At 40.7% G+C, this 57,671-nt stretch carries 53 protein-coding genes (1 of these 53 running past the window's edge); 29 read left to right on the plus strand and 24 right to left on the minus strand.

Annotation, left to right across the window (positions count from 1 at the left end):
* Positions 1–428 precede the first annotated feature (428 nt).
* The 11 genes from AOG27_RS05270 (at position 429) to rluF (ending at position 17,051) form a co-directional block, all read left to right on the plus strand.
* Positions 429–728, plus strand: a complete 300-nt coding sequence (locus AOG27_RS05270) for an isoamylase early set domain-containing protein (RefSeq protein WP_054551968.1) — start codon at positions 429–431, stop codon at positions 726–728.
* An 8-nt stretch (positions 729–736) separates the two neighbouring features.
* Positions 737–2,713, plus strand: coding sequence for a 4-alpha-glucanotransferase (gene malQ / locus AOG27_RS05275; RefSeq protein ID WP_054551969.1), 1,977 nt, complete (start codon positions 737–739; stop codon positions 2,711–2,713).
* Complete coding sequence (gene glgB / locus AOG27_RS05280; RefSeq protein WP_054551970.1) at positions 2,713–4,950, plus strand: 1,4-alpha-glucan branching protein GlgB; 2,238 nt, start codon at positions 2,713–2,715, stop codon at positions 4,948–4,950. The genes malQ and glgB overlap by 1 nt, the downstream gene beginning before the upstream one ends.
* On the plus strand, positions 4,940–6,997 hold the full coding sequence (gene glgX, locus AOG27_RS05285) for a glycogen debranching protein GlgX (protein ID WP_054551971.1): 2,058 nt from the start codon (positions 4,940–4,942) through the stop codon (positions 6,995–6,997). The genes glgB and glgX overlap by 11 nt, the downstream gene beginning before the upstream one ends.
* Positions 6,990–9,512, plus strand: coding sequence for a glycogen/starch/alpha-glucan phosphorylase (locus tag AOG27_RS05290; protein WP_054551972.1), 2,523 nt, complete (start codon positions 6,990–6,992; stop codon positions 9,510–9,512). Before glgX ends, AOG27_RS05290 begins: the two co-directional genes overlap by 8 nt.
* An 18-nt stretch (positions 9,513–9,530) precedes the next feature.
* Entirely contained in the window at positions 9,531–10,829 is a 1,299-nt protein-coding gene (glgC, locus tag AOG27_RS05295) for a glucose-1-phosphate adenylyltransferase (protein ID WP_054551973.1), read from the plus strand.
* A 123-nt stretch (positions 10,830–10,952) separates the two neighbouring features.
* A complete protein-coding gene (locus tag AOG27_RS05300; protein WP_054551974.1) occupies positions 10,953–12,491 on the plus strand; it encodes a glycogen synthase in 1,539 nt (512 codons plus the stop codon).
* A gap of 91 nt (positions 12,492–12,582) precedes the next feature.
* Complete coding sequence (locus AOG27_RS05305) at positions 12,583–13,797, plus strand: EAL and HDOD domain-containing protein (RefSeq protein WP_054551975.1); 1,215 nt, start codon at positions 12,583–12,585, stop codon at positions 13,795–13,797.
* A gap of 7 nt (positions 13,798–13,804) precedes the next feature.
* Positions 13,805–14,887 carry a DUF418 domain-containing protein gene (locus AOG27_RS05310; RefSeq protein WP_082389199.1) on the plus strand — a complete coding sequence of 361 codons (1,083 nt, stop codon included), beginning with the start codon at positions 13,805–13,807 and terminating at the stop codon, positions 14,885–14,887.
* A 50-nt stretch (positions 14,888–14,937) separates the two neighbouring features.
* Positions 14,938–16,017, plus strand: coding sequence for an ABC transporter substrate-binding protein (locus AOG27_RS05315; protein ID WP_228482493.1), 1,080 nt, complete (start codon positions 14,938–14,940; stop codon positions 16,015–16,017).
* Positions 16,018–16,106: 89 nt separating this feature from the next.
* Complete coding sequence (gene rluF, locus AOG27_RS05320; RefSeq protein WP_054551977.1) at positions 16,107–17,051, plus strand: 23S rRNA pseudouridine(2604) synthase RluF; 945 nt, start codon at positions 16,107–16,109, stop codon at positions 17,049–17,051.
* Positions 17,052–17,123: 72 nt separating this feature from the next.
* Here the strand turns inward: rluF and AOG27_RS05325 are convergent, their stop codons facing one another.
* From AOG27_RS05325 to AOG27_RS05335, 3 genes are all read right to left on the minus strand, one after another.
* Positions 17,124–17,666 (minus strand): hypothetical protein, encoded by a 543-nt coding sequence (locus tag AOG27_RS05325; RefSeq protein ID WP_054551978.1) that lies wholly within the window; start codon positions 17,664–17,666, stop codon positions 17,124–17,126.
* 657 nt (positions 17,667–18,323) lie between these two features.
* Positions 18,324–21,395 carry an efflux RND transporter permease subunit gene (locus AOG27_RS05330; RefSeq protein ID WP_054551979.1) on the minus strand — a complete coding sequence of 1,024 codons (3,072 nt, stop codon included), beginning with the start codon at positions 21,393–21,395 and terminating at the stop codon, positions 18,324–18,326.
* Positions 21,395–22,480: an efflux RND transporter periplasmic adaptor subunit gene (locus tag AOG27_RS05335; protein ID WP_054551980.1), complete on the minus strand. Its 1,086-nt coding sequence runs from the start codon at positions 22,478–22,480 to the stop codon at positions 21,395–21,397. Before AOG27_RS05335 ends, AOG27_RS05330 begins: the two co-directional genes overlap by 1 nt.
* 117 nt (positions 22,481–22,597) lie before the next feature.
* On the opposite strand from AOG27_RS05335, the gene AOG27_RS05340 reads away from it, so the two are divergent.
* Complete coding sequence (locus AOG27_RS05340; RefSeq protein ID WP_054551981.1) at positions 22,598–23,509, plus strand: LysR family transcriptional regulator; 912 nt, start codon at positions 22,598–22,600, stop codon at positions 23,507–23,509.
* Positions 23,493–23,801, plus strand: coding sequence for an MGMT family protein (locus AOG27_RS05345; RefSeq protein ID WP_054551982.1), 309 nt, complete (start codon positions 23,493–23,495; stop codon positions 23,799–23,801). The genes AOG27_RS05340 and AOG27_RS05345 overlap by 17 nt, the downstream gene beginning before the upstream one ends.
* Here AOG27_RS05345 and trhA read toward each other — a convergent pair.
* On the minus strand, positions 23,798–24,427 hold the full coding sequence (gene trhA, locus AOG27_RS05350; protein WP_054551983.1) for a PAQR family membrane homeostasis protein TrhA: 630 nt from the start codon (positions 24,425–24,427) through the stop codon (positions 23,798–23,800). The two genes, AOG27_RS05345 and trhA, sit on opposite strands and share 4 nt — an antisense overlap.
* A gap of 258 nt (positions 24,428–24,685) precedes the next feature.
* Here trhA and AOG27_RS05355 point away from each other — a divergent pair, with 258 nt between their 5' ends.
* From AOG27_RS05355 to AOG27_RS05425, 15 genes are all read left to right on the plus strand, one after another.
* On the plus strand, positions 24,686–24,964 hold the full coding sequence (locus AOG27_RS05355) for a hypothetical protein (RefSeq protein WP_054551984.1): 279 nt from the start codon (positions 24,686–24,688) through the stop codon (positions 24,962–24,964).
* Between the two features lie 220 nt (positions 24,965–25,184).
* On the plus strand, positions 25,185–25,763 hold the full coding sequence (locus tag AOG27_RS05360; RefSeq protein WP_054551985.1) for an LON peptidase substrate-binding domain-containing protein: 579 nt from the start codon (positions 25,185–25,187) through the stop codon (positions 25,761–25,763).
* A 62-nt stretch (positions 25,764–25,825) separates the two neighbouring features.
* A complete protein-coding gene (locus AOG27_RS05365) occupies positions 25,826–26,449 on the plus strand; it encodes a sigma-70 family RNA polymerase sigma factor (protein ID WP_054551986.1) in 624 nt (207 codons plus the stop codon).
* Positions 26,442–27,092, plus strand: a complete 651-nt coding sequence (locus AOG27_RS05370; protein ID WP_054551987.1) for a ChrR family anti-sigma-E factor — start codon at positions 26,442–26,444, stop codon at positions 27,090–27,092. Before AOG27_RS05365 ends, AOG27_RS05370 begins: the two co-directional genes overlap by 8 nt.
* Before the next feature lie 10 nt (positions 27,093–27,102).
* Positions 27,103–28,056 (plus strand): YbgA family protein, encoded by a 954-nt coding sequence (locus tag AOG27_RS05375; protein WP_054551988.1) that lies wholly within the window; start codon positions 27,103–27,105, stop codon positions 28,054–28,056.
* Positions 28,056–29,447, plus strand: coding sequence for a deoxyribodipyrimidine photo-lyase (gene phrB, locus AOG27_RS05380; RefSeq protein WP_054551989.1), 1,392 nt, complete (start codon positions 28,056–28,058; stop codon positions 29,445–29,447). Before AOG27_RS05375 ends, phrB begins: the two co-directional genes overlap by 1 nt.
* Position 29,448: 1 nt before the next feature.
* On the plus strand, positions 29,449–29,895 hold the full coding sequence (locus AOG27_RS05385) for a nuclear transport factor 2 family protein (protein ID WP_054551990.1): 447 nt from the start codon (positions 29,449–29,451) through the stop codon (positions 29,893–29,895).
* Positions 29,895–30,605, plus strand: coding sequence for an SDR family NAD(P)-dependent oxidoreductase (locus AOG27_RS05390; protein ID WP_054551991.1), 711 nt, complete (start codon positions 29,895–29,897; stop codon positions 30,603–30,605). The genes AOG27_RS05385 and AOG27_RS05390 overlap by 1 nt, the downstream gene beginning before the upstream one ends.
* Complete coding sequence (locus AOG27_RS05395) at positions 30,602–31,858, plus strand: NAD(P)/FAD-dependent oxidoreductase (protein ID WP_054551992.1); 1,257 nt, start codon at positions 30,602–30,604, stop codon at positions 31,856–31,858. The genes AOG27_RS05390 and AOG27_RS05395 overlap by 4 nt, the downstream gene beginning before the upstream one ends.
* A complete protein-coding gene (locus AOG27_RS05400) occupies positions 31,851–32,600 on the plus strand; it encodes a DUF1365 domain-containing protein (protein WP_054551993.1) in 750 nt (249 codons plus the stop codon). Before AOG27_RS05395 ends, AOG27_RS05400 begins: the two co-directional genes overlap by 8 nt.
* Positions 32,601–32,604: 4 nt before the next feature.
* Complete coding sequence (locus AOG27_RS05405; protein ID WP_054551994.1) at positions 32,605–33,867, plus strand: SAM-dependent methyltransferase; 1,263 nt, start codon at positions 32,605–32,607, stop codon at positions 33,865–33,867.
* Positions 33,845–34,339 (plus strand): DUF2878 family protein, encoded by a 495-nt coding sequence (locus AOG27_RS05410; protein ID WP_054551995.1) that lies wholly within the window; start codon positions 33,845–33,847, stop codon positions 34,337–34,339. The genes AOG27_RS05405 and AOG27_RS05410 overlap by 23 nt, the downstream gene beginning before the upstream one ends.
* A 55-nt stretch (positions 34,340–34,394) precedes the next feature.
* Complete coding sequence (locus AOG27_RS05415) at positions 34,395–34,892, plus strand: chalcone isomerase family protein (RefSeq protein ID WP_054551996.1); 498 nt, start codon at positions 34,395–34,397, stop codon at positions 34,890–34,892.
* Positions 34,885–35,418 (plus strand): DUF3833 domain-containing protein, encoded by a 534-nt coding sequence (locus tag AOG27_RS05420; protein WP_054551997.1) that lies wholly within the window; start codon positions 34,885–34,887, stop codon positions 35,416–35,418. The genes AOG27_RS05415 and AOG27_RS05420 overlap by 8 nt, the downstream gene beginning before the upstream one ends.
* 204 nt (positions 35,419–35,622) lie before the next feature.
* Entirely contained in the window at positions 35,623–35,898 is a 276-nt protein-coding gene (locus AOG27_RS05425; protein WP_036972004.1) for an HU family DNA-binding protein, read from the plus strand.
* Positions 35,899–35,980: 82 nt separating this feature from the next.
* On the opposite strand, the gene ilvN is transcribed toward AOG27_RS05425, so the two are convergent.
* The 9 genes from ilvN to AOG27_RS05470 all read right to left on the minus strand — a co-directional run bounded on the left by ilvN (position 35,981) and on the right by AOG27_RS05470 (position 47,328).
* Positions 35,981–36,478: an acetolactate synthase small subunit gene (gene ilvN, locus AOG27_RS05430; RefSeq protein ID WP_054551998.1), complete on the minus strand. Its 498-nt coding sequence runs from the start codon at positions 36,476–36,478 to the stop codon at positions 35,981–35,983.
* Positions 36,478–38,202: an acetolactate synthase 3 large subunit gene (locus tag AOG27_RS05435; RefSeq protein WP_054551999.1), complete on the minus strand. Its 1,725-nt coding sequence runs from the start codon at positions 38,200–38,202 to the stop codon at positions 36,478–36,480. Before AOG27_RS05435 ends, ilvN begins: the two co-directional genes overlap by 1 nt.
* A gap of 791 nt (positions 38,203–38,993) precedes the next feature.
* On the minus strand, positions 38,994–39,968 hold the full coding sequence (locus tag AOG27_RS05440) for a transposase (RefSeq protein ID WP_054552000.1): 975 nt from the start codon (positions 39,966–39,968) through the stop codon (positions 38,994–38,996).
* A gap of 242 nt (positions 39,969–40,210) precedes the next feature.
* Positions 40,211–41,218 (minus strand): isocitrate dehydrogenase, encoded by a 1,008-nt coding sequence (locus tag AOG27_RS05445; protein WP_054552001.1) that lies wholly within the window; start codon positions 41,216–41,218, stop codon positions 40,211–40,213.
* A 215-nt stretch (positions 41,219–41,433) separates the two neighbouring features.
* On the minus strand, positions 41,434–43,131 hold the full coding sequence (locus AOG27_RS05450) for a hypothetical protein (RefSeq protein WP_152967116.1): 1,698 nt from the start codon (positions 43,129–43,131) through the stop codon (positions 41,434–41,436).
* A 6-nt stretch (positions 43,132–43,137) separates the two neighbouring features.
* Complete coding sequence (locus AOG27_RS05455) at positions 43,138–43,521, minus strand: DUF3192 domain-containing protein (RefSeq protein ID WP_054552003.1); 384 nt, start codon at positions 43,519–43,521, stop codon at positions 43,138–43,140.
* 71 nt (positions 43,522–43,592) lie between these two features.
* On the minus strand, positions 43,593–44,366 hold the full coding sequence (xni, locus tag AOG27_RS05460) for a flap endonuclease Xni (RefSeq protein WP_054552004.1): 774 nt from the start codon (positions 44,364–44,366) through the stop codon (positions 43,593–43,595).
* 11 nt (positions 44,367–44,377) lie between these two features.
* Positions 44,378–45,721: a nucleotide 5'-monophosphate nucleosidase PpnN gene (ppnN, locus tag AOG27_RS05465; RefSeq protein WP_054552005.1), complete on the minus strand. Its 1,344-nt coding sequence runs from the start codon at positions 45,719–45,721 to the stop codon at positions 44,378–44,380.
* A gap of 71 nt (positions 45,722–45,792) precedes the next feature.
* Positions 45,793–47,328 (minus strand): GGDEF domain-containing protein, encoded by a 1,536-nt coding sequence (locus AOG27_RS05470; RefSeq protein WP_054552006.1) that lies wholly within the window; start codon positions 47,326–47,328, stop codon positions 45,793–45,795.
* A 201-nt stretch (positions 47,329–47,529) separates the two neighbouring features.
* Here AOG27_RS05470 and AOG27_RS05475 point away from each other — a divergent pair, with 201 nt between their 5' ends.
* A complete protein-coding gene (locus tag AOG27_RS05475; RefSeq protein ID WP_054552007.1) occupies positions 47,530–49,311 on the plus strand; it encodes a M61 family metallopeptidase in 1,782 nt (593 codons plus the stop codon).
* A 20-nt stretch (positions 49,312–49,331) separates the two neighbouring features.
* On the opposite strand, the gene AOG27_RS05480 is transcribed toward AOG27_RS05475, so the two are convergent.
* The 11 genes from AOG27_RS05480 to hisC all read right to left on the minus strand — a co-directional run.
* Positions 49,332–50,126, minus strand: coding sequence for a glycosyltransferase family 25 protein (locus AOG27_RS05480; protein WP_054552008.1), 795 nt, complete (start codon positions 50,124–50,126; stop codon positions 49,332–49,334).
* Positions 50,127–50,190: 64 nt separating this feature from the next.
* Complete coding sequence (locus AOG27_RS05485) at positions 50,191–50,376, minus strand: DUF1289 domain-containing protein (protein WP_054552009.1); 186 nt, start codon at positions 50,374–50,376, stop codon at positions 50,191–50,193.
* 41 nt (positions 50,377–50,417) lie between these two features.
* On the minus strand, positions 50,418–50,930 hold the full coding sequence (locus AOG27_RS05490; protein ID WP_054552010.1) for a hypothetical protein: 513 nt from the start codon (positions 50,928–50,930) through the stop codon (positions 50,418–50,420).
* Between the two features lie 151 nt (positions 50,931–51,081).
* Positions 51,082–51,819, minus strand: coding sequence for a DUF4097 family beta strand repeat protein (locus tag AOG27_RS05495; RefSeq protein ID WP_054552011.1), 738 nt, complete (start codon positions 51,817–51,819; stop codon positions 51,082–51,084).
* Positions 51,820–52,099: 280 nt separating this feature from the next.
* A complete protein-coding gene (locus AOG27_RS05500) occupies positions 52,100–52,687 on the minus strand; it encodes a hypothetical protein (protein ID WP_054552012.1) in 588 nt (195 codons plus the stop codon).
* A gap of 311 nt (positions 52,688–52,998) precedes the next feature.
* Positions 52,999–53,613, minus strand: coding sequence for a bifunctional phosphoribosyl-AMP cyclohydrolase/phosphoribosyl-ATP diphosphatase HisIE (gene hisIE, locus AOG27_RS05505; protein WP_054552013.1), 615 nt, complete (start codon positions 53,611–53,613; stop codon positions 52,999–53,001).
* Positions 53,604–54,383: an imidazole glycerol phosphate synthase subunit HisF gene (gene hisF, locus AOG27_RS05510; protein WP_054552014.1), complete on the minus strand. Its 780-nt coding sequence runs from the start codon at positions 54,381–54,383 to the stop codon at positions 53,604–53,606. The genes hisIE and hisF overlap by 10 nt, the downstream gene beginning before the upstream one ends.
* Complete coding sequence (locus AOG27_RS05515; protein ID WP_054552015.1) at positions 54,365–55,099, minus strand: 1-(5-phosphoribosyl)-5-[(5-phosphoribosylamino)methylideneamino] imidazole-4-carboxamide isomerase; 735 nt, start codon at positions 55,097–55,099, stop codon at positions 54,365–54,367. The genes hisF and AOG27_RS05515 overlap by 19 nt, the downstream gene beginning before the upstream one ends.
* Before the next feature lie 28 nt (positions 55,100–55,127).
* Positions 55,128–55,718: an imidazole glycerol phosphate synthase subunit HisH gene (hisH, locus tag AOG27_RS05520; protein WP_054552016.1), complete on the minus strand. Its 591-nt coding sequence runs from the start codon at positions 55,716–55,718 to the stop codon at positions 55,128–55,130.
* Entirely contained in the window at positions 55,715–56,776 is a 1,062-nt protein-coding gene (gene hisB / locus AOG27_RS05525) for a bifunctional histidinol-phosphatase/imidazoleglycerol-phosphate dehydratase HisB (RefSeq protein WP_054552017.1), read from the minus strand. Before hisB ends, hisH begins: the two co-directional genes overlap by 4 nt.
* Positions 56,773–57,671, minus strand: the 3' portion of a protein-coding gene (gene hisC / locus AOG27_RS05530) for a histidinol-phosphate transaminase (RefSeq protein WP_054552018.1). 199 nt of this gene lie beyond the right edge of the window; the window shows 899 of its 1,098 coding nt (coding positions 200–1,098); its start codon lies off the right edge, out of view — the gene reads right to left on this strand; its stop codon occupies positions 56,773–56,775. The genes hisB and hisC overlap by 4 nt, the downstream gene beginning before the upstream one ends.

Raw genomic sequence — 57,671 nt, forward strand, 5'->3', positions numbered from 1 at the left:
ATTATATGCTTATATTTTTTACGAAATGAAATAGTGTCTTTTTAGTGTTTTTGCTCTAATTGTTCACTTCAATTTAATTCACTTTACCCAACCCAATTTGTTATCTACTTTTTATAAGTCATTACGAGAGTAGATAAAACATACTGAAATTAAAGTGTATTTTATCATCAACTTGGTTCAGTTATTGCTCGTAATAATACAGCAATATGATTGTTGTAATTTTTGTTTAATTTACGCACTATCTTGGTGCGAAAAATAAACAGTTGCACTGTCATAATGCGTAAATATAGGTTTGATTTACTTAATGAACTTGATGATTTGGTAATCAAGTTTGTGAAACCTGGAACGCACAGCCTCCGCTTATAGAGTCGTTGAATGCGGTACTGTGGCAAGGATTAATTTACCAATTGGTTGAATTGGAGCCCACTATGCTAAGCAAACGTTTTTTTAAAACTAAAGACGAAACCGAAGTTACTTTTGAATTTAAGCATCCTGATGCTGAAGATGTGCAATTAGTTGCGGAGTTTACAGATTGGCAGCCTGTGCCAATGAAGTTCAATAAAAAAGAGCAAGTTTTCAAATGCAAGCAGCGTTTACCACTTGATCAAGAGTTTCACTTCCGTTATCTAATCAATGGCGAGACATGGGACAACGACCACCAAGCTGATGGTTATATTCCTAACGGTTTTGGTACTGATAACAGCATTGTTAATACCCAGCGCGCTTAGGTGTTTTGATGCACTCACTATCTCAGTTATATTACCTGCATGGCATAGGCTATGAATATACTAAATACACTGGTGAGCATGTTATTTTCGATGAAAGTACACGCAAGCAGGCGCTTAGTTGTTGCGGTATAAATACCCAAGATTCTGATGTAATAAACCAACTTAATTTTGCATTAGATGCAGGTACTTGGCTGAACTTGTTGCCTCATACAAGCATTATTGAGGCACACCATCCAATTTTGAAAGTACGCGTTGATGAGCGTTTATTAACACGCTCATGTACTCTAAGCGTGCCTTCGCTTGATATTCATTTTACTTGTGAAAACTTGCAAGGTTTAGCTGTACTAGGTGATTACGGCCTAAACGGCATTCGTTATCTTGAGCTTGCATTGCCAGTTCCTGAAATGCCAATCGGTTACCATGATGCACTCATTACAGTGGCAGATCAGCAAGCTCACAGTCAGCTATGGATCACACCTAAAGAAAGCTTTTCTATTGATGATAAAAAGCGTTTGGGCTTATCCATTCAGCTTTATAGCTTATGCAATGAAGAGGGGTTAGGAATTGGTGATTTCGCTGATTTAACAAAACTTATTAAAGCAGCCGCGACTAACAATATGGATTATGTGTTGCTTAATCCGCTGCATTTACTGTTTGAACACAGTCCTGAGAGGGCGAGTCCTTATAGTCCAAATAGCCGAGCGTTATTGAACCCGCTGTATATTGCTGTGTCATTATGCGAAGACGCCAAAAATAATAATGCACTTGATAAATTATTGGCAAATAAACCGCAAACCGATGCGACTTACATTGATTATACATCGGTTAGTGATTTTAAATATCAAGTGTTTAGCTGTTTATATCAACAATTTTGTGAGTTTGCTTCAGAAGAGCGAAAACAGCAGTTCGCTCGTTTTTATGAAACCCATAAACGCAGCCTGTCGACCATGTTGGTTGGCGACCGTGATTATGCTAGCTATTTACAATGGCAAGCTCACCTTCAATTAAATATCTGCCAGCAAGCTGCCCGTGATAGCGGTATGGCAATTGGCCTTATTAATGACTTAGCCGTTGGCTGTGCAGGTGATGGCAGTGAGTTCAAAAGCCAAAATGAGCTATTTGCCGAAAATGCTCATGTTGGAGCTCCGCCAGATCCTTGGGCTGAACATGGTCAGAATTGGGGTTTGCCAGCACTGAATCCACAAAAGTTAAGTAAAGACAACTTTGCTTTTTATCGCTCACTTATCCGGGCCAATATGGAAGATGTGGGTGGTCTTAGAATTGACCATGTAATGGCAATTCGCCGTCTTTGGTGGTGTTTTGAGAATAATTCCCAGCAAGATGGTTGTTATGTTTATTATCCGTTTGAACAGTTATTAGCAGTGCTTAAAATTGAATCTCATCTTAATCAATGCGTCGTAATTGGTGAAGATTTAGGTGTGGTACCTAATGAAGTGCGTGAAGCATTAAAAGCAAGTGCAATCTATTCAAATGGGTTGTTCTACTTTGAAAAAGATTATCAAGGCGAGTTTTTAGCGGCTGAGCATTTTGCGCCTCATAGCCTTTTAATGATAGCCAACCATGATGTACCACCATTCAAAGGCTGGTGGATTGGCCACGATATTACGATTAAACAACAATATGGTTTGCTTGATGATGAGCAAACTCGGGCTCAATTCGATGCGAGAAACATTGAAAAGCATCGTATGCTTAATTTTATCGCACGAGAGTCACACCAGCATTTATCGTTAGAAACAGATGCCTTTACGGTTTATGAAGCGTTGGCATCCTCATTAGCGGCAGCACCAGCAAAGCTATTTACTATTCAAATAGATGACTTAGATCAGCAAATACTGCCTGTAAATATCCCCGGTACTGATAAAGAGTACCCAAATTGGCGGCGTTTATTGTCGCGTCCAGCTGCGCAGATTATCGAAGCGCAACAGTCATTCTTAGCCAATTTAATTTCGATAAGGAATCAATAATGCGAAGTCGTGTTCGTCAAGAGCAAAGTGCACAATCTGTTATTTATCAAAAACAAATCGATGCATTAGCCAGTGGTTGTTTTAGAGATCCTTTCAGCTTTCTTGGGGCGCATAAAAGTGGCCCTACGAGCTATGAAATTCGTTGCTTTTTGCCTGGCGCAAGCAGTGTTTCGATTCTGCTTGGCACAGAAAAAATCGTTGCGCAGCAACAAGGTGATAGTCATTTATTTGTCGCAAATATCAAATCAAAAACGAAACCTGACTACCAGCTGGATGTTAGCTATAGCAATGAATTTACTCATCAACAATATGATGAGTACAGCTTTGAAAGCAGCTTAGATGAACAGGCAATGTATCTGTTTAATGAAGGCAGTTTAGAGTATGCGTATCAACATTTTGGTGCACATTTTGTGACTCAACAAGGGGTTGATGGTGTTCGCTTTACAGTGTGGGCGCCGAATGCCAGTAGTGTATCGGTTATTGGTGAATTTAATTATTGGCAGCGTAATCGTCATTTTATGCGTTTTCATCCTGCCAGTGGGGTATGGGAGTTATTTATTCCTGGGCTTAAAGAGCATCAATGCTATAAATTTGCTATCACCACTCTAACAGGAGAAGTGCTTGATAAAGCCGATCCATTTGCGTTTAAGATGCAACAAGCACCGGGTACGGCGTCAGTACTGCAAAAGCTAAAAACGGGTATTCAGCTTTCTGAAAGGGCGTTAGCAAATCGTGCAAAACGAAACAGTGTTGATGCGCCTGTTAGTATTTATGAAGTGCATGCGGGTTCTTGGCAAAGACGGGATGATGGCGAGCGCTATCTCACATGGCGTGAACTTGCTGATAATCTTATTCCTTACACAAAAGAGCTTGGCTTTACGCATCTACAATTAATGCCAATCAGCGAGTACCCATTTGATGGTTCTTGGGGTTATCAACCCGTTGGATTATTTGCCCCGACCAGTCGCTATGGCAGCTTTGAAGATTTTGTTTACTTCGTCGAGCAATGTCACGAAGCCGATATTGGCCTTATTCTTGACTGGGTACCTGGTCATTTCCCAAGTGATCCTCATGGTTTACATCGTTTTGATGGCACCCATCTATACGAACACGCTGATGTGAGACAAGGTTTTCACCCTGATTGGAATACCTATATCTACAATTATGACCGCGCAGAGGTTCGTAGCTTTCTGATTGCGAATGCAATGTACTGGCTACATGAATTTGGTATTGATGGCTTACGTGTGGATGCGGTTGCTTCAATGCTTTATTTAGACTACAGCCGTGAAGAAGGGCAGTGGGTTGCAAATCAATACGGCGGCAGAGAAAACTTAGGCGCTATTGAGTGCTTAAAACAAGTCAATATGCGCTGCTATGCAAAAAATCCGGGCATTATGATGGTGGCTGAAGAGTCAACTGCGTGGCCGGGTGTTACGCGCCAAGTTGACCATGATGGTTTAGGTTTTGGTTATAAGTGGAATATGGGGTGGATGAATGACAGTTTGCATTATATGCAGCGCGATTCCCTTTACCGTTCACATCACCACCACGAAATGACCTTTTCGATGGTTTACGCCTACAGCGAGAACTATATTTTACCGCTTAGCCATGATGAAGTGGTGCATGGTAAAGGCTCATTAATTGAAAAAATGCCAGGGGACGACTGGCAAAAGTTTGCAAACTTACGTGCATATTATGCCTTTATGTGGGCGCATCCAGGTAAAAAATTATTGTTTATGGGTGCTGAAATCGCCCAGCGTAAAGAGTGGAATCATGACCAATCGCTTGATTGGCATTTACTTGAGCATATTAGCCACAGTGGCATGCAGCAAACGATTAAAGATTTAAATGCTGTTTACACTAGTACGCCAGCTTTATACGAGCAAGATACCAGCCCAGCAGGTTTTGCTTGGCTCGACAGCAACAATGCTGAGCAAAGTATGTTTAGCTTTATTCGCTATGCAAAGAAAGCAGAAGATTTTGTGGTAGTGATTTGTAATTTAACGCCACAGGTGTATCACGACTACGTGATAGGTGTGCCAAAAGCTGGCACTTATCAAGTTATTTTGAACACAGATAAAGCGAACTATTTTGGTTCTGGCGTTGATGCAACTAGTCACGCAGAGCAAATCATCGTAAGCCAAGCGATTGAAAGCCATGGCTTTAATCAAAGCATCAGTGTGTCTTTGCCTGGTCTTGCGACAATTTACCTTAAGAAGGTGAGCGATGAGTCATAGTGTTGAACTCGAAGTTGGGGTGAGCTCGCCTTTAGGGGCATCTGTTGTTGGTGAGGGCGTAAACTTTGCTGTGTACGCACCACAAGCACAACATATGTCTCTGTGCTTATTTGATAGCAGTGGTCATTCAGAAATTCTCACCCTAGCGATGCATATGAACGAAGGCGGTATCTGGACACTAAAAGTGAGCCCTCTGAAAAGTGGCGCCTTGTATGGTTTTCGCGCTGATGGTGAGTACGCACCCGAAAAAGGACTCTTTTTTAATAATCACAAATTGTTGTTAGACCCTTATGCGCATGATTTTTATGGCGAGTTTACGTGGAGTGAACGTCACTATGGGCAAATGCCTGTAGGAAAGTTAAGCCAGGTCAACAATGCTATTGATATGCCAAAATCTCGAGTCCGGGAGCTGTCACCTTACACAGGTAAAAAGCCGAACCACAGCTGGGGTAAAACGGTTATTTACGAATGTCATGTAGTTGGTGCAACCTGTCGCCACCCTGAAATTCCAAAATCGTTACAAGGTAAGTTTTTAGGTTTAAGCCATCCTAGCTTTATTGAGCATTTACGCACTATTGGGGTGACTTGCCTAGAATTATTACCTATTCATGCATTTATCAGCGAGCAGTTTCTAACTGCTAAAGGTTTACAAAATTACTGGGGCTACAACACGCTTAGCTTCTTTACGCCGCATAAAGAGTATCTCGTTAATGATGATATTAGTGAGTTTCAAGAAATGGTCGGGGCGCTTCACAAAGCAGATATCGAAGTGATACTCGATGTGGTTTATAACCACACAGCTGAGGCGGGCACAGATGGGCCTATTTTATCACTACGTGGCTTAGACAATTTAGGATACTACCGCACCGTTGCTGATAAGCCACAGCATTATATTAATGATACCGGCTGTGGTAACACGGTAAATATTGATTCGCCACGCTCTTTACAGCTGGTACTTGATAGCTTGCGTTATTGGGTTGAAGTGATGGGGGTCGATGGCTTTCGTTTTGACTTAGCAACCATTTTAGCGCGTAACCCAAATGGCTTTAATCAGGCACATGCGTTTTTCCAAGCGATTAATCAAGACCCCGTACTCAGCCAAGTTAAACTCATTGCAGAGCCTTGGGATATAGGCCCAGGAGGTTACCAATTAGGGGCTTTTCCGGCACCGTGGCGTGAATGGAATGATAAATATCGCGATACGATAAGACGCTTTTGGAAACAAGAACAGGGCGTAATTGGTGAGCTTGCAAAACGTTTACATGGTTCGTTTGACTTGTTTGAGCATAACCTACGTGGGCCACTTAACAGTATCAATTTTATCACTAGTCATGATGGTTTTACGCTTGCAGATTTAGTTAGTTACGAGAATAAACATAACGAAGCCAATGGCGAGCAAAATCGTGATGGACACAGTGACAATCACTCATTCAATTGTGGCGTTGAAGGATTTACCAATGACCCACAAGTGAGCAAATTACGCTTACAGCAACAAAAAAATATGCTGTTAACTTTGTTGCTTTCTAAAGGCGTGCCTATGCTTTCATTAGGAAGCGAAATGGCACACTCACAAGGTGGTAACAACAACGCCTATTGTCAAAACAATCGCACAAGTTGGCTTGCATGGAAAGACTCACAATTTAGTCATCCTCTTACACGTTTTATTGACGATGTTTTGCGCATTCGTAAAGAGTTCAGCATTTTTAAACACCGCTTTTTTGTTCACGACAATGACCCGCGTTATGACGTCGCGTGGTTCACTGAATCAGGCACCAATATGCAACAAGACGATTGGCATCAAGGCGATCGCCAGGTGCTGATATACAGCCTGACTGACAAGCACACAAATCAAGCTTTATTGATCATATTAAATGCAGGATCAGAGCCTGTAACTTGCCAACTTCCTAACTTAGATAAAGGAAAATGGCAGTTAGCGCTGACCAGCATTCATCCAATGTCAACTCAGTTTGTTGACAAGGAACACGAGATTGCTGCAATGAGCAGCTGGGTTTTTACCGCCAATTCAGAGGATCTTAATCATGGCTAAAAATGCCGATCAAGTATGTGTTGTTAAGGGCTGGCAGGATGCGCCTACAGTTGATGAAAGTACCTTAGACGATGATTTATCACGCCATTTTTATTACACCCTTGGACGTGACAAAGTAGGTAAATCACAACTGTATTTATACCATGCATTAGCATTAACTATTCGTGACCGATTAGTTGCTCGTTGCCGAGTAACAAAACAGCAAATTCATGAACAAAAACGCCGTAAAACAGCTTACTTGTCACTTGAATTTTTAATGGGCCGCGCCCTTGGTAATGCGATTTTAAACTTAGATTTAGATGAGCAAGTAGCTAAGGCGTTGCAAGAATACTGCACCGAACTTGAGCAAGTTGCGGAGGCTGAGCATGATGCAGGTCTAGGTAATGGTGGCTTAGGGCGCTTAGCTGCATGTTTTTTAGATAGCTGTGCAAGTCTTGCATTACCAGTGGTTGGCTATGGTATTCGTTATGAATATGGCATGTTTAATCAAGCTATTGAAAATGGTCATCAAATTGAACAACCAGATAATTGGTTACGTGAAGGGCACCCGTGGGAGCTGAGTGCGCCTGAGCAATCAAAACGCGTAAAATTCTTCGGTCATGTTGAAAGCTATACTGATAAACAGGGTCGTGAACACCGTCAATGGCTAGATTCTCATGATGTCTTAGCTGTCCCTTATGATGTGCCGATTCCGGGTTACAAGAACGATATTGTAAACACCCTACGTTTATGGAAATCAGAAGCCACTGACGAATTTGATTTAAGCGAGTTCAATGCGGGTAGTTACTCAGAAGCTGTAGCGCGTAAAAACTTAGCTGAACAAATCACAATGGTACTTTACCCAAATGATAGTAGCGAGAACGGTAAAGAGCTACGTTTACGTCAGCAATACTTCTTATCATCGGCGAGTTTACAAGACATCATTGATACCTGGGTTAGCAAACATGGCGAAGACTTCTCTGACTTTGCTGATTACCATGTTTTTCAATTAAACGATACGCACCCAAGTATTGCTGTTGCTGAGCTTATGCGTATTTTGGTTGATGAGTATGAGCTAGATTGGCAAGAAGCGTGGTCTATCACGACTAAGACCATGGCTTATACAAACCACACTTTACTTCCTGAAGCATTAGAGAAGTGGTCAGTATCTTTATTTGCCCGATTACTACCGCGTATCTTAGAAATTATTTATGAAATCAATGCGCGTTTCTTAGCCGAAGTTGCGTTAGCTTGGCCTGGTGATGTTGAAAAACAGCGTGCACTGTCACTGATCGAAGAAGGCCCTGAGCCGCAAATTCGCATGGCATATTTAGCGATTGTGGGTAGTTATTCGGTTAATGGTGTGGCTGCACTTCACACTGAGCTGCTTAAAGCCGGCTTATTTAACGAGTTTTATCAGCTATGGCCAGATAAATTCAATAATAAAACCAATGGTGTAACACCGCGTCGTTGGTTAGCACATTGTAACCCTGAATTAGCAAAACTGCTTAATCAACACATTGGTGATGAATGGGTTGCTGACTTTAGCAAAATTAGCCAGTTACGCCGTCTATATGACGACCCTAAATTCCATAAACAATGGCAAGCTGTAAAGCACACTAATAAGCAACGCCTTGTTGAATTAGTAAAAAACCGCTGTGGTGTACAGTTTGACGCAGAAATGATGTTTGACGTGCAAGTTAAACGTATTCACGAATATAAGCGTCAGCTATTAAACGTACTGCACGTTATTCACCTTTACGATCGTATTCGCCAAGGCGATACAGCAAACATTGTTCCTCGTTGCGTGCTACTGGGCGGTAAAGCTGCACCAGGTTACTACATGGCGAAGAAAATTATTAAATTAATTAATAACGTAGCAGAAGTGATCAATAAAGATCCGCTTGCTAAACCGTATTTAAGAGTTGCTTTTTTACCAAACTACAACGTAACAGCCATGGAAACTATTTGCCCAGCAACTGATTTATCTGAGCAAATTTCTACAGCAGGTAAAGAAGCATCTGGCACAGGTAACATGAAGTTCATGATGAACGGTGCTTTGACTATAGGTACGTTAGATGGCGCTAACATTGAAATTCGTGATGCAGTGGGTGCTGATAACTTCTTCTTATTTGGTGCACGTGCAGAGCAAATTGACGATATCAAAGCACACTATAATCCTGAGCAGATTATTCACCAAACTGACAGCCTCTATAAAGTAATGCAATTACTTGAGAGCGGTCATTTTAACCTGTTTGAGCCTAATTTATTTGACGACATTATTGCGGCGATTAAGAGCCCGCACGATCCATGGTTAGTCGCTCATGATTTTGCCAGCTTTGTAGAAGCGCAAGAGCAAGTTGAACAAGCCTACTTAGATACTGCTCACTGGACAAAAATGAGTATTTTGAATACTGCAGCCAGTGGCATGTTTTCGAGCGATAGGACCATTAGTCAATACAGTGACGACATCTGGCATTTGGAGCCATTAATGGATACTAGTGCACAGCAAAACACACAGAAGAAAAGCAGCTAGCTTAAGACGGAGAGAGTTATGCCAAGTTATGCAAACCGATATATAAGTAGTTTAACAAGAGAAACGTATGCCCTCATCCTAGCAGGAGGGCGAGGTTCACGTTTACATGAATTAACAGACTGGCGTGCTAAACCAGCAGTCTATTTTGGTGGTAAACACCGAATCATCGACTTTCCACTGTCGAACTGTATAAATTCAGGTATTCGTCGAGTTGGTATTGCTACTCAATATAAGTCGCACTCGTTAATTCGTCACGTAAATCGTGCATGGGGCCATTTCAAAAAAGAATTGGGAGAATCAGTTGAAATACTTCCTGCCTCTCAGCGAAATGGAGATGACTGGTATTGTGGTACAGCTGATGCGGTATTCCAAAATATGGATATTATCCGCCATGAGCTGCCTAAGTATGTGATGATCCTCTCGGGTGACCACGTTTATTGTATGGACTACGGTGGTTTGTTGGCTAAACACGTTGAGACAGGTGCTGATATGACGGTATGTTGTATTGAGGTACCTTGCGAAGAAGCGGCAGATACATTTGGTGTAATGACAGTTGATGAAAGCAATCGTGTTCGTCGTTTTGATGAAAAACCTGCTGAGCCTACTTCTGTGCCTGGTAAGCCAGGGACCTGTTTAGCATCAATGGGTAACTATATTTTCAATACTGAGTTCTTATTTGAACAATTGAAAAAAGACGCAGAAACTGAAGGTTCTGGCCGAGATTTCGGTCACGATATTATCCCTGCTATCATCGAAGAGCATAACGTATTTGCATACCCGTTTAGAGATGTACATGATGGTCAGCCATACTGGCGCGATGTGGGTACACTTGACTCATTCTGGGAAGCCAACATGGAGCTGGTAATGCCACAGCCACAGCTTGACCTTTATGATCCAAAATGGCCAATTTGGACTTATCAAGAGCAGTTACCACCTGCTAAATTCATTTTTGATGATGATGACAGACGTGGTATGGCTGTTGATTCAACAGTATCAGGTGGCTGTATTATTTCTGGTTCTAAAGTTAAGAAGTCACTACTTTTCTCGAATGTATATGTTCATTCATTCTGTGAAATCGAAGAATCAGTGATATTACCAGGTGTTAAGATCAACCGAAATTGTAAGATTAGGCGTGCTATTATTGACCGTAACTGTGAGATCCCCGAAGGACTTGAAATCGGTTACGATAACAAAGTCGACAAAGAAAATGGCTTTAGAGTCTCGAAAAAAGGGATTGTGCTGGTCACTCGTGATATGTTGAATGAGCTTGCGAAGAAGTTAGAGCAACAAGAGCAAGATAATAAACGCCTTGCTTAAGCAATCGCGCTAAGACAAAAAGGGAGGGCAAGCCCCTCCTTTATTTATATTTGAATAATACCAGCTTGCTTAATTAAGTATTATTGCCAATTGGTATAAAAGTTTTATGGAGTACTGCAAAGCATGCATGTATTGATGGTAGCAGCAGAGAATGATGCATTACCGAATGCAAAAGTCGGTGGTGTAGCGGATGTTGTTAGAGATTGCCCTAAAGCGTTAGTAGAAAGAGGCCTTAGTGTTGATGTGGTGATCCCAGATTATGGCTTTGATTATTTAGAGCGGCATCACATAGGTGTAGTGCACGTGCCCTTTGCAGGTCAAATGCAAAAACTGGATGTGTGGAAGCTTGCTAAAAATGAAGAAGGTATAACGCAACTGCTTATTTCTCATTGGGAATTTAGCCGCCATAACGGCGCTGTTTATTGTAATGATGAACCGTACCGTCCGTTTGCAACCGATGCAAGTAAGTTTGCTCTTTTTAACGCTGCTGTTTGCGAAGCCTTATTACAAGGGCTTATTCGCACGCCGGATGTTGTGCATTTACATGATTGGCACAGTGCTTGTGTTGCTCTATTACTTAAAACAGATAGCCGCTATAGAAAACTAGCGCACATATTTTTAGCTTACACAGTACATAACCTTGCATTGCAAGGGATACGTCCTTTCAAAGGTGATAGCTCAAGCCTAGAAGCCTGGTTCCCAAGTTTAGGTTATAACGGCGAAAGGTTATGCGATCCGCGCTATTTTGATTGCTTTAACCCAATGCGTACTGCTATTAACCTGGTTGATAAAGTACACCTTGTTTCGCCAACTTATTGCCAAGAAGTACTGCGTCCAAGTGATGCTGAAAAAGGCTTTTTTGGTGGTGAGGGACTTGAAGCTGACTTGCAGGCTGCCTATGAACAAGGGCGTGTAGTGGGCATTCTTAATGGTTGCGAGTACCCAGGAATGAAGCTTGAAGACATCAGCTTAGCGAGTCTTTATCAACATGCCGAAAATGCGTTATTTCAATGGATGGCAAAAAGCCCAGTATTAGATTCAAGCTATTACATAGCGCATCAACGATTACTTCAATTTAAAACACGGCCGTTTTCTGGGCCATTAGTAACCAGTGTGGGTCGTTTAACGGACCAAAAAGCACTGTTACTTCGTCAGCCTTATGATAAAGGGCTTGTGTTAGATGAGTTATGTCAGCGTTTAAAACAACATAACGGCTACATGGTTATTTTAGGCTCAGGGGATACTGAACTTGAGCACATCATGACATCAGTTATGGCACGTCAAGATAACCTGCTATTTTTAAAAGGTTATGCGCATTATGTTGGTGAATACATGTACCACTTAGGCGATTTATTTTTAATGCCAAGTTCATTTGAGCCGTGCGGTATTAGCCAGATGTTAGCAATGCGAGCAGGACAGCCGTGCTTAGTACATGGTGTAGGTGGTTTACGTGATACAGTAGAACATCATGTGAGTGGTTTTAGTTTCCAAGGCGAGAGTTTGGCATCACAAAGCTACGAACTTGTTACTAGTTTTAGTGATGCGCTTGAGCTTAAAAAATCGCAACCAGAAAAATGGTGCTCAATATGTGAACAGGCTCGAAATGCCCGTTTTACGTGGCAATCCGTTGCAGAAGGCTATTTATCTGGCTTATATCAATAAAAAGTAAGTGATTCATGGTAATTAGGTGACTTTTTTACCAATTTCAGCTATTAATTACTTAGTGTGATATAAAATAAGAAAAGTAGGTAAAGTGGCTGTATTTGTTGCTAGGCAAGCGGTCTTTAATCGTCGTCAACAAGTTGTCGCCTATGAGCTACTATTTAGAGATAGTTTACAAAATAGTTTTCCTGATGTGTCAGAGAGCACGGCAACGGCTCGCCTAATTATGGAAAACCAGCTCAATTTAGGTACTCGTCATATAACGTCGGGTAAAAAAGCATTGATTAATATTGGTCCAGAGTCTTTGAAGCTGGACCTTTGCGCATTTTTGCCAACAAATGATGTCGTGATTGAGTTACTTGAAACCATTGAGCCAACGGACGAAAATTACGAATATTGCCGTGAGTTATTTCATAACAACTATAAATTAGCGTTGGATGATTTTGTTTACCAACCCGAATGGGACCGTTTTTTAAAACTTATTCGTTTAATAAAGTTTGATGTTCAGCAAACCCCTTTTGAAGAATTGGCCCCGATTGTTCATAAATTAAAAAAGTATCAAAAGATAAAGCTATTAGCTGAAAAACTCGAAACAGCTGATGATTACGAAAAAGCGCATAAAATGGGCTTTGATTTTTTTCAGGGTTATTTTTTTGCTAAACCGAAGATGATTCAGCATCGTGATATTGATTACAATTATGCGCTGGTATTATCGATTTATGCACAAGTCATGCGCCCAGATCCAGATATCAGTGAAATCGCTGGTTTGTTTTCTTTAGATACTGCACTTGCTTATAAACTGTTACGTTTAATAAATAGCGGTGTTTTTCCTATAAAGAGTAAAATTGGCTCATTAAAACAAGCGCTTGTTTATTTAGGTCATGAACGACTTAAAAAGTTTGTTAGCCTAATTATTACTGCCCACAGTGCCCAGTCAAAACCAGCCGAGTTGACTCGGCTTTGTGTTGTAAGAGCCCGTTTTTGTGAATTAATCGCTCAGCGTGTTGCTAAACAGCAAACTGGTGAGGCATTTTTAACAGGGCTATTTTCATTACTTGATGCCATATTAGATCAACCTATGGAAAAGTTATTGGATAGATTGCCGTTTCCTGACGAAATTCATGCTGCTCTCATGCAAGAAAAAAATATCCTCTATTACATACTTGAAACGGTTAAAGCGTACGAAACTGGTAGCTGGTGGGCGCTTGAACAGGCTGTTGCCTATCTAAGTATTGAAAGCGCAGATCTTCCCAAGATATACGAAAATGCAGTAAATTGGAGTGATAGCTGCAGGCAAAACCTATAAGGGATTTATGCGCAATATAAATATGGATGTGTTACGGGGTATTGCGGTACTCGGCTTGATGTTTATGAACATCTACACCTTTGCTGTGTTTGAGTATGACTATACCCCAAGTGCTACGCCACCCTTTTCAGACTCGCTAATTTTCACTATTAATACCGTGTTTATTGATGGGCGTTTTAGAAGCCTTTTTTGCTTGTTATTCGGAGCATCTTTAGTTATTCAATGGCAGCTTTGGCAAAATGTTGAAAAACAACATAAACGGCTAAAAGTTTTGGCATTTATAGGCCTTGCCCATGGTTTTTTATTATGGGCTGGTGATATTTTGTTTATTTATGCTTGTGCAGGCTGGTTAACGCTTAAATTTAGTCAGCAAGATGAAGAAAAAAACTTGCGTATGGGTATGTTGTTTTTACTTCTCGGCGCCTTTATTTCATTCTTACTTACCTTTGTAGAGCCAGATTTTAACCCTGTAACGAGAAGCTCTGAGAGCTTTTTAATGGCGTATGATGCAGCGTATTCTTCTTACTTCGCAGGATTCGTCAGTAACTTTTTGGTATTTATCATAATGCTTATTGCTGTACCCCTTATCACTGTGTGGATGGCCGCAGGGTTAATGCTGATGGGTGTCTATTTATATAAGAAAGGCGTATTCATTCATGGTTTAACAAACTCCCAGTTCAAGTTGATTGTTCCAGCTGCGATAAGTTTAACGGCCCTGAGATTAATAATCGATCCAAACCAGAGTGTCTTTATGTACGCGATTGTAGAACCAATTAATTGGTTGGCTGCTTTATCCATGGCTATTTTTTATTGCCACATTATTGTGAAAGTAGTTAAGAATATCCCTAATAACTGGTTGCTGCTACAGCAAGCTGGGCGTATGTCATTGACGTTATATTTGATGCAAACAGTCATATTTATATTGTTTTTTAAAGTTGTATTTCCTACTGCTGCGCTTAGCTTTGATAGAATAGATTACTGGTTAGTTATTGCTGTTATGCTTGTTTTTCAATTGTTTTTTTGTAAAGTGTATAGTATGTATTTTAAACAAGGTCCGTGCGAGTTAATTTGGCGAAAATTATCTAATTAATTCCTCGTATACAATAATTATAATAGAGTGAGGCGGTAATGCGGATTTGCTTGTTTGTTCTAACCTTGCTTAGCTATTCACCGCTATATGCTGGCGAGCAATTCTCTGTGCTGTTAGTTAACCCCTCAGTTAAAAGTGATTTATTTTGGCAAAGAGTGACTAATGTGATGCAGGTTGCTGCCAAGCAAAATAATGTCGCTCTTACAACAATTTATGGCGGTGGAAATCGCCACATTCAATTAGCTGAGCTGAAACAATACCTTCAATATAACGCTAAACCCGACTACGCAATTTTAATTAATTACCCAGGTGGTGCAGAGCAGTCAATGACCTTGCTTGAGCAGCACAAAATTAAATTTATCACTCTTGAAGAAACGATTGTTGGCGTAGAGCGAGACGAAGTCGGTAAACCCCGTCAGCGCTTTAAGTATTGGTTAGGTGAAGTATTTCACGATAACTTCAAAGCCGGTGAGCAACTTGGCAAAGCCTTACTTGATGAGGCAATAAATACAAAGCAAACGCCTCATTTTGTTGCTATTAATGGCCATTATGGTACTGAATCTGACACCCGCAGTGATGGCCTCGTTCATTATTTACGTAAACAAGATGTTGAGCTTGAGCAAGTTGTCTATGCAAATTGGAGTAAGCAGGAGGCTGCGAATAAAGTAAGCCGATTATTGCAACGACACCCTGATAGCAATGTGATTTGGTGTGCGTCTGATTTAATGGCGCAAGGCGCCCTAGAAGCTGTGAAAGGTAAAACAGATAAAGCCTATTTCATAGGTGGCATAGACTGGCTTGATGATAATTTAGACTTAATTGAACAACAAAAACTCACTGCCAGTGTTGGCGGGCATTTTATGATGGGAGCGTGGGCACTAATTAGCGTGGTCGATCATCATAATGGCAACCCTTATTGGCAGAATCACGATGCGATTAAGTTTAAGCTTGGTGTGATCACAAAGCACAATATTCAAAGTTACCGCTGGCTAAGAAACATCAAAGATTGGTCGGTTATCCCTTTTGAAGCCTTCTTACTGCAAAACAGTAAAAGCACTGAGTACGCCTTCGATTTTGATACGCTACATAGTTTATTGAGCGAAAAGCCCAAAAACGCAGCGCAACACTAAAAGTGTAGTCAAAGAGCCTAGATTCTACCTAGCTTGGTAAAGGCTTCTGGTATAAACTAGCGGCTTTAAAATCCAGACAGAAGTGTGCCATGACAGAGTTAAAGCGATTAAATAAATTTATCAGTGAAACAGGTTTTTGTTCACGCCGTGAGGCAGATAAATATATTGAAGAAGGTCGTGTTACTGTTAACGGCAACTTGCCTGAAATGGGCGTAAAAGTCAGTGACGCCGATGATGTACTCATTGATGGCAAGCCTTTAAAAGCAAAGCCTAAGCTGGTTTATATTGCCTATAACAAACCTGTTGGTATTACTTGTACGACTGAGCGAAAAATCCAAAGCAATATTGTTAAAGCAGTTAATTACCCAGAACGTATTTTCCCAATTGGACGCTTAGATAGACCTTCAGAAGGCTTAATTTTCTTAACTAACGAAGGCGACATCGTTAATAAAATTCTTCGCGCTGGTAATAATCATGAAAAAGAATACGTAGTAACGGTTGATAAACCACTTAATCGCCAGTTCGTTAATAAGATGGCAAATGGTATTCCTATCCTCGATACCGTTACTAAAAAGTGTAAGGTTAAACAAACCGGCCCGCAGCAATTTACCATTGTGCTAACACAAGGCTTAAACCGCCAAATACGCCGTATGTGTGAATATTTAGGCTATGAAGTGGTGACTTTAAAACGCACACGAATTATGAACGTGACCCTAAAGGGTTTAAAAGTAGGGCAGTGGCGTCACTTAACCGAACAAGAAATGGCTGAGATCAATAACTCAATTGCCGACTCAGGTAAAACGGAAGAGCGTTCAATTGATGAAAACAAACAGCCAACGCAAGCTCGTGCGAAGCAAAAGCCACGCAATGAAGAAGAAAAAAAGCGCGACTTTTCTAAATACGTGAAAAAAGCACGCAATGATGCCAAGCAAGGTCAATCAAGATCAAAAGCTGGCAATCCACACTCATCAAAACCAAATCAAACGAAGCGTAGCAGTACTAAACGTACAGGTACATTAAGCCTGAAAAAGTAAGCTTCAGCGCATTAGAGCCCTGACTAGTCTTTACTGGTTCCCTCAGGGTTCTAAATGATACTGATTTCAACCCTAGCCTTTATTAGGGTAAATAGCATCATCTTCAAGACGGTCTCTTTTCTGTTTAAATTCTTTTTTAGTGAGTTTTTTCGAGATAATATCGATAAGTTGATGTTTTCTTACAAAGAATAGCTCTTTTGTATTGTCATCTTCAAATACTAATAGCGCTATTTCATTGTTTTTGACACTTGCTTCAATCAATTTGAGTCCATTCACAATCAAGTTAGGTCTAAAATACAGAGCAATCTGACTGTATTGTGGAAAGCCGTAATGAGATTCAACAGCGCGGCTTGAAATAGAATCACACCCAAGTTCAAAATCGGCTGATTGTTGCCCTTCACAAATATCTGCGATTGGCGTGCCTATTTCCCCAAAAATCCATCTTGAGTTAAATATCAATCCATTTTGCCCTTCAATTGCTAAAACAGCATCGGATAAACTTTCAACGGCAACGTGAAAAGCCACATTAGACTCATGCAGATAGTATGCTTTTTCATTGGCACTTAAAGTACCACTGAGTATTGCAATCAATAAGTAAAAACCACTTCTAAACATCTTAATTCTTCAAGTACTAAATCAGCAGAAATAGGTTAGCACACAAGCTGATAAGTTAATCATTAAACAGACACCCACTTTATTTAGAGCCATAACCAGATCATCAAAATGGACAGCCACGTTAAATAAATTTCACGAAAGCTAGTGCGCTTCCCCAAAAATGGACACCCACTTTAAATGGAAATCCACTTTAAAAGTAACTAGACACCCATCTTAAATAACGTTAACTAGACACCCACCTTAACCCACCTTAAATAACAAAATACTTATGCTAGGCACAGGCGAGCTCTCGGCATTCGACTTTACCGAGAATAATAAATAAGTTAATAATTGATAGCTGACCAATTTTGCACGGCTAATAAACAGGGTTATCAATGGCTAGCTTTCAGAATGTATTTATCTTTATTGCATCCCTATTGTTTGTTGGTTATGGGGTGTTGGGATTATTAACGGATAAAATTCGTGTAGGTAGCCGAAGTTATACAGGGAGCATTACCACCATCTATAGGCACCAAGAACCAGTGCGTTTTTATTTTTGGTGTTGCTTATTTTTATTTGCTGGCTGTGGCGGATTTTATTACCTTTTAAAATAATAGGTAATAAAGAAAAAGCCCTAACAGTTTGCTGAAAGGGCTTTTGGTTGAGAGTCAATCTGTATTAATTAGCGTGACGCTGCTTTGGTACTTTGATCTTAAACAGCATGGTATAAAGCACAGGCACAACAATCAGTGTCAGTACTGTCGCAAAACCAAGGCCAAACATAATGGTTACCGCCATTGACTGGAAGAACACGTCAAAGAGCAGTGGGATCATGCCTAAAATGGTTGTAATTGCAGCCATCGCTACAGGGCGAACACGGCTTACACCAGAGTCGAATACTGCTTTGTAAGGGTCTTTACCACTATCAAGTTCAAGGTTAATTTGATCAACTAATACAATGCCGTTTTTAATGAGCATACCGCTTAAGCTCAGTAAGCCAAGCAATGCCATGAAGCTAAATGCTGCATTCATTAGTAATAAACCAGCTGATACACCCACAATGGCAAGTGGCACTGTTGCCCAAATCACTAGAGGCTTTTTAACTGAATTGAACAGCAATACAGTTATAGCGAACATGGCTAAGTAACCAAGAGGTAATGAGCCAAAAATCGCTTTTTGCGCATCTGTTGATGACTCATATTCGCCGCCCCATTGCAATTCATAGCCACGAGGTAGTTCAATAGCTTCTATGTCTTTGCGAACACGTGCAAACAGCTTCGCTGGAGTTTCATCGCCAATAACATCGTGGTCGGCCATTACAGTGATGGTACGCTTACGGTCACGTCGCATGATCAAGCTGTCTTCCCACTCAACAACAAAATCATCAACCACTTGTGTCACCGGTACAAAAACACCTAACACAGGGCTGTAAATTTGTAAGTCACGCAAGCTTTCAACGTTTAAACGCTCTTCAGCAGGTGAGCGAGCAATAATTGGCAGCATTTGCGTGCCATCTTTATAAACGCCCACTTGTTTACCCGATAAGCTAGTTAACAGCAGTTGATCAAGGTCAGATTTGGCAATTCCTAAACGACGGGCTTTTTGCTCGTTAAATTGCGGACGAATTAACTTTGAGCGAGCACGCCAATCGTCACGAATATTAAATGCCCCCGCATCTTGATGCAGAATGTCTTTCGCCTCTTTTGCTAATTGGCGAAGTACCACAGGATCAGCACCAGAAAAACGCGCTTCAATTTTTGCATCTGTTGATGGGCCAATTTCCATACGTTTTACTTTGAGCTGAGCATCAAGTACATGCTCGTGTTGGTAATCGCGTACTTTTTTGATCATAGTTGTAACAGCTTCGCGGTCTTTTACTCGAATAATCAATTGTCCATAGGCTGGGTATGATTTTTCAGGTGCGTAAGTCAGCATGAAACGTGGTGCACCTTGACCAACCGTTGTGGTTATTTCTTCAACCAGTGGGTCGACTTGTAAGAATTTTTCGAGCTTTGCAACACCATCCATAGTGGTATGAATATCAGCGCCTTGTGTATGCCAATAATCAACATAAAACATAGGAGTATTCGATGCTGGGAAGAACGACTGCTTGATAAATTTAAAGCCATAAACTGAGCTAACAAGCATGATCACCATCAGCAGTAGCGTGGTTTTACGGTACCGCATTGCTGTATGTAACACGCCTTTATAAACATTAAAAATAACACCTTGATAAGGGTCTTCATCGTGATGCGGCTGTTTTTCAGTGGCTTGTTTAAACATTAAATCAGCGAAAAAAGGCGTTAAGGTAATGGCGGTGATCCAGCTTAGTAACAAGGAAATAAACAACACCCAGAACAAGCTGCCAGCAAACTCACCACTGGCATCTGAACTCAAGCCAATCGGCGCAAAGGCAGTAATTGCAATAACCGTAGCCCCCAGTAATGGCCACTTGGTTTGATTAACGATGTTAGTCGCCGCTTGCAGTTTTGTTTGACCGCGTTTTAGGTTTATTAATATGCCTTCGGTTACTACAATGGCATTATCTACCAGCATCCCTAAAGCTATAATCAAGGCGCCAAGCGAAATCCGCTGTAAATCAATGGCAAACAACTTCATGAAAATGAAGGTACCTAATACGGTCAGTAGCAGTATTACACCAATCAGTACGCCACTTTTAAAGCCCATAAATATTAAAAGTACAATAATAACGATGGCAACAGCTTCAAGTAGGCTGATAATAAAGCCACTAACTGACTTCTCAACCTCTTCTGGTTGGTTATAAACGCTGTTAATTTCCATACCATGTGGTCGTTGATACTCTAGTGACGCTAAATGGGCATCAATATTTGCACCTACATCAACAACGTTAACGCCAGTGCTAAACGACACACCTACAAGTAGTGCTTGCTGCTGGTTATAGCGAATAATATTGTTAGGGACTTCTGCGTACTCACGAAAAACGGTGGCAACGTCACCTAAGTAAATAAGCTCATTTTCACCAGGCTTAGAAATCAGTAGGTTTTCGAGCTCTTTTACGTCTTTAAATTCACCGGTTGGGTGTAAGCGAATTGATTCATCGCCAACACGCACTTTACCAGCGTTCGACACGCTATTTTGAGTTTGTAAAAGTTGATAAATACGATTAGGCGAAATACCTAACTGGGCAAGCTTGCGGGTTGAAATCTCAACCATAACTTGTGCTTGTTGCTCACCACCCACTGTTACTTTACTAACGCCATCAACCAAAACAAGTTCACGTTTTAAATAATCAACGTAATCTTTAAGCTCATCGTAAGAATAACCATCGCCAGTGACTGCATACATCACCCCGTATACATCACCAAAGTCATCCATAATCTTGCTTGGATAAACACCTGAGGGCATCGACGATGCCTGATCATTGATTTTACGACGCAGTTCGTCCCATATTTGGCGTAAGTCTTGTTTACGATAATTGCTTTTCATCTCGACGGTAATTTGCGATTTACCCGGTGATGAAATACTGGTTACGTAATCAACATACGGTAGCTGCTGAATTGCATTTTCAATAGGGAAGGTGACTTCTTCTTCAACCTGCTGCGGTGACGCGCCCGGATAAAGGGTGATCACCATGGCTTTTTTTAGGGTGAATTCAGGGTCTTCAAGTTGTCCTAAGCCAAAGTAAGCGACGGTTCCACCAATCAGTAGAAACAGCGCGAACATCCAGCTAATGACTTTTCTTTCAATAGCGAGTGCAGCAAAGCTCATTATAAGCCTCGCTCTTTTTGCCATGGACGCACTTTCATGCCTTCTTCTAAAAAGTGCACACCAGCAGCCACAACGATTTGCCCTTCTTTAATACCTGAGAGTACTTCAATGCCATCACGATGTAATTGGCCAACTTCAACAGCTTGCTTGTGCACTAAACCGGTATTTTGGTCATAAATCCACACAAAGCTGTTGTCGTTTTCAGACTCAGTAGGCTCTGAGAATACCGCCTCAACAGGCAGCAATGTATAAGGAGATTGTGAACTGGTGATTTTGCTTAAGTCTATATCAACGCGGCCAGTCATACCGGCAAGTAGATTAAAATCTTCTGGCACAGGTAATGAAAACACAACTTTATACGTTAAAGTAATTGGGTCGGCTTGGGTATCAAACTCTTTAATGGTTAATTGATATGACTTGTTTGGATAACCATCAAATACAACATCAGGTTGATAGTGAACGTCTTTATCGATGCGTGCAATGAGTTTTTCGGGTACTTGAATAACCACGTCCATTAGGTCGCGGGTTTCAAGGCGTAGGATGTTTTGTTTTGCTTGAATGTTTTCAAAGTTTTTCACAAATACCTTTGCCACAGTACCCGCGAACGGCGCGCGTAATTCGCTATTATCTAGGTTGGTTTTGGCAATTTTAAGCGCTGACTCAGCAACTTGTTTATTAGCAAGGGCTTGGTCTAACTCAGATTGGCTGGCAATTGAGCGGTTAAATAGCTTTTGCACACGCTCAAGTTGAGACGCTGCAAGTTCATAACGTGCTTTGCGCTCATCATATTGCAGTTGAAAATCTTCAGGATCGAGTTTGGCTAAAAGCTGGTCTTTCTCAACGTGTTGGCCCGCAAGAGCAGGGAACTCAAGTAACTCACCATTTACTCGAAAGGCAAGGTAAGATCCTTGGTTAGCAACCACTTCAGCAGGAAAGCTGCGAATGCTCTGCTCCGAATTATTACCAATATTAAACAGTTTTACAGGGCGAACTACCGACTCTGCTTCACCTTGTTGTGCTTGCTCTGAACATGCCGCAAGTAACAGAAACATACTGCTCATTAACACGGCGGGTGCCAATCTCATTGTCTTCTCCATAGATAAGAAAGCATAAATTTGCTGCAGGATACGCTGCAAAGATATAAAATAAAAATTATTAAATTTTAGAAACAGCATAAGTTTTATTTATATAGTTTGCCATTAATGAATTTAAATCAATTAATCATTCTAGATGCTATTGTGCAAAGCTCTAGTTTGAGCCAAGCCGCACTTAAATTGCATAAGACTCAACCTGCGCTCACGCTAGCGATTAAGAAGCTGGAGTCAGAGCTAGGTTTTGAGCTGCTAGACCGTAGTCAATATCGATTACACTTAACTGAAAAAGGCCGAATTTTTTATCGAGAAGCCCGACAATTGCTTAATGCAAACAGTGAGTTAAGCTCACTCGCTAAAGAGCTTGCATTAGGTAATGAGGCCAATTACAAAATATGCTACGAGCAACTTTGTCATCAAAACAGCTATAACCAAGTGATCAGTCGTACATTTAAACGTTTTGCCAGTACAGAGTTTAGTATTTCTTCAGGTAAACGTTTTGTATCTCTTGAGCAAGTTAATAGCCATGAGGCTGATTTAGGAATTGGCCCTTGGTTTGATTTGTTTCATGCAACAGGGGATCTCGAAAGTTTGCCAATTGGTAAATTTGATATAGGTATTGTCAGCGCGCCTGATGTGGTGCCAAGTTCAATCAGCTTTTCAGAAATTCAAAATTACCCGTGTTTAGCCATGTTTGAAAGCGACTTGAGCTTTGATAGCGATAGGCTTTCTTATACCTTAGGCTCTGCATTAATGAAAATTGACGATATAACCAGTGTTAAGTCATTTTTACTTTCTGGTGCGGGCTGGGCAATGATCAGTTTGCAGCATTGCCAAGCCGAAATCGACGCTGGTTTATTGCAGCAAATTAAAATTGTCGATCGTGAACACCAGTTTGGCGCAGAAATTCGTGTATTTAGACAGCACTCGGTTCATCATGGCCCTGTTGCAAGAGCTATTTGGCAAGATTTTAGCGAGGTCAGTAAACACTATTTGGAGTCGAGTCGTGCAGCAGGCAACTAAAGAAGATTTAATTTACACCATTATTTGTGCCATTCCTGAGGGAAAAGTTGCCAGTTATGGGCAAGTAGCAAAGCTTGCAGGATACCCTAATAACTCAAGGTTAGTGGGCAGGTTATTAAAAGTAATGCCCGAAGGCTCAAACATTCCTTGGCATCGGGTAGTTAATAGCCAGGGTAAAATATCGTTTCCCGAAGGCAGCAATAAACACCTCGAGCAACGACAAAAACTACTCAGTGAAGGTATTACCTTTAATAAAGCTAAAATTAATATGCGCCTGCACCAGTGGGACTAATAAACATATAAACTAATTGATAGGTAATGACAAACACAGCCAACTAACACGAATACATGCCAAATAGCATGGCTGTAATGGCGGGTTTTAGCGCTGTAAAACACAGTGCCTAAACTGTAGGCAATCCCGCCAGCTAGCAGCCACCATAAAGCGCTTAAATCAAGGTTCAAATAAAGTGGGTAAACAAGTGCTAAGGCAAACCAGCCCATCAATAAATAGGTAGCGAGAGAGACTTTTTTATTCGTGTTTTTGACCAGTAATTTATACGCAACCCCACTAAGCGCTAAAGACCAAATAAATACCAAAGCGGCAATTGCCCAAGCCCCAGATAACGAAATAACTAAATAAGGCGTGTAGGTACCGGCAATAAGCAAGTAAATCGCACAGTGGTCACATTTTTTATAAATGGCTCGTATGCGCTCTCTGGTACTGGCGTGATATAAGGTCGAGGCTAAAAATAATACCAGTAGACTTGAGCCATACACGATGGCGCTCACCGTAGCTGACACAACTTTAGATTGTGAAATTAAGTCCCATAGTACATATACCGAAAACAGGACTCCCATGCCGTGAGTAAGCACATTAAGTTGTTCTTCTTGGTGTGAATAAGGGAGTTGTTCTGTCATATCTATCTACTAAAAATGAGTGAATAAAACAGTTTCAGTGTACAAGTGTGCGCTGAAGTTGGCAATGCTTATTTTTTCACTAAATGTTGGTCAAAAAATTTAAATTCATTGGTTATATTAACCAGTCCTGAATGAGGTTGAAAATTAAAATTATATTTAAATCGTTAAAAATCAATTAATTAAAAAATATTTTCAGTGTGGCACAACCTTTGATTAAGTAATTACGACTAATTACTTAAAGAGACAAGGAATACCACTATGAATAACTCACTTAAATTAACTACTGCTGCGTTACTTGTATTAGGGTCAACTCAAGCAAGCGCTACTGACTTTGAATTAGATATCAGCAACACCATTACACAATCTGTTAAAAGCTATGTTCAACAAGCAAGCATTGAATTGAAAGAAAGCGTAATGAACAGCATTGAGTTTGATGCTCAAAAGTTACTAGATACTTACATGAGTGAAGATGCAATTGCTTCGAAAGAAGAAGAGTTAAAAATTGCTCAAGCTCCTAAAGCAACAAACAAGCAGTAAGGAAACAAGACAATGAGTAGTGAAATCAGCTTATTTTTACTTATGGTTGCACCGGTTTTGAGTTTACTCAGTGCGTATGCATCAATCGAATTATTTCGTAACGTTGCGCAATGGTTCAACTTCTAGAGTACAAAGTAGATATTAAGATTTCATGAAATATTGATCGGCGGATTAAAAACGCACGTAATTAAAGGCATGTGGTTTTAGAATAGTAGACTTTATGAAGCGTGCGATTTTTCCTTTACCGGTTTTTATTTTACCTGAAGGGTTCACCAAGCTAAGAATTTTTGAGCAGCGTTACTTAACGATGGTCAAAGAAGCGGTACAAGATAATACAGGTTTTGTGCTGTGCACTTATCAACACGATACAGATCTTAACTTGCCCGAAATAGGTTGTTTAGTGCAAATAACCGACTTCAATCAAGATGATAGTGGCCAATTACTAATTGATGTTTATGCTGAACATGCCGTGTCTATGCATAACGCGTATCAGGATAAGCAGCAATTACGCCATGCTGACATCGAACTAATTACATCTCCTTCATGGTATGTAAACACACCAATCAATGACGAAAACACTCTATTGAGCGACACGCTTCGTGCTGTGTTTGCAAATCAGCCTGATTTAGCTGACCTTTATAAAACCCCACAATTTGATAACCTTGCTTGGGTTGTTGCCCGCTGGCTCGAAATTTTGCCTATTTCATTAGTTAAAAAACAACAACTTGCCTTTAAATCTAATTTTGAAAACTTGCTAAGTTTCCTCCATACTTTAATTAACAACGAATTTACTGATTAATGTGATCTCACATCAACTTTTTGGCGTATAAGTTTTTACGACAATAATTGGATGACACAAAGATGGTAAGTCAACAACTTCAAACCGGTTGTAAACCTAACACAGGTCAATATTCTGCCATGCCAGATACACCAAGCAAAGAGCTTGCTGATGCCTTATTTGCTGTAGCAACGCACCGTGATAAGCGTGCGTTTGCTGTGCTGTTCCAATATTTTTCGCCGAAAATAAAACGTTTTGGGATCAAACAATTTGGCTCTGAAGCGCAAGCGATGGAATTAGTTCAAGAAACCCTTACCTCTGTATGGCGTAAAGCGCATCTTTATCACAAAGAGAAAGGTGCTGCGACAACTTGGGTGTATACCGTGATGCGTAATGCTTCTTTCGATATGCTCAGAAAAATGAAAAGCAGCAAAGAAGAGTGCATTAGTGAAGATATCTGGCCATTGATTGATGAAGCCGAGCCAGGCCAGCATGAATTTAGTGACCATTTAGAAGATAAACAGATTAAACAATACCTTGATAAATTACCCCTTGCGCAACGTGAAGTTGTGCGCGGTGTATATTTCCAAGATATGTCGCAAGAACAGCTTGCTGAACATTTAAATATTCCCGTAGGCACAGTGAAGTCTCGTCTTCGCTTAGCCTTGCAGAAGTTACGCAATGAAATGGGAGATCACCATGATTAAGCACCATCCTAGCAACGAATTACTTGCCAAGTTCAGTGAAGGTAATTTACCTGCCACTTTGAGTGTTGCAGTCGCTATTCATGTTGAAATGTGTCCTGTGTGTCAAAAAGAGCTCGCTGCGCTTGAAGCGAAAAATGCAGACAATGTATTTACTGAATCAGCTACCGACTTGGATGATATGTTCGATCAAACACTTTTTGATGCCATCACCGCTGATGAAACGATTGATGAAGTGTACGAGCAAGAGCAGGTATCGGTTAATGTTAAAGACAAAACCTACACCTTACCCAGAGCGCTCACGCGTATTGGCCACAGCAAGTTTATGCAAATTGGTAAGCTTGCCCGCTCTCGTATTGATTTAGAGGATGGTCCATTACGAGCAAGCTTGCTTCATATTGATGCGGGTGGTGAAATTCCAGATCACACACATACAGGTTTTGAGCTCACTTTATTATTAGATGGGGAGTTTAGTGATGAAGACGGACACTATGTTCCAGGTGACTTTATGATGTTAGATGGCCGGCACAATCACACACCAAAAACGATTGAAGGGTGCTTGTGCTTTACAGTTGTAAGTAGTGCCCTACACTTCAATAAAGGTATTAGTAAATTACTGAACCCAATTGGTAATCTTATCTATTAGTAGAGTTTATATGCAGCAATCGACAATTAAAATTGGTTTAAGCGCCTGCTTAGCAGGCGACAAGGTTCGCTTTGACAGTGGGCACAAAAAATCTAATTTTTGCATGGATGAGTTGGCTAACCATGTTGAATATAAAAAGTTTTGTCCTGAAGTAGCGGTAGGGTTGCCAATCCCTCGACCAACTATTCGTCAAGTGCGTGTTGGCGATACTATTAAAGTGTGCCGCCCAGATGGCACTGGCGATGTTGGTCCTAAGTTAACAGAATACGGTAAACGCGTTGCCACAGAACAAACGGCAGAATTAAGTGGCTTTGTATTTTGCGCGAAAAGTCCTAGTTGCGGTATGGAACGAATTAAAATCTACAATGAAGCGGGTACAGGTAACACCTCGGAAGGCGTTGGCTTTTTTGCAGAGCAAATAATGGCACATAACCCATTGTTACCATGCGAAGAAAACGGTCGTTTAAATGATATGCATCTTCGCGAAAACTTTGTAATGCGTGTTTATACTTACAAGCATTGGCAAACATTAAGCGAGCAACCCCTCACAGTTCATCGATTGACTCAGTTTCATGCCCAATATAAATACTTATTGATGGCACACAACTACGAGGCTTACCGTAGTCTGGGGAATTTGCTTGGCACTTTTGATGGCGAAGATATCCAAACTTTGGCTGATGAATATATTTTAGGGTTAATGACAGCCCTTAAAAAGCCAGCTTCACGTAAAAATAACGCAAATACCTTAATGCATTTGCAAGGTTATTTTAAAAAATCGCTTTCTAAGATTGAAAAGCAAGAACTACGTGATGCTATCGATGAATATCGCCAAGGCTTAGTGCCACTATACGTACCACTTACGCTAATTAAGCATCATTTAAAAGTGCATCCAAACGAGTATCTTGCTAAGCAAGTGTATCTTGACCCCTATCCGAACGAATTAAAACTACGCTACGGAATTTAATGAATACATTATTTTGGTTTAGGCGCGATCTGCGCCTTTTTAATAACGACGCCTTGTATCATGCAATCGAAAATGGTTGCAGAAATGCGGTATTTTTTATTACTGAAAAGCAATGGCAAAAGCATGATGTGGCTGCTATCCAGCTAGATTTATTAAAGCGTAGGCTTAGCTTCTTAGGGGAGCTTTTAGCTAGCAAAGGTATTGAATTACATATTATTGATGCAGCTGATTACGCAGGCTGTGTTGAAAAGTTAGCGTCCTTTTGCGAGCAGCATCAAGTAAAAAATGTCTACGCTAACAACGAATATGAGCTTAACGAGGTAAACCGAGATAAAGCCTTTTTACAGCACGCTGACAGCTATGGGGTTGCTTTTTACGCATACGACGGCGATGTGATTGCGCCACCGGGAAGCATCAAAAATCAAAGCGGCGAAATGTTTAAAGTATTCACGCCATTTAAAAATGCATGGTTAAAAGTTTATCAAGACACCCACTTTTATTTTGCTGAGCCGCCACAGATGTTCGAGCCAATTGAGTGGCAGCCAAGTGAGTTATTAGCCTCAGACGGCAGCTCAGAAAAATGGCCTGTTGATGATGAAACACTCAGCCACGTTTGCGCGCGCTTTATTGAAGAAAAACTCGCAACATATCAAGACCAACGAGATATCCCAAGCATTAAAGGCACCTCGGGTTTAAGCCCATATTTAGCCCTTGGCATTATCAGCGTTCATCAATTATTGGCACTGATCCAACAGCGTCACCCTGATGTACTCCGTAGCAGTAAAAGTAACTTGTTTTGTTGGGTTAACGAATTGATTTGGCGTGAGTTTTACCGTCACCTTATCGCGATTTATCCAAACCTAAATAAGTACGAAAATTTTAACGATAAATACAACGCTGTGAAATGGCGTGATGATGACAGCGACTTTAAAGCATGGTGCGAAGGTAAAACAGGCTACCCGTTAGTTGATGCTGCAATGAGGCAGCTTCTGCAAACTGGCTGGATGCATAACCGATTACGCATGGTGGTTGCGAGCTTTTTAACCAAGCATTTATTAATTGATTGGCGTAAAGGCGAGCGTTTTTTTATGCACCACCTAATAGACGGCGACCTTGCATCTAATAACGGTGGCTGGCAATGGGCTGCTAGTACAGGGTGTGATGCTCAGCCATATTTCCGAATTTTTAACCCTATCACCCAAAGCGAGCGGTTTGATCCAGATGGTGAATTTATCCGTAAATATTTACCAGAGCTGGAAAAAATACCTGCTAAGCAAATCCATTTTCCGCATGATTATCTAGCGAAACAGGGTAAGTCGAGCAGTTATTGGCCAGCAATTGTTGATCATAAAGCCGCACGAGAGCGAGCGCTTAACGCATTTAAGGTGTGACATGGACAAGGCGATCCTTGATAGGTTTATTGATGTTTATCAAACACTCAATAAAGACAATTTACAGTTACTGAATGAAATCTATCATACAGATATTCATTTCGCAGATCCCTTGCATGCGGTAAATGGTCTTGGGGAACTGCGTGAATACTTCAAAAACCTTTACGCCAATGTACTTTCTTGCGAATTTGTTATTGAAGACAGCTATGTTACTGAAAATACCGAGGGCAAAGACGACATCGCGTTTATCTATTGGACTATGCAATATCGACATCCAAAGCTTAACAAAGGCCAAGCAATCTCGGTTGCAGGCCATAGCCGTTTAAAGTTTGCTGGCGATAAAATAATTAATCATCGCGACTATTTTGACGTAGGCGCTATGCTTTACAGGCATATTCCCGTGCTTGGCTCGGCTGTGAAATACATCGATAAAAGAGCGAGTGCATAATGACGACATTAATTACAGGTGCAACTTCAGGTATTGGCGAGTCATTAGCAACGCTTTATGCAGACAATAATGAACAGGTCATTGCATGCGGTAGAAATTCAGAAAAGCTTGCTAAATTGAGCCAACATCAAAATATTGAGTCTTGCCAGTTTGATGCAACAGACCTTCAAGATATTCGTTCGAGCACAGTGGCTTATACGCAATTTGACCGGGTTATTTTAAATGCTGGCAATTGTGAGTACATTGATGATGCTCGCAATTTTGACAGTAGCTTGTTTGAACGGGTAGTCACGACCAATCTGCTCAGTATGGGCTATTGCCTTGAGGCGCTATTACCAAAAATAAAGCCCGGTGGTCAGCTGGTGCTCGTAAGCTCTAGTGTGACTTATTTACCCTTACCGCGCAGCCAAGCATATGGTGCGTCTAAAGCCGGTGTAAGTTATTTAGCTAATAGCTTAGCGGTTGATTTAAAAGATATCGATGTCACTTTAGTTCACCCTGGTTTTGTTAAAACGCCGCTGACTGATAAAAACGACTTTCCTATGCCTATGGCGGTGAGTGCAGAAAAAGCGGCAAATTATATTTATAAAGGGGTCGCGAAAAGGCGCAAAGAAGTGCACTTTCCGCACCGTTTTACCTTCATTTTAAAATTTTTAAGAATGCTTCCTACGCCACTTTGGCTGAAGCTTGCAAAAGGATTATCACGTTGAAAAAAGTGGCTGTTATTGGATCTGGCATAGCGGGTTTAAGCTGTGCGCACCTATTGCATAAACACTACGATGTAACCGTATTTGAGAAAAACGACTACATAGGTGGCCATACTGCAACCATAGACGTAAAAGTTGATGGCGTTGAGTACGCTGTTGATACAGGGTTTATTGTCTTTAACGACCGAACTTACCCATATTTTGAAAAACTACTTAAGCGCTTGGGCGTTGAGCGTCAGAAAACCCAAATGAGCTTTAGTGTGCATAACGAACAAACAGGCTTTGAATATAACGGTCATACTTTTTGGAGTTTGTTCGCACAAAAACGCAATATCTTTCGCCCTAAATTCTGGAAACTTTTAAAAGACATTGTTCGCTTTAATGATGTGTGTAAATCATTACATGCTGAAAAAAATTACAAAGCAAATCAAACTCTAGGTGAGTTTTTAGACGAGCATGATTTTAACGAGTTTTTCCGTTTTCATTATATCTTGCCGATGGGCGCTGCTATTTGGTCAACAAGCATTAAAGAGATGGCGCAAGTTGGCGTAGAGTTTTTTGTTAAGTTCTTTTATAACCATGGTTTGTTGGACATCACTAATCGTCCGCAGTGGTATGTTATTCCGGGAGGCTCTCGCGAATACATTAAACCTATGATCCAAGGTTTTGCTGATAAAATTCGTTTAAATAGTAATATCAGCTCGGTATCTCGAAAAGATGACAATGTGCATGTTCATTTTGATGATGGCCACAGTGAATCATTCGATAAAGTTGTGTTTGCTTGCCACTCAGATCAAGCTTTAAAGCTGTTATTAGACCCAAGCGAAGACGAAAAAAGTGTTCTCTCAGCGATACCTTATACGGCTAATTCAGTGGTACTACACACTGATACTACACTGCTACCAAAACGCAAAGCCGCATGGGCGAGTTGGAATTATCTGTTAAATAACAACACAGATAAAGCTGCTGTTGTAACTTATCAGATGAATATTTTGCAAGGGATTCAAAGCGATACGCAATTTTGTGTCACGCTTAACCACCTTGATGGCATTAAAAAAGATAAAATTTTACGCGAGTTTACTTATCATCATCCGGTATTTAATAAACAGTCGATTGCCGCTCAACAGCAAAAGTCTCTTATTGACGGTAAAAATAATAGCTATTTTTGCGGTGCTTATTGGTACAACGGTTTCCACGAAGATGGTGTAAGAAGTGCTGTAAACGTGGCAAAGCAACTCGGAGTCGAGTTTGAATAGCGCCATTTATGTAGGTGATGTTCGCCATAGGCGCTTTGCCGTAAAAGAGCATCACTTTAAATACCCGCTTTATATGATGTGGGTCGATTTAGCTAAGCCTGATGAGCTTAATGGAGTTCATCCTTGGCTTGGCTTAAGTGGTTTCAAGGCGCTTAAATTTAATCAGAGCGACTATTTTAATTATCAAACCGATATGCAGTTGCCACTCAAGCAGCGTGCACTTAACAAAATTAAAGAGCTTGGCATTGACGATGACTTTACCCATGTTTTTATGCTCGGACAGGTGCGCTGTTTAGGAATTTATTTTAGCCCGGTTAACTTTTTCTTCTTCCAAACTAGTCATGGCGAGTTCACTCACATGCTTGCTGAAGTCAGCAACACGCCCTGGAATGAACGTCATTATTATGTCGTACCCCTTGAAAAAAAAGTGAACTTTAAAAAGGTTTTCTCCGTATCACCTTTCATGAACTTAGATATGAACTATCATTGGCATATTAGAATGAATTCTGATAACACCATGATTCATATTGAAAATAAAAAAGACGACACTCTTTTGTTTGATGCAACCCTGCGTTTGCAAAAGCAGCCTCTCACGAAAGAGCAGGTTAGTGCCGTGCTTAAACAGTTTCCGGCTATGACGTTAAGTATTTTTAAAGGTATTTACCTTCATGCTTTGAAGTTGTTTTGCAAACGTGTGCCATTTATTGGCCACTCGGGCAAACAAGAGAATTCAACTAGGTGATGTGATGGAAAAAGTATCAAATTTAACACAAGCCCAAACGACCGGCTGGATGACAAAGCTTTATAAAAAACTGGTAATAGGTGCATTCAACAGTATCAACATCGGTTGCATTACTCTTAAAGAGGGTAACCAAACAGAGCAATTCGGTGACATTACAAGTGATTTACACGCAACGGTCACGGTAAATGATGCTGCTATGTATAAGTCATTTGCGTTATCTGGCAGTGTGGGTGCCGGAGAGGCTTATATTCTTGGCTATTGGGATTGTGACAAACTCACTAAACTTATTGAAATATTTGCCCTTAACCAAGATCAGCTAGATGCATTCGAGAAAAAATTTGCCTTTTTAAGTGGCATTGCGCACCGAGTTAATCACATTAAAAATAAAAACTCAGCAAGCGGTTCAAAAAAGAACATTGCGGCGCACTATGATTTAGGCAACGATTTATACAGTGCATTTTTAAGTGACGAAATGTTGTATTCATGTGCTGTTTACCCGTCAAAACAAGCTAGCCTTGAACAGGCCCAAGCGCACAAACTCGCATTGATTTGTGAGCAGGTTGATTTAAAACCCGGTGATTCGGTGATTGAGATTGGCACAGGGTGGGGCGCCTTTGCGATTTATGCAGCAACACATTTTGATTGCCATGTAACAACGACCACCATTTCTGATGAGCAACATGCTTATGTAGAACAAAAGGTCAAAGAGCTTAACCTTGAGCATAAAATAACGTTATTAAAGCAGGATTACCGCCTCTTAGAGGGCAAGTACGATAAGCTTGTATCAATTGAAATGATTGAAGCTGTTGGGCATGAGTATTTGCCTGGCTTTTTTGCAAAATGTCAGTCTTTATTAAAAGACAGTGGTGCAATGCTTATTCAAGCAATCACCATAGCTGATCAGCGTTATAGCCATTACCTTAAAAATTCCGATTTCATCCAGCAGTACATCTTCCCGGGGGGGTGTTTGCCTTGTTTAGATGAAATGAATAAGCAAATAAAGCAGCAAACAGACATGGTTGTGCACAGTGTAAAAGATATTGGTGTTCACTATGCAAGAACTTTGGCTGATTGGCGCGAGCGCTTTGTCGCTAGCTGGCCTGAAATAGACAAAGTGAAATTTGACCAGCGATTCTATCGTTTATGGTTATTTTATTTAGCTTACTGTGAAGGTGCGTTTAGAACCCGTGCTATCAGTACCGTTCATTTAGTTGCCCGTAAACCTCGTTTTGGTCATTCTGGCGATGATATCGCGCTCGATTATTAACTTTGTTTTGTTTCAAGGAGTCTGGTTTATGGCCTTACTCCTTGAACACAACTCTCTGATACCCGCTTTAACTGTTGTCGCTTTGATGATTTATCTATCAAAGCAACGCCAGCAAGATAGTTGGCTACTCTTATGTGGTTTGCCTCTCGCACTGGGCTATGAATGGCTTGCCAGCAGCTTAAATTTACTTGCCTTTAAAGTAAGCCCTTTTCCTCTATGGCTTGCTGTACTTTGGGCTGCACTACTTTTAACCATTAATACTTCGATGCACTTTCTACAAAAGCTGCCTTGGTATATTGCTTGGGGTGTTTGCGCGCTATTTGCTCCTGCTAGTTACTATGCTGGAATGCGCTTTGAAGTGCTTAATACTGAGCTCGTTCTTTGGCAGTTTTGGCTCGTTTATGGTTTGGGTTGGGCAAGTATGTTTATGGCGATAATCGCTATTAATAAGCGATTTTTAGCGGCTAAATGATCAGTTTTAAGTGGTTTTCCGTAGTGTTTGATAACACAACTTTAAGGATTATTCGATGAAACAGTCACTTAATTTAAGTTTATTTGCTGCGTTATTGTTCTCTGCGGGCGTATATGCAAATGGCTTTAAAACGGTGGGCCAAGCGAAAATGGAGTATCTGTTTTGGGATGTTTATAACGCTAAATTAGAGACCCCATCGGGTTCGTATCAGTTTGGCCAACACCCCAGCAAACTTACACTGACTTATTTGCGAGATTTCGATGCGAAAGACATCGTCAAAGCAACCAACGAGCAATGGCAACATTTAAAGCTCAATGACATGGTTGGTGCTTACGATAAACAATTATTAGCCCTTTGGCCTGATATCAAAAAAAACGATTCGTTGTCGTTTCAAACCAACGAGCAAGGAATTGGTACTTTCTACTTTAATGATAAAAAGCTAGGTCAGATCGATGATAATAGATTCGCTGACAACTTCTTAGCAATTTGGTTAAGCGCCGACACGTCTGAACCATCACTTCGTAAACAGCTTATTGGAGGGAAACATGATTAAGCTCAAAGCACTCTTTATTTTTGCTATGGTACTGTTAATTACCAGCTGCTCTGCGCCAGATGTTGATTATTATCACGGAACAGAGCCTAAGTTTGACTTTAAGCAGTTTTTTAGTGGTGAGCTCAAAGCCTACGGCGTTGTGCAAGACCACAAGGGCGAGTTAACTCGTAAGCTGGTAGTTGACATGCAAGCATCTTGGAACGGCAATCAGGGAGTGATTGACGAGCAATTTGTTTATGATGATGGCGAAACGCAAACCCGTGTTTGGTACATCACCATTAATGATGATGGCAGTATCACAGGAACAGCATCAGATGTGATTGGCGAAGCAAAGGGTGAGAGCAATGGAAGCGTGTTCCATTGGACATATTCTGTTGAGCTTCCATATGATGGTAGTACTTTAGTGGTAAATTTCGATGATTGGATGTACTTGGTAACACAATCACGCTTGATAAACCGTACCGCTATTGATAAGTTTGGCTTTGAGGTCGGGGAAGTTACCTTGGTTATCGAGAAAATTGAATGATGGTTTGGCTATCATAAAATTTTGTGATGGAAGTTAAATTAAGTCTTTATTAATACTGATGTCACTAACCTTGTGATTGATAGTTAAATAGTAGTCATTTTTGAATAAATTACGTAAAAATAGCAATTTGCTGTTGCTAACTTCTCAAAAATGCATAAAGATAGGTTTTGCGAAGGCAAAATAATAACGAATAGGAATCTAACAATGAATAAAGCTCAATTAGTTGAAAAAATTGCTACTGATGCAGAAATCTCAAAAGCGGCAGCAACTCGTGCACTAGATGCATTCACTGGCGCAGTTACTAACTCTCTTAAAGAAGGTAACTCAGTAGCATTAGTTGGTTTTGGTACTTTCTCAGTAAAAGAGCGTGCAGCGCGTACTGGCCGTAACCCACAAACTGGTGCAGAAATCCAAATCGCAGCAGCAACTATCCCAAGCTTTAAAGCGGGTAAAGGTCTTAAAGACCAAGTTAATCCTTAATAGGATAACTTACTAATTATTGAAAAAAGGGCTTATAGCCCTTTTTTTGTATCTTGCGTTTTGTCGCGCTAGCGAAAAAGGCTTATGCCTTTAACGCTTTATCACCACGACCAATACCAACCGCACCTGAACGTACAACTTCAATAATGTCTGATTCGTGACGCAGGGTATCAAGGAAAGATTCAATTTTTTCTGTGCTCGCTACGAGTTGTAGTGTGTAGCTGTGGCGCCCCATATCTAAAATAGCACCTTGGAATACATCAGCAACACGCGTTACTGCTGCTCGAGTGGTTTCATCTTGGGCAAAAACTTTCACTAATAATAGCTCACGCTCGATGTGCGCCATTTCGGTTAAGTCAATAATCTTAAGAACATCTACAAGCTTGTTCACTTGTTTAGTGATTTGCTCAACGATGCGATCATCACCCATGGTTGTAATGGTAATACGCGAAAGAGAATGATCGTCAGTCGTGCCAACAGTCAGGCTATCGATGTTGTAAGCGCGCTGTGAAAATAAGCCTACAATGCGCGATAACGAGCCAGGTTCGTTTTCTAATAAGATTGATAAAATACGGCGCATTATGCTTTTACTCCTTTACGTAACCACATATCATCGACTGCCCCTAGCTTGATTTGCATAGGGTAAACATGTTCTTTTTCATCTACACAGATGTCTAAAAATACCAGTCTGTCGTTAATAGACATTGCTTTTTCAATAGCAGGCTGAAGCTCATCAATATGATCAACACGAATACCTACGTGGCCATAGCTTTCTACTAATTTCACGAAATCGGGAAGTGATTCCATGTAAGAAGATGAGTGACGACCTGAATACATCATATCTTGCCACTGACGTACCATGCCCAGTGAACGGTTATTCAACGACACAACTTTCACAGCTAAATTGTATTGTAAGCAAGTTGATAGCTCTTGAATGTTCATCTGAATTGAACCATCACCCGTCACACAGATAGACTCTTTATCAGGGAAGGCAAGCTTAACGCCCATTGCCGCAGGTAAACCAAAGCCCATGGTGCCTAAGCCACCAGAGTTAATCCATTGGCGAGGGTGTTTAAACGGATAATACTGAGCTGCAAACATTTGATGCTGACCTACATCAGAGCTGATGTAAGCATCACCATTGGTTGCTTTGTAAATTGCCTCGATAACCGCTTGTGGTTTGATTTTATCGCCATCAGTGCTGTAGCTTAGGCATTTTTGTTCACGCCAGCTAATGATTTGACGCCACCAGTCTTCTTGTGCAGAACGATCAATTGAAATAGGGCTCTTATCAATCGCCGTTTGTAACTGCTCAAGCACTGTTTTCAAGCAGCCAACAACCGGGATGTGCGCTTTAATTGTTTTAGAAATTGAGGTTGGGTCAACATCAACATGAACGATAGTGGCATTAGGGCAGAACTTTTTAACGTTATTCGTTACCCGATCATCGAATCGAGCACCTAAAGCTAAAATAACATCAGCGTTTGCCATGGCTTTATTTGCCTCAAGGCTACCATGCATACCTAACATACCAATAAAGTTAGGGTGAGTACCGCTGATACCACCTAGACCCATTAAGGTGTTAGTGATTGGCGCGTTTAATGATTCAACCAAGTGAGTTAGTTGCTCAGAGGTATTTGATAGAATAATGCCGCCACCTGAGTAAATAACCAGTTTTTTAGCTTCTAAAATTGCGTTCACTGCTTTACGAATTTGTTTTGAGTGGCCTTTAGTGTTCGGGTTATAAGTTCGAAGCTCAGTTGTTTTTGGAAATTCGAATGGGAACTTTAACTCAGGGTTAAGCATATCTTTAGGTAATTCAACCACAACCGGACCAGGGCGGCCTGTGCTGGCTAAGTAGAATGCTTTAGCTAAGATTGTTGGAATATCTTTTGCGCTTCGACAGTTATAGCTGTGCTTTACGATAGGGCGAGAACAACCAACAATATCAGTTTCTTGGAATGCATCATCACCAATTAAACCAGTAGGAACTTGGCCAGATAACACCACCATTGGGATAGAATCCATGTACGCTGTCGCGATACCTGTTACACAGTTTGTAGCGCCAGGGCCAGAAGTTGCTAGCACCACACCGACTTCACCGGTAGCACGGGCATAACCATCAGCCATATGAGTAGCGGCTTGTTCGTGACGTACTAAGATATGTTCAATATCTTCTTGTTGAAATAACGCGTCATATAAATCAAGAACAGAGCCACCTGGGTAGCCAAAAATATACTTAACATTCAATTCTTTAAGTGCCCGAACAACTAGTTCGGATCCATTGTATTCAGTTGTACTCATCCTCATTCCTCTGTGTGTGCAAGCATAAATGCATAAAAAAACCCCCGCATATGGCGGGGGTTTTTTAAAAAGCGTGCTTTCACCTTTTAATAGCCTCCCGCTGGGCTTGTAACTAAGACCAGTACGAGAACGTTGACGACTAAAAGGTGACGGCGAATATTCATTATTTTTTAATTTTCTTCTAAAAAATGCACAGCCGACTAGATGGCTGCTGTTTAAAAAATGTTAGGAGTATTTTTAAGCATTTTGGAAACTGATGTCAACCGCAAATGTGGCTTTTTGCATTAATTTTTCTTTATTTGAGTTTTTTGATATTTTTGTTGCATCTAGATGCTTAGCTGTCATTGTTTTGGGGTGTAACTATGCATTGAATTGTTCGTGTGGAAAATGGCTAATCAAACCAATAGATAATACATTTACGTTACTGTCTTGCATAACTTAGCTACTATCAGAATGGTTTCTTTTTTATAATTAGACACCCACTTTAACACCTCACTACCATAAGGTTTGGATATTTTTAAATAGACACCCAACTTATTTTTAATCTGTTTAATGAGACACCCAGCTTATTTTTAAAAAGATGTAGCTTAAGTAAGATGTGAATTATTGAGAACAAGCTGAATTGCCAGAAAGAATAGTCATTTTTCATTGTTATTTATTAAATTTCAGCCTTATGTGCTGAGTTAATTTTTAGTTTTACATACTGGTCAGCGCTAGTTGCAAAAGTCGTTATGCTCCTAGAATTAAAAGGATTGGGTTTGCAAGGTTGATTTCTAGTGTAGAATGCGTAACTAAGTAAATAAGGCTAAGCTATTAGCTATAGAGCTTCTTCGTTTTCGTTTCATATGATTTGTATAAGCTGTGATAGCTTGTTCTTTACCTGCAGTATTTTTAAATGAGCGGGTAAAGGAAGTGGTGAGTGTAAGCCAGTTATCAATACAAATATTTAATCGTTCAAGAATTGGTAATGCATCTTCTGGGATTTTCCCTGGTTTATCTTCTCGTATTGAGCGGCCAGTCCAATCGACCAGTTGTAGGTATGTTTTGAGCTCAAAAGGTAGTCCGTTAGGCATATGTTTACGTGGTTTACCTGCAAAACGCATAAGTGATTTTGGTTGCTTATTGTTTTGAGCTGCATTAATTCTAGATTTAATACTGGTGTAGTCAGATTGCTCAGGTAAATCAGCCGCTTTCGCTCTAACAGGATTTAAATCTACATAAGCAAGGCAAGCTGCAAGAGCTGCTTCATCAAGTAATGCTTGTGACTTAAAGCGACCTTCCCAAAAGCGTCCTTTACACTCATCTTCTTGATTTGCTTTTCGAGCAACACTCTCATTAAGAACGCGCATAAACCAACTGATGCTACTGAGCCTCTCTCGATATAAATTTACTCTGGTATTAACCGCAGCGAGCTCGGTTTGTGTTAGCAATTCGCCATTTAAGAAACGTTGGCAAAGGAATGTACTTTTAAATAACTTGTGCCATCTAATCAGAATCGCTTTATTATTCAAACGCTTTGCTTTTGCTATATCGATATGAAGTACTAGATGAGTATGGTTACTCATAACCGCGTAGGCGCAAATATCAATACAAAATATACGACCAAGTTGAAGTAGTTTCTTTTCAACCCAATCGCGCCGGTGTTCATACGAACGACCTGTTAGTGGGTCTTGCCCGCACAAATAAGCGCGACGAACGCAGCGTGAAATACAGTGATAGTAAGGCGTGTTTGAAACGCTAATTAAGTTTCTACGAGGGGTTGCCATGCTCTTCTCCTCCATGAGTTGATCAGTGTAAGTTTAGTCATAATTTTGAGAAGTGAGAAATATTAAATTGGATGTCTGGTTAGTATATTGAAAGAATAAATGTGGGTGTCTAGTTTTATGTGTTTAAATCTTGTTAGATAAAGTGGGTGTCTGGTTAAGTGGGGTAATAAAAAAGCCAGTCGTAGACTGGCTTTTACTAGGTGGTTAATGGCTAAGTTTATTAGCCCCAAACAAGTGTTCTATTATAGACGCTCAATTACAGCTTGAGTGAAGTCTGTAGTACCGTGGCTGCCGCCTAGGTCGCGAGTTGTACGGTCGCCTGACTTGATAACATCAGCAACTGCGCTGCGGATGCGCTCTGCAGTGTCGCCCATACCTAAGTGCTCTAACATTTGGATAGATGCTAAGATCACCGACGTTGGGTTTGCAAGGTTTTTACCTGCGATGTCTGGTGCGCTACCGTGTACAGCTTCGAAGATAGCAGCATCTTCACTGATGTTTGCGCCAGGAGCCATACCTAAACCACCAACAAGACCAGCACATAGGTCAGATAGGATGTCACCGAATAAGTTTGTAGTAACGATTACATCAAACTCATCAGGAGTCATAACTAGTTTCATACAAGTTGCATCAACAATCATTTCGGTTGATTCGATTTGTGGGTAACGCTCAGCTACTTCACGTGCCACTTTTAAGAATAAACCAGATGTAGATTTAAGGATATTCGCTTTGTGTACAGCAGTTACTTTTTTACGGCCTTCACGTACCGCTAGTTCGTATGCAAAAGTAACGATTTTTTCTGCACCTTCACGGGTGATTTTTGACATTGCTTCAGCTTCGTTACCATCTTCAGAAACAACTTGGCCAAGACCTGAGTACATACCTTGCGTGTTTTCACGAATAGTGATGATGTCGATGTCATCGTAACGAGCTTTTGTACCTGCAAATGACTTAACAGGACGAACGTTAGCGTAAAGGCCAAACTTTTTACGTAAAGTTACGTTGATCGAAGTGAAACCTTCACCAACTGGTGTTGTTAATGGACCTTTTAAAGTGATCTTGTTACGCGCGATTGTGTCAATTGTTTCTTGTGGAAGTAACTCACCAGTTTTTTCTAGGGCAGCAAGGCCAGCATCAACGAATTCATAATCAAAATCGCAACCTGCAGCTTTAAGGATCTCAAGTGCTGAATCAATAATGCTAGGACCAATGCCGTCGCCTTTGATCACTGTGATGGTTTGTTTAGCCATTTACTTTTCCTATTTATGAGTAGATAAACACGTAAACTTATCGCGAAATAGCATGCGATTTACTTGTTAGAGGGTTTACGTGGATGTGTTTGAAAATTTAAGCGGCTTTTATAGCAATTTATTCAGCTTTTTGCCAGTTTATCCTGTGAATACTGACTATAAATAGACTAAAGTTCATATTTATTTAACGTTTTCGCACTTTTTAACAACACAATCTAAAAATTGTCTGCAAATTCACAGTTTTTGAGATATGCATAAAAATCTGCTTTTGATTGCCATCCAGCGGCCGATAAACTATCGAAAATAATTTGTTCCTGCCAACTACTAAAAAGTGCTTTTGGCTGAAAAACATAATAAGTAAATAGCTTAATCGCGACCCAATGTTTTTCATTAATATCGAGAGTTTGTTTTTTATGTTGCTCACTACCAAGTAAATGCTGTGTCCAATTGTTATCGCCAATTAGTTGATTTAAATACGCCGTTAGTGGTTCTTGGTTTAACTGACTAACCCCAAACAAACAGCCAAGAGGAGGGCTAATCACTTGTTTTTCAGCTTGCTCAAATACCGTTTTACGGGAAATACTGGTTGCTTGATGTTCACAAAGATAAAGAACATAGGCATACAATGGCAAAGCAACCTGCTCAAATTGAATTGAATCGATGTGTTTAAATAACGCTTGGATAATACGTACCATGTTCTCAAGGCGCTTAGAGATATGCTGAAAAAGTGGGTGAGAGGTGGTTGCGACTAAGCGTTGAAATAATACTTTTTGAATAATCGCAGGGGCGTTATCGTATCCGACCATAGATAAACAATGGCGCAAGTCTTTAGCTCTTTGCTGCTCTTTATTATAGGGTTTAGCGGCAACAGTGAGCTGTGTTATTAATTCAGGGTAGGGGCTTAAAAGCTTATTTAAACCTTGATAGCTATATTCTTTTGATACTTTTAATGCACTAATTAACGTTAAATATTGTTGCCTACGTTGCTCATTTATTGGTTGTGGCTCAGCAAAACTTATGTTCTCACTAAACCATACTGTGTAGAGCAAGCGAGTATCTTTACAAGGCCTTTGCTTAGCGCAAGTCGTTAAGCTTGCCTTGATGCGATGCCAACGAATTTTTTCAGGGCGACTCACATCGACTAAAATATGACGACCATGTCCATCTGTCGCTAAATAGATAAGTACTTGTTCGGCATATTTTACTTCACTGGCCGGAATGTAAGGGCCAATATGCGCAATCAGAGCTTTTATGGCATTTTGTGCAAATTCGTTCGGTGTACGCAAATATATATCAGCTAAGGCTTTGTACACGCTTATATGCCCACCTGACTCGCGATAAGTCGTATTCATCGCAATAATATTAGCCAAAGCAACTAAGGTTGTTGCACCATCGTAAATCATAATTTTTGGTGCACTGAGTAGTGCTTGTTTATACTTATTTAAACGCGCTAATAAGTGCTGAATAGGTAGCGTATGCGAGCCTGACTCTTTTAGAAGCTTTGCTGCTAATTGATGACGGCATTGCCAAAGTTTTTTATCTTGCGGGGTGAGTGCTTTACTTGCTGCTAATTTATTACTTTGCGATTGCACACACAGGTAATTAGCTAAGCAGCAACTAATAATTTGCTCACTAATAGCTTGGTTGTAATTAAGACTACGGCATAAAATGCAGGCTACAACACATTGGTTTACGACTAAATTTGTGGTGTAGCCGTGGTTCGCTACATACAAGCTTAATTGCGCTTGCATCCCTTTTGGGTAGGCTTGGTATAATAGGTAGTACCGCTCAGCAAGGTTACTTAATAAAGGGAAGATTTGAGACCATTTTTGCTTTTGATGGTAAAGTTTAAGTAATTGGTGCGTACTATCTAATAAGCGCGCTAGCTCCCGAGGGGTTACATTTTCCATCATAAGCGTTTAGGTTTCTTGTTGATAGCTTTCATAGGCACTTGGCCCCCATAACACCAACTGACCATTCTTAAAAAGTAGGCCCGTGCACTCGTCTATTGTCGTTATTCCATCGGATTTAACGTGCTGAGTGCGGTAAAAAATTATTTGCCAAACATTGTCTTCGGTGCGTTTTGCATAGGTTAGATCGGGGCTGCCTAAATAATCAAGCACCGCATTTAGATTTTCAGGTTTATCAACAGACAGCTTTGCAATATATCGCTTATTGAAGGCTTCACGGTCTTGCCAGATCATGGCTTGCGGATCATCTTTATAAAAAGTGATCACGAGGGTTGCTATGAGTGCATAAACACCTAACCCAAGTACCAGATATTGGAAAACCTTTTTAAACATGTGTAACTCTATAAAATTAACGCGAATTTTCAGTATACGCTCAGTTGGCCAACTGTGCTACGAGATTGCGACTAATTGAGCCTTAGCTGCTTTAAACTAAAGCCTAAGTTAATATCAGTACGCAGCATAACGAGGTTTTTTGATATCACAAACATCTCCATTTCTGAGCTTAGCTTGCGTTTAAGAGTAGGGTTTAGCTCATCGTCGTTTATGGCCGCTTCTATCGACTCATAATCATTAATTAATTGCTGTGCCGACTTATTACCGATCCCTTTAACACCAGGAATATCATTGGTTTTATCGCCTGCCAAAGCCCAAAAATCAGCAAGTCGATGCCTGGGTACATTAAAGCGCTGTTTAATATCTTCAACTTCAATGTATTGCTTTTTAAAGTAGTCATAGATAGCTATTTGTTCAGATAAAAACGGCAAAAACCCTTTATCGGTAGACACGATAGTCGAAGCTACATTATTAGATGCGGCCTTGTAAGCAAGAGTAGCAATTATATCGTCGGCTTCATCATTATCAGGTGAAAACACCACAATGCCAGTGTCTTCAATTGCTTGTTTAAAGCGTGATAAGTTTTGCTTGAGGGTGTCAGGCATTGGTGAACGAGTGCTTTTGTAGGCCTCAAAGTAGTGATAACGCCAGCTTCTTTCACCATCAAACACGGCAATCGCGTGAGTCGCATTCGTTTGCTGGCGTAACTTTTTGCAAGCATGTGCCACTCGGGCACAGCTTGCTTTTATCATATGCTCTTCACTGTGATGACTCTGATTACTATCAACAGCATAGATGCGCCTAATAAGATTTAGCGCATCTATTAAAAGTAATTGGGTTGTCACATAGTCTCCTGTTAAGCTTTGATCTCATAGCAAGGTATGTACTTACTGCCAGGCAACTTCATACGACCTTGATCTACAAATGCTGCCAGCAGCTTATCCATATCAGCCATTAACGAAGGCTCACCACTGAGTACAAAGCGGCCATGTTGTTTGATGGCTTGTAGACCTTCGTCTTTAACATTACCTGCAACAATGCCTGAGAATGCTCGGCGTAAGTTAGCTGCGAGTTGCTGAGTTGGTTGATCTAAATGTAAATCTAAGCTCGACATATTAGCATGAGTTGGTGCAAACGGCTGTTGGAAATCATGGTCGATTTTTAGCGTCCAGTTAAAGTAGTAAGCGTCACCTTGACTCTTTCTGTATTCACGCACATCAGCCATTTTCGCTTTGAGTGTTTTACCCACACGTTCAGGGTCATCAATAATTACTTCAAATTTCTCAAGCGCCGCTTTACCGAGTGTTTTCTCAACGAATTTACACAGCTCAATAAAGTAGTTTTCACTTTCTTTAGGTCCAGTTAAGATCACTGGTAAACATTGTTTTTCGTTATCAGGATGCAACAAAATACCTAAAAGGTATAACAACTCTTCTGCAGTGCCTGCACCACCTGGGAAAATGATAATGCCATGTGCGGTACGAATAAATGCCTCTAAGCGCTTTTCGATATCGGGTAAAATCACCAATTCATTTACAATCGGGTTAGGTGGCTCAGCGGCAATAATACTTGGCTCGGTTAAACCTAAGTAACGATTATCTGTAATACGCTGTTTAGCATGGCCGATGGTGGCACCTTTCATTGGGCCTTTCATTGCACCTGGGCCACAACCAGTACAAATGTTTAAGCCACGAAGGCCGAGTTCGTAGCCAACCTGTTTTGTATATTTGTATTCAACTTCGTTAATTGAGTGGCCGCCCCAGCAAACTATCATGCTCGGATCACTATTCACTCTCAGTGCGCCTGCATTTCGCAGCATGTCGAAGACCATATGAGTAATGGTTTTTTGCTCTGTTAAGTCTTTTTCGTATTTTTGACAAATAAACAGAATATCGCGAATAACCGAGAAGATATGTTCATGTATACCAGTGATAATTTCGCCATCAACAAAAGCGGATTCGGGTGGGTTTTCGAGTTCAATTTTAATACCGCGCTCGCGGCTTAATAAGCGAATATCAAAGTCTTCGTATTTATTGTAAATTTCAGAGCTTGAATCGGTGTGGCTGCCCACATTGAGAACCGCGAGCACACAGTTCCTAAATAATTTATAGCGCTCGCTGGTGGATGACTGTTCGAGTAGATCAACTTCTAGTTGCGATAGTAAATCCAGTACACCTGTAGGATTCAGTTGTTTTAACATAAGCACTCTCCTGGCTCATCTATGAGCCTTTATCATTGTGTGTCAAAGACCTCACCATTGAGATAAGGGCTTTATTTGCTAATGCAAACTTTATTTCGTCCTTCATTTTTTGCTTTGTACAGAGCATCGTCGGCACGATCAAAAGCAATCAGCGGGGTATCACCTTTTTTAAGTTGGGTAGCACCAAGAGAAATAGTGATTTCTACTTGCTTATCTTTAAATTTAAACGGTATTGCCTGAATATTTTTGCGCAGTTTTTCAAGAGAGCTAACTGCATTTTCAATAGACATGCCTGTCATTAATAACACAAATTCCTCACCACCGTAACGGGCAATAAAGTCTGATTTACGAATTGATTTTTGTAGTGCTTTAGCAATAACTTGCAATGTTTTATCGCCAGCACTGTGGCCATACCTATCATTAATAGATTTAAAGTGATCGACATCAAGCACCACAAATGTCACATCAGACTCTTGGATGTTAAATAAATGAAATTCATGATTAAAACGTTCATCGAACGCGGCTCTGTTTGGTAGCTTTGTTAAACCATCAAGTAAGCTTTTATAGCGTTGTTCATTTAACCGTTTTTTGTAAGTTGAGAGTTTGCTTTCTAAATGACTTATTCTTTTATTAATGTCGTTAAAGCTATTTAATAAATGCTCTCTTTCACTCTGTTCTAATTTTTCTTTTGCTATTAAATCATCACTTAATGATTTTAACTCTTCTTCGACTAGCTCTTTGAGGGACGATATTGACGTTGCTTGTTGCGTCTGAGTATTAAGGTTTTTAATTTTTGCTTCTATTTGCTTATTTAGCGACTCGTACTCAGCGCTAAGTGACTCAGAATGTTTACTGGTTGAAACAATTGAATGATGTAAATCTTCAATTGTTTGATTTAAAGAGATCAAAAAACTCTGTGCTGATTGACGCTCTTTACTCATATTACGAGTAATAATCGTGATAATTTTTAGAGCAGAATCAAGTAAATCATCAATACAGTCGTTATGTGTAATGTTATTCTTTACTGCTTTGATTTGTTCAGCGCTTTCATCCTCTAAAACGAGATCATTTGCTAGGTTAAGTAGTTCGGCTGCAAGCTGGGGTTTAATTTGTGATTCAGTTTCACTTTTTGTCGAAAGCTTTGCCTGTAAAGCTTGATGATAAATTATTACCAGTTTAGATAATAAAGGGATAAAGTCATGGTTAGATTGGATGTTATTTAACTCATGATCAAGCAAATGGCGTAAAGAACGACGGGCATCATCCGGTAAACCTTTTACTTTTTGTAGCTGCTTTCCTGCATCATTGACACTGTTGTTAAGTTCGCGTTGTAAAGCAATTTGCTTTGCTTCTTGGTGTTTTAATAGCCCTAGAACATCATCAATAAAAGGTGAAAGAAGGTTAAAGTCAACCCCTTTTTTCAGAGCACTTCTAAACTTAGCGAGGCGATTATCTAACTCAATATCTAAGCCCTTACAACTTAGAGATAACTTTGCAGCAAACTGAGAAAGAACCTCAACTTGGTGTTTGCGTGCATCCTCAACAACCGTCCGGGCATCGATTGCTTGTTTTAACTTTTTATTAAGAAGATCATGCTGTTGCTGCACCGAGTAATACCGCCGTTATTAATCAACTGTCTATAAGCTAAGTTTACAACAAAATAGTACGAAATGTAGGTTCCAAGTCAAAAACTTAGCCATTTTGTCTATCAAACTTGTTGCAATGGCTGTTTATCGGTTTTTAATTCACATTTTTTATCGCAATTGTTAGTCTATTTCGTAATTTTGATAGTAATAAAAAGAGTTGTTATGAAAAAGTTTTTGGCCATGTCTATTTTGGCGGCCTGTTCTAGCAGTGCGTTTGCAGATGTAAACTACTCACTGTCTATTACTCAGCCTGAACACCACCTAGGTAATGTAAGTGTTGAGTTTCCGCAAACAGCACAAGCACATTTAGATATTAAACTTCCTGCTTGGCGTACTGGTCGCTACGAAATTTTAAATCTTGCCAATGGCGTGCGCTTTTTCGAAGCAAAAGATGATGATGGTAAAGCATTAAAGTGGGAAAAAATTGACCACAGCACGTGGCGTGTTCACCTAAACGAACCTACTCAAGTCAATGTTGATTACCAAGTTTACGCTAACGAGCTAGGTAAACGTGCTCGTCATATTGATGACAGCCATGCCTTCATTGATGCATCAGGCTTTTTCATGTTCAGTGAATCATTCCGTCAAGATCCAGTTAAAGTTGAACTAGATGTACCAAAAGCATGGCGTTCAGTATCGGGTATGGAAAATGCGGGCTCTAAACACAGTTTTAAAGCCGCTGATTACGATATTTTAGTTGATTCACCAATCGAAACGGGTATCAACGAGCTACACAAGTTCACCGTTGATGGCCGTGAATATGAGTTAGTTATTTGGGGTGAAGGCAACTACGACGTAGATCAAATGCTAACTGACCTTAAAAAGCTAGTGACAACCGGTAATGTAATTTGGGATAGCTACCCGTATGAGCGTTATGTATTTATGGTGCATGCTACGTCAGGAGCAGGCGGTGCAACAGAGCATTTAAACTCAACAATTATCCAGCGCCCACGTGACCGTTTTGGTTCTCGTAAAGATTACCTTGCGTTTATCAGCACCGCAGCACACGAATTTATTCATACTTGGAACGTAAAAGCATACCGCCCTAAAGGTATCGCACCGTACGACTACACCAATATTAACTACGCGAAAACATTATGGATTGCAGAGGGCTCAACCAGCTACTTTGAAGATCACTTAATGGTGCGCGCTGGTATTGAAACAACCGATGAGTTCTTCGGTACGTTAACAAAAACCGTTAATCGCCACCTACAAACACCGGGTCGTGAAGTACAAAGCGCAACTGAAACCAGTTTTGATAAGTGGATTAATCAAGGCGGCGACCACGCTCGCAACTACAGCACTAATATCTATTTAGAAGGTGCGTTGATTTCAATGGCACTCGATATTGATTTGCTAGAAAAAAGCGATGGCAAAATTAGTTACCGCGATGTACACCGTGCGCTTTATAACAAGCACCGTTTACCAGATGGTTTTACGCCAGATGATGTTAAAGCGATTTTAAAAGAGCTTACTGGTCGTGATTACAGTGCTTGGTGGCAAGCGAATGTGGACGAGCCAGCTGCTATCGACTTTGATTTGTTACTTGCAAAAGTAGGCTTAGGTTTAATTCGCCCAGAAGGCGCAAAATCAGTACCGAGTATTGATTCGTTTGCTAAAAACAGCGGTGAGTTATTAACCCTAACGCATGTTCGCCGTGGTGGCGCTGCATGGCAAGCGGGCTTAACAACGGATGATAAAATCGTCGCGTTTAACAAAAAGCATGTGGGTAAAGATTTAACAGCCAGCCTCGAAACGTTCAAAGCAGGCGACACAGTGACTGTTGATTTCATTCGACGCGATGCACTGCAAAGCACAACGCTAACACTTAGCGAAGATTTTGATAAAGAGAAAAAGGTCAAAGCATTAAAAGATGCAACACCAGCTCAAATGGCATTGTTTAAAGCATGGATGGGTGTTGACCACCCAAATCAAGCTAAATAACAGCCAAGCTAAATAAATCGTTAATGATTTTTGATTGGTAAGAGAGGAGCTGCGGCTCCTTTCTTTTTGCTCGGTGTTTGCTGCGCTTTTACAAATTGCTTAGTGTATTGTGCGTTTAATAGTGCACTTTGTAGCTGCTGTTTTTTACGTCGCCAAAACGACTTTTTAACTTTGACTGATCTATCCCGAATATCGCTTTGTGAATTATCGGGTTGTGATACCGGGTAGGGCAGCAAAGAGTATCCATATACGCCAGTTTCCCAAACGTGCTGTAAATCGCAGTCTACGGGGCGGCCAAATGTGGCTGTGGTTTTTAATAGCGCTTTTGCTCCGGCCAAACTAACAGCCGTTGCACAGCAGCCAGACATAAGCTTTTTATGAATAACTAAATGTTGCTCATCGGCAAGGGATTTAGTAAAGGCAATGTCGCGATTACGGTCTTTATAAGCCGCTAACTTTATTAGCTGCCAAGGCTGTTTTAATGTATTTATGTTTTCAATTGCACTGTGAATTGAGCGGTCGAGAACAAAGTCATCTTCTAAAATAATGGCGTAATCTAATTGCCTATCGACAATGGTTTGCCATGCTTTTCTGTGACTCAGGTAGCAGCCAATTTCACCTTTACTCAAGGGTTTATGGTATTTTTTTAAGTTTAAATCAGCACTATAGTGTTTGGTTATCTCTGTATCGGACAGCTTTCTACCATCAATTGCATCAAGGCGTTCAAATGCCAAATTTTGTGCGTTGAGTTCATGGCTTACACGGTTCAATCGTTCAGTAGAGCTTGCTAAGTTGATTACAAAAATAGCGGTCATTATCGTTACCTGATGGTCAGTTTGAATCAGGCTAACAAGCTTTAATGACGCTTGGGTGTCAGAACTATTTCGCTTTTATGTCAGGGCGAGGAGTGTTTAAAATCGCTTGCTTTTCTTGCTCGGATAAAATGATCCAATCAAAAATCTCATCATTACTGCGACCACAGCCAGTGCAATAACCATTTAGGCGATGACATTGACCGATGCAATCTGTTTTGTATTGGCTGGTTGGTATTTTCGAATGTGTCATAGTGATGTGAAGGCTAATCTCTATTAGCCTTCCTAAGTGTATTACTTGCCTTCAATTGGCTTACCAATTTCAAGGGTAGTAGACCAAGGCTGTTTACGCGATAGGGTTTTACCCGAATGAATTGAGATAACAGGGTTGTTTTCGTCAAGTACAAACGTGGTGCGTAGCGATTCAGCAGACTCTTTTTGTGTTTGATGCCAGTTATTACTTGCTAAACAAGCTTGGGTAAAATTAACCGCACGGGTGTGATCGGCAACAGCTTGTTGCTGTTGCTCGTAGTTGCCTACACAGCGGTAGGTAACATTGTCTTTATCAAGCGCCGTGATTTGACAGTTATCGGCAATAAGGTTGTATTTTGCTGTCCATGTTTCCATGTATTTTGTATTTACACGGCTACGTTTTAAGCCTTCAAAGCGGTTATCGTAAGCACCTAATAGGGCGTTAATTTTCTCGCAAGGGGTTAAGTTATCAATGGCTGTTTGTTGTTCAGTTGTTAGTCCTGTACAACCTGTTAAAACAAGGCCAGTTAGTAAGGCGGCGAGTGGCTTTTTCATATCAGGCTATCCTTTTAAATAGCAGTTCCTTAAACGTTTCCTAAAGGATACCTAAGCCCTTATAAAAATGCTAATAAAGATTGGTGATTACAAAGCAAAATGCCCTCGTAAAGGAGGGCATTTTAGTTGCGTATATGATAAAAGCGCAGGCTTACATTTTAGTTTTACCAGCAATGTTGGTCACTTTTACTGAGCCAGAACCATCACTTAGTAACTCAAAGTTTGCTGCAGTATCAACGCGAATGCTGCCTGAGCCATCTGAAACGACAACATCACCCAAAATATCATTTAAGTCGATACCACCAGAACCATCGTGTACTTCGATATTGCCTTGTGCGTTGGCAACATCAATATTACCTGAGCCGTCATGAATTTTAATATCACGGCTGATATTACGTGCCTCTATGCTACCCGAACCATCATTGATTTCTAATGTGCCTGTAATGTCATTTGCGGTAATTGAACCTGAACCATCGTTAATCACTGTATCAGCGACTTTGCTGATAATAATTTCACCCGACCCATCGTGCACATTTACATTAAATGAACGAGGGATCGCAACAGTTAAATCAATGCGAGTTTGCTTATTGGTGTGGTAATCGCACTGGCCTGCACTAAGCGCAGCACGCTTACCTTTAGCTTCAAGCGTTAAGCAATACTCATCATGTGGCTTTTCTTGATAAATCTCGGCTTTAACGGTCACTTGATCACTGTCACTACCGGTAATGTGTAAAAAACCTGAGCCTGCTTCTACTTTTAAAGCGCTTAATGATGCTGCATCTAGCGTTAGGTTTTTAGTTGCTTGTAGAGGCATTTCACCCCAAGCAAAGGTCTGTGCTGATAATAAGCCTGCGGCAATGAGTGAGAGTGTTTTTACTGTACTTAACATGGTTCTTCCCTTTCATATCTGTGGTGTTATTAGCTTAGTCGCAGGTGCTGATAAAAAAGGTTTAAAGGGTTTAAAAATTTTTTATAAAAATAATAGGCTGAACTTATGAATTCTAAGGTTAAGGCTAATAATTACAAAGTACTGCGATAAGTGGGATTAATAAATGTACCTGTATTTTCTATGTACGAAATAGAACATTTAATAAGACTAACATTCTGATATACACGATTAAGTAGAGCTTGAATCATCAAGCCCTACTAAAAAGGACAAATTTTTTAGTTTAATAATTTATTTCTATTTGACCAACTGAAACAGTTCCTTGCTGCCAAGTTGTTCTACATGTCAATGAAAGAATAGAATTGTCTTGATAATTATTATCTAAACTTGTTGTGAAATTAACACTTTGTTTAGATGAGTTATTTAGATCAGATATGCTAATCCAATCAAAACCCTGTCCAGTCCCATATTTAAGCCATACTTCACTGTTGCCATCATTTACTTTTTTAATCTGTGAAATTGAGCAACCACCAAAAGAGTTATTTAAACCTTGAGTGGTACCGTGAACTGTTAGTTGGTATTGACCAATGTTATCGTTCAATGGAATTGCACAATTGAAGTAACGTGAAGTTCTTGAAAATGTTGGGTTGAAAGTAAAGTATCCGTTAGCGGTTGCGCCAACATTTTCTAAAGAGAGTTCTTTTAGTGCTGACAAATCGCCATTTGTAGCAATTAGCTCGTTTAAAGCTGAAGTTTTTTTCACAGTATCTTCACTACAATGCGCAGAGCCAGTAAAAGTAATTGTTTGTGAAAATGCTGATGTTGATGCAATCGCTAAAAGGGTAGCAATTGATAATGAAATTTTATTCATGATAAGAATCCTTCTTCTTTGTCCTTTTCAATTGAATTAGACCATAATTAGACTTACTAATCAAATAATGAAATTGTATATATTGTTGAATTTATTGCATTTATTTTAAATTGACCATCAATTCACGTTTTTACTGTTGTTGCAATGGATTCTAAAATCACACTATATGTGAGGAGGTGACCTTGCAGGACTTAAAGGCTTTAGTGAACATGACTTTACCCGTGATGTTTTAAAGCACAGGGTAGATAAGAGTGGATTTAAGAAACACTAAAAAAGATGCACCTAAAAAGGTGCATCTAACTGAACTTAATTTACTTATGGCGACCTTGTAAACAGCTCACCACATCAGCCAGCGATAGGCCTTGGCGCTGCAATAACACAGTTAAATGATACAGTAAGTCTGCCGATTCATTGGTTAATTCATCGTTATCATGTTTCATGGCTGCAAGGGCAACTTCAACGCCTTCTTCACCCACTTTTTGGCAACTACGACTTAAGTCTTTTGCAAACAAAGACGCAGTGTAGCTTTTGCTTGGATCATCGTCTTTACGCGAGACAATCACTTGTTCAAGCTCAGCTAAAAACGATAAGCTAGGTTTAGCATCATCGCCGAAGCAGCTTTGTGTACCAAGGTGGCATGTTGGCCCAAGTGGGTTTGCCAGTACTAATAGTGAGTCGTAATCGCAGTCGGTGTGTACAGAGACGACTTCAAGGTAGTTTTCTGATGTTTCGCCTTTGGTCCATAAACGCTCTTTAGAACGCGAGTAAAAGGTTACTTTTTGTTTGTCGAAAGTGGCAGCTAATGCATCTTGATTCATAAAGCCTTGCATTAAAATCACCCCAGAGCGTGCGTCTTGCACAATAGCTGGGATCAATTCGCTTTTGGCAAAATCGACTTGAGAAAGAGTGTCTTTGGTTAATTGCATAGTCTTGCCGCTACATTATTATCAGTTAAAAATTGTTTTAGTTCGCCAATATCAATGACGTTCTTGTGAAATACGCTGGCTGCGAGCGCGCCATCAACTTGGCTTTGCTGAAACACATCAACAAAGTCTTGCATCGTACCTGCGCCGCCCGATGCAATCAGAGGAATATCGCACAGTGCACGCATTTTTGATAGCTGAACATTGTCGTAGCCTTTACGCACGCCGTCTTGGTTCATACAATTGAGCACGATTTCACCAGCACCTAGGTCTTGCACGCGCTTAACCCATTCTTCGGTTTTGTAGCGAGTACGGCTTGATGCATTTGGGTCGCCAGTCAGCTGGTAGACTAAATATTCGCCAGTGTTTTCATCATAAAAGCTATCAATACCCACAACTACGCATTGTTTACCAAACTCATCGTGTAACTCTTTGATAAGCTCTGGGCGAGCAATTGCAGGGCTATTAATACTGATTTTATCTGCACCACGTTCTAAAACACGTGCTGCGTCGGCAACAGATTTAATGCCGCCTGCCACACAAAATGGAATATCAATGTGGCGTGCAATATTCTCTACCCAATTAACATCAAGTAGGCGTTTTTCGACGCTGGCACTGATTTCATAAAACACCAGCTCATCTGCACCGGCATCGCTGTAAGCTTTAGCAAGCGTTAAGATATCACCAACTACTTCATGGCCTTTAAATTTAACGCCTTTAACAACTTGGCCGTCTTTTACATCTAAACAAGGGATTATGCGTTTTGATAACATGCTAACGCCTCCTCAACATTGAAGGCACCATCGAGTAACGATTTACCTAAAATAACACCGCCAACGCCCAGTTTTTTCAGCTTTGCAATATCATCCAGTGAGCTTACACCGCCTGATGCTTGAACTTTAATCTCGCTGTTGTGGTTGGTTAAATCTTCATAAAGTGCAAACGAAGGGCCGGTCATGGTGCCGTCTTTACTGATGTCAGTACACAGAAAATCAACCACGCCAAGTGCCACATAAAAATCAACAAGTTCGAACAAACCAAACTCAGATTCACTTAACCAACCATGTGTTGCGGGTGCCCAGCCGTTGTCAGTTTTATTAACATCTAGTGCGATAACAAAGTGAGAGCTGCCAAATTTTTCAATCCACGCCTTTACATGTTCGCGCTTTTCAACGGCCATTGAACCAATTACAACTTGATTAGCACCGGCTTCAAGCCAGTCAGCAACATCTTGCTCTGAGCGAATACCACCGCCCACTTGATAAGGCACATTAAGCGCTTTGGTTGCAGCTTGAATATGCTGCCACTGTTTTTTATTTGGATCGCGCGCGCCTTCTAAATCAACTAAGTGCAGTTTGCCTGCGCCGCTGTTTGCGTACTCTTGTAGGCGAGCGCCAAGTTCGTAAGGGTAAAATTGTGCGGTATCATACTTACCTTGGTATAAGCGCACAATTTGGTTTTGTAATACATCGAGTGCTGGAATAATCACGTTTATTTCTCTTATTTTTTTGCTGCGCTTACAGCTGCCAATCTAAAAAGTTTTGTAAAAGTCGCGTGCCTACTTTGGCGCTTCGCTCTGGGTGGAACTGCATGCCTGCGTAGTTATCTTTAGCAACAATTGCTGAAAAAGCTTGCCCGTATTCACCGCTAACTAGGGTGGCATCGTTCACTGTGTGAGCAAAGCTATGCACAAAGTACACTTGATCTTGCGCTGATAACCCTTTGGTAAGAGCATGCTCTTTTAACACGCTTAGGTCATTCCACCCCATGTGTGGTGAGGTTAATGTGCCTACATCTAAGTGCTTAACAACACCCGGAATTTTGCCAAGGCAATCAACATTGCCTTCTTCTGTGCTGTCGCAAAGTAATTGCATGCCTAAACAAATGCCCATTAGCGGGCGCTGATATTCATCAATTGCTTGCTGCCAACCACCGTCTTTTAAGCGTTTCATGGCAACAGAAGCATGACCTACGCCTGGTAAAATCGCACGTTCAAAGCCTTTCAGTTGTTCAGGGGAGGTGATCACCTCTGGCGTCTTCCCTAAGCGCTCAAAGGCAAAACGAACTGAGTTAATGTTGGCACAACCGGTATTAATTATGGCAATCATAAACACCCCTTAGAGCTGGCAGTTTGTTGTGTGGCATCTTTTGCAATCGCAGCGCGAAGTGCTCTTGCAAACGCTTTAAATAAGCCTTCAACTTGGTGATGACAGTTACCATCGCTAACCGACAGAATTAGGCTCATGGCGGCATTATCACTTAAGCTTTTAAAGAAGTGTTCAACCATTTGCACGTCTAAGTCGCCCACTTTTTCACGGCTAAAATCGGCATTTAATACAAACGAGGCGCGACCCGATAAGTCAATTTGCGCTTCTGCTTTACATTCATCCATAGGGAGTGCAAAGCCATAGCGACCAATTTGCGTTTTTGTACCTAGCGCTTGTTTAAGGGCAAGGCCAAGTGCAATGCCGATATCTTCAACTAGGTGGTGCTCATCAATGTGTAAGTCGCCAGTGGCTTGAATATTAAGTCCGATATTGGCGTGTGTTCGAATTTGGTCAAGCATGTGGTCGAAAAAGCCAAGGCCAGTGCTAATTTCGCCATTTTTTGTTTGGTCTAAATTAACTTGCACATCGATTTGCGTTTCTTTGGTATTGCGAGTGACACGGCCTTCACGGTTCGCGGTTGTCAGCTTAGTGACAATGGCATCCCAACTGCCATCATACAAAATACCTTCGCAGCATAAGTTATTGGCAAGTCCGATGTCAGTTTGGCGGTCACCAATCACAAATGAGCGTGATAAATCGACTTTACCTGAGCGCATCAGCTCAGTAAGTAAGCCAGTTTTTGGTTTACGGCAGTCACAATTTTGCTCATCAAAGTGCGGGCAGATCAGAACTTCATCAAATTTAATCCCTTGGCTGTTTAAGATATCCATCATCTTGTCTTGGGCAATATCAAAATCAGCGGTGGGGAAGCTATCAGTGCCTAAACCATCTTGGTTTGAAACCATAACAAGGCGGTAACCTGCCGCTTGAAGTTGTAATAGAGCAGGGATCACATTCGGCAAAAACACTAATTTTTCGAGGCTATCAACCTGTTTGTCGGTGATAGGCTCTTCGATAATCGTGCCATCGCGGTCAATAAATAAATACGGGTTGCTCATGATAATTCCTGTTCTACTGTTTTACTGGTCAGTGATAAGCCATCTAACCAAACTTTTACTTGTTCTAGTTCTTGCTCGTTACCGATAGAAATTCGTAACCAATCATCTTCGCCATATAAAGTGAAGGCACGCATCACGAGTCCTTGCTCAAGTGCGATATTAAATGATTGTTTGTCTTTTAATTTTAAAGTGACAAAGTTACCTTCACCGCTCAGTACTTTGATAACGGCAGGTGATTGCTCGAGCCAACTTTTTAGTTTGTTTTTTAAGCTATTTAGAATTGTCACCTGACGGCGCATTGAAGCGATGTTGTCGCTACTTAATGCATCTGCGGCAATGCTCGCCACCACCGTTGATACAGGGTAAGGCGCAATCACTTTACGAATAGGCGCAAGTAGCTTGCTGTTGGCTAAGGTGAACCCTGTTCTTAAACCCGCAAGTGCAAATGCTTTTGATAAGGTTCTTAGTACCACAAGGTTACTAAACTCGTTGATCAGGCTTGCCGCTGTTTGTTCTGGGCAAAATTCTATATAAGCTTCATCCACCACGACAATCGCTTTACCCGCAAGTTGCTGGGTGATTTTTCTGATTTTGTCTAGGCTTGTCATGCTTCCGGTTGGGTTATTTGGATTACAAATAAACACCAACTTTGAATCAGCAACTGCAGTGACAATCTCATCAACTGTGCCTTTTAATAACAGCTCTTGAGTTAAACCGTTAATCGAGATGTTGTGGGTATCAGCAGTGACTTTGTACATGCCGTAAGTTGGCAAAAAGAGTGCAATGCTATCTTTAGCAGGGCTACAAAAAGTACGTACTAATAGCTCAATACCTTCGTCAGCTCCACGAGTCATCAATACTTGCTCTGGCTCCAAATTAGCATAGCAAGCGTAAC

Origin of the sequence: Pseudoalteromonas lipolytica (assembly GCF_001306915.1) — a bacterium.
GTDB lineage: Bacteria > Pseudomonadota > Gammaproteobacteria > Enterobacterales > Alteromonadaceae > Pseudoalteromonas > Pseudoalteromonas simplex.

Coding starts and splice junctions, on each gene's coding strand:
- AOG27_RS05270 (WP_054551968.1), top strand. CDS start 429: ATGCTAAGCAAACGTTTTTTTAAAACTAAAGACGAAACCGAAGTTACT.
- malQ (WP_054551969.1), top strand. CDS start 737: ATGCACTCACTATCTCAGTTATATTACCTGCATGGCATAGGCTATGAA.
- glgB (WP_054551970.1), top strand. CDS start 2,713: ATGCGAAGTCGTGTTCGTCAAGAGCAAAGTGCACAATCTGTTATTTAT.
- glgX (WP_054551971.1), top strand. CDS start 4,940: ATGAGTCATAGTGTTGAACTCGAAGTTGGGGTGAGCTCGCCTTTAGGG.
- AOG27_RS05290 (WP_054551972.1), top strand. CDS start 6,990: ATGGCTAAAAATGCCGATCAAGTATGTGTTGTTAAGGGCTGGCAGGAT.
- glgC (WP_054551973.1), top strand. CDS start 9,531: ATGCCAAGTTATGCAAACCGATATATAAGTAGTTTAACAAGAGAAACG.
- AOG27_RS05300 (WP_054551974.1), top strand. CDS start 10,953: ATGCATGTATTGATGGTAGCAGCAGAGAATGATGCATTACCGAATGCA.
- AOG27_RS05310 (WP_082389199.1), top strand. CDS start 13,805: ATGCGCAATATAAATATGGATGTGTTACGGGGTATTGCGGTACTCGGC.
- rluF (WP_054551977.1), top strand. CDS start 16,107: ATGACAGAGTTAAAGCGATTAAATAAATTTATCAGTGAAACAGGTTTT.
- AOG27_RS05325 (WP_054551978.1), bottom strand. CDS start 17,666: ATGTTTAGAAGTGGTTTTTACTTATTGATTGCAATACTCAGTGGTACT.
- AOG27_RS05330 (WP_054551979.1), bottom strand. CDS start 21,395: ATGAGCTTTGCTGCACTCGCTATTGAAAGAAAAGTCATTAGCTGGATG.
- AOG27_RS05335 (WP_054551980.1), bottom strand. CDS start 22,480: ATGAGATTGGCACCCGCCGTGTTAATGAGCAGTATGTTTCTGTTACTT.
- AOG27_RS05340 (WP_054551981.1), top strand. CDS start 22,598: ATGAATTTAAATCAATTAATCATTCTAGATGCTATTGTGCAAAGCTCT.
- trhA (WP_054551983.1), bottom strand. CDS start 24,427: ATGACAGAACAACTCCCTTATTCACACCAAGAAGAACAACTTAATGTG.
- AOG27_RS05355 (WP_054551984.1), top strand. CDS start 24,686: ATGAATAACTCACTTAAATTAACTACTGCTGCGTTACTTGTATTAGGG.
- AOG27_RS05360 (WP_054551985.1), top strand. CDS start 25,185: ATGAAGCGTGCGATTTTTCCTTTACCGGTTTTTATTTTACCTGAAGGG.
- AOG27_RS05365 (WP_054551986.1), top strand. CDS start 25,826: ATGGTAAGTCAACAACTTCAAACCGGTTGTAAACCTAACACAGGTCAA.
- AOG27_RS05370 (WP_054551987.1), top strand. CDS start 26,442: ATGATTAAGCACCATCCTAGCAACGAATTACTTGCCAAGTTCAGTGAA.
- AOG27_RS05375 (WP_054551988.1), top strand. CDS start 27,103: ATGCAGCAATCGACAATTAAAATTGGTTTAAGCGCCTGCTTAGCAGGC.
- phrB (WP_054551989.1), top strand. CDS start 28,056: ATGAATACATTATTTTGGTTTAGGCGCGATCTGCGCCTTTTTAATAAC.
- AOG27_RS05385 (WP_054551990.1), top strand. CDS start 29,449: ATGGACAAGGCGATCCTTGATAGGTTTATTGATGTTTATCAAACACTC.
- AOG27_RS05390 (WP_054551991.1), top strand. CDS start 29,895: ATGACGACATTAATTACAGGTGCAACTTCAGGTATTGGCGAGTCATTA.
- AOG27_RS05405 (WP_054551994.1), top strand. CDS start 32,605: ATGGAAAAAGTATCAAATTTAACACAAGCCCAAACGACCGGCTGGATG.
- AOG27_RS05410 (WP_054551995.1), top strand. CDS start 33,845: ATGATATCGCGCTCGATTATTAACTTTGTTTTGTTTCAAGGAGTCTGG.
- AOG27_RS05415 (WP_054551996.1), top strand. CDS start 34,395: ATGAAACAGTCACTTAATTTAAGTTTATTTGCTGCGTTATTGTTCTCT.
- AOG27_RS05420 (WP_054551997.1), top strand. CDS start 34,885: ATGATTAAGCTCAAAGCACTCTTTATTTTTGCTATGGTACTGTTAATT.
- AOG27_RS05425 (WP_036972004.1), top strand. CDS start 35,623: ATGAATAAAGCTCAATTAGTTGAAAAAATTGCTACTGATGCAGAAATC.
- ilvN (WP_054551998.1), bottom strand. CDS start 36,478: ATGCGCCGTATTTTATCAATCTTATTAGAAAACGAACCTGGCTCGTTA.
- AOG27_RS05435 (WP_054551999.1), bottom strand. CDS start 38,202: ATGAGTACAACTGAATACAATGGATCCGAACTAGTTGTTCGGGCACTT.
- AOG27_RS05440 (WP_054552000.1), bottom strand. CDS start 39,968: ATGGCAACCCCTCGTAGAAACTTAATTAGCGTTTCAAACACGCCTTAC.
- AOG27_RS05445 (WP_054552001.1), bottom strand. CDS start 41,218: ATGGCTAAACAAACCATCACAGTGATCAAAGGCGACGGCATTGGTCCT.
- AOG27_RS05450 (WP_152967116.1), bottom strand. CDS start 43,131: ATGATGGAAAATGTAACCCCTCGGGAGCTAGCGCGCTTATTAGATAGT.
- AOG27_RS05455 (WP_054552003.1), bottom strand. CDS start 43,521: ATGTTTAAAAAGGTTTTCCAATATCTGGTACTTGGGTTAGGTGTTTAT.
- ppnN (WP_054552005.1), bottom strand. CDS start 45,721: ATGTTAAAACAACTGAATCCTACAGGTGTACTGGATTTACTATCGCAA.
- AOG27_RS05475 (WP_054552007.1), top strand. CDS start 47,530: ATGAAAAAGTTTTTGGCCATGTCTATTTTGGCGGCCTGTTCTAGCAGT.
- AOG27_RS05480 (WP_054552008.1), bottom strand. CDS start 50,126: ATGACCGCTATTTTTGTAATCAACTTAGCAAGCTCTACTGAACGATTG.
- AOG27_RS05485 (WP_054552009.1), bottom strand. CDS start 50,376: ATGACACATTCGAAAATACCAACCAGCCAATACAAAACAGATTGCATC.
- AOG27_RS05490 (WP_054552010.1), bottom strand. CDS start 50,930: ATGAAAAAGCCACTCGCCGCCTTACTAACTGGCCTTGTTTTAACAGGT.
- AOG27_RS05495 (WP_054552011.1), bottom strand. CDS start 51,819: ATGTTAAGTACAGTAAAAACACTCTCACTCATTGCCGCAGGCTTATTA.
- AOG27_RS05500 (WP_054552012.1), bottom strand. CDS start 52,687: ATGAATAAAATTTCATTATCAATTGCTACCCTTTTAGCGATTGCATCA.
- hisIE (WP_054552013.1), bottom strand. CDS start 53,613: ATGCAATTAACCAAAGACACTCTTTCTCAAGTCGATTTTGCCAAAAGC.
- hisF (WP_054552014.1), bottom strand. CDS start 54,383: ATGTTATCAAAACGCATAATCCCTTGTTTAGATGTAAAAGACGGCCAA.
- hisH (WP_054552016.1), bottom strand. CDS start 55,718: ATGATTGCCATAATTAATACCGGTTGTGCCAACATTAACTCAGTTCGT.
- hisB (WP_054552017.1), bottom strand. CDS start 56,776: ATGAGCAACCCGTATTTATTTATTGACCGCGATGGCACGATTATCGAA.